Below are 57,671 nucleotides of genomic sequence, written 5' to 3'. Positions count from 1 at the left end.
ATCCTGAATCTTTGGCATCTGCTTATTTAACGCCTTATTTTCTTGAAGGGTTAATCAGCTTTGATGATGTAAAAGAAGAGCTCGGCGATAACGTCGCTTTATTGTTACAGGGCGTTGAGCAAATGGCGACAATCAGCACTTTGGCTCATCAGGGGAAAGGTAATGTACAGATTGATAACATTCGCCGTATGTTATTGGCCATGGTTGAAGATGTGCGAGCGGTAGTTATTAAATTAGCTGAACAAATTTGTCATTTACGTGAAGTAAAAAACGCGGATGAAGAAGAGCGTGTGGTGACAGCAAAAGCCACTGCGAATATCTTTGCGCCATTAGCTAACCGTTTAGGTATAGGTCAGCTTAAGTGGGAACTTGAGGATTTATCGTTCCGCTATCTTCACCCAGAAACTTATAAGCGTATTGCAAAGCAGCTATCTGATAAGCGTCTAGACCGTGAATCCTATATGGAAAACATGGTGAACCTGGTCTCTAGCAAGCTTGCCGAAGCAGGCGTCAAAGCGCAGGTTTATGGGCGTCCTAAGCACATTTACAGCATCTATAAAAAGATGTCGCAAAAGAACTATGAATTTGATCAACTTTTCGATATTCGCGCTATGCGAATTGTGGTGGATGAAATTCAAGACTGTTATGCCGCGTTAGGTATTGTGCATACCAGCTGGCGTCATCTGCCAAAAGAGTTTGATGACTACGTTGCCACACCAAAACAAAACGGTTACCAGTCTATTCATACTGTGGTGTTTGGTCCTGAAGGTAAAACGGTCGAGATCCAAATTCGTACTGAAGAAATGCATCAAGATGCTGAGCTTGGCGTTGCGGCCCACTGGATGTATAAAGAAGGCGCTTTACCTGGGCGTGGCTCAGGCTATGAGCAGAAAATCAGTTGGTTACGCAAGTTACTTCAATGGCAAGAAGAAGTGGTTGATGGCAGTGACTTAGCCGATGAGCTGAAAAACCAAGTGGTTGAAGACAGAGTGTATGTCTTTACACCAAAGGGCGATATTTTTGACTTGCCACTTGGCGCGACACCACTGGATTTTGCTTATTACATTCACTCTAATGTCGGCCACCGATGTGTGGGTGCTAAAGTGTTTGGCAAAATAGTCCCGTTTACTTATAAGCTAAAAACTGGCGATCAGGTTGAGATCTTAACTCAGAAAAATCCAGCGCCAAGTCGTGACTGGTTAAGCCCAAGCTTAGGTTATATTTTCTCATCGCGTGCTCGTAGTAAAATCCATCACTGGTTTAAGCAGCAAGATAGAGATAAGAACCTACAAGCGGGTAAAGAGATGCTAGATTCGCATTTGTCGAAACTAGATCTTACCTATAAAGACTTAGAACCAGCGGTTGAGCGTTTTAACTTTAGAGAGCTTGACGACTTGATGGTGGCATTGGGTGCGGGCGATGTACGCATTAACCAATTCCTAAACTTTATCCAAGCTAAGCCAGAGCCTGAAGATACGCTCAAGATTACTTCTCGCAAAAAGGTGAAAGGCGACAAAAACGGTATAGTGGTCGATGGGGTGGGTAGCCTATTGAGTCACGTCGCCAAATGTTGTCAGCCAGTGCCGGGCGATGAAATTGTTGGTTATATCACGCAAGGCCGTGGCATTGCAGTGCACCGTATTGATTGTGAGTCGTTTGCGCACATTTGCGAGCAACATCCTGAGCGCGAAATTGCAGTCAGTTGGTCTGATGATATTAAGTCATCTTATGCGCTTAATTTACGAATTGAAGCGCAGGATAGACAAGGTCTTATTCGAGATATTAGCTCAGTGTTGGCCAATGAAAAAGTGAATGTATTAAACATGAACTTGCAAACTAACTATGAGCAAAATACAGCTGTATTCCTCATGCAAATAGAGGTTTCTAATCTGTCTTCGATGAACCGCTTGATCACTAAGCTGGTTCAAATTGATGGCGTGTTTGAAGCTAAGCGACAGCATTAATCGCTAAAAATATCAATTTAATAAAGTCGGCATTTGCCGACTTTATTGTTTTAAAAATAAGTGTTTAAAAAATGAATCAAACTGAAATCGATAAATTACTCAACATCATGCAAACACTTCGAGATCCCGAAAAGGGCTGCGATTGGGATAAAGCCCAAACATTCAAAACCATCGTGCCACATACCTTAGAAGAAGCCTATGAAGTGGCTGATGCCATAGAGCGTGACAATATGGCTGATCTCAAAGATGAGCTGGGTGATTTGTTATTCCAAGTTATTTTCTACGCGCAAATGGCCAAAGAGCAGGGGCTGTTTGATTTTAACGAGGTGGTTGAGGGTTTAAACAACAAGCTAGTTCGCAGGCACCCTCATGTATTTTCAGAACAAAAAACATTAACCGATGAAGAGCTAGAGCAACAATGGCAAGCGATTAAAGATCAGGAAAAAGCCGCAAAACCGAACTCATCTGAGCAACCCCTATGGCATGACATTCCGAAAGTGCTCCCTGCATTAACGCGTGCCAAGAAAGTACAAAAACGCGCAGCAAACCTTGGCTTTGATTGGCCAGACTACCATGGGGCACTTGAAAAAGTATCAGAAGAAGTGGCAGAAGTAAGCGAAGCACTTGCAGAGAATCCTCAGTCTGAACACTCAGCTGAAGAAATCGGTGATTTACTGTTTGCGACAGTCAATGTGGCTCGCCATGCTAAACACGACCCAGAACAAATACTGAGAAACGCGACAGATAAATTTGTTGGCAGATTTGCCCAAGTTGAAGCCGTACTTAAACAGCAGGGGAAAAGGCTAGAGTCGTCAAGCCTTGAAGAAATGGATGAGGCTTGGGAGCTGGTTAAGAAAAAATCGAAACAATAAGACGATTTTTTGAGATCTTACTTGTCATTATTTAAAGCGCTTACGCTAAATTTTTGTGGATTGATGTTAAGTGCTTTGCTATACTATCGCCCCGTCTTGATTCTTATTTAAAATTCCATTTTCCTGATATTCTAGGGTTCGCATGAGTACAAAATTTATCTTCGTAACGGGCGGGGTTGTTTCGTCTTTGGGTAAAGGTATTGCCGCAGCATCGTTGGCAGCAATATTAGAAGCCCGTGGCTTAAACGTAACTATTCTTAAGCTGGATCCTTATATCAACGTGGATCCGGGTACAATGAGCCCAATTCAGCACGGTGAAGTTTATGTAACTGAAGACGGTGCTGAAACTGACCTAGACTTAGGTCACTACGAGCGTTTCATTCGCACCAAAATGACAAAGCGCAACAACTTCACGCAAGGTCGTGTTTTTGAAGATGTGCTTCGTCGTGAGCGTAAAGGTGAATACCTTGGCGCGACTATTCAGGTAATTCCACATATCACTAACGACATCAAGCGCCGCGTAATTGAAGGTGCTGAAGGTCACGATATCGCGATCGTTGAGATTGGCGGTACTGTAGGTGATATCGAGTCACAACCGTTCTTAGAAGCAATTCGTCAGCTTGGTACAGAACTTGGTCGTGAAAATGCATTATTCATGCACTTAACGTTAGTACCATTCCTTGGTGCTGCTGGTGAAGTTAAAACTAAGCCAACTCAGCACTCTGTGAAAGAGCTTCGCTCAATTGGTATTCAACCAGATATTCTAGTGTGTCGTTCATCTTGCAAACTTCCTGCAAACGAACGTGCAAAGATCGCACTATTCACTAACGTAGAAGAAAAAGCGGTTATTTCACTTCAAGACGTAGACAGCATTTATAAAATACCTGCGTTATTAAAATCACAAGATTTAGATAACCTAGTGTGTCGTCGTTTCTACATTGAAGCACCAGAAGCTGATTTAGTTGAATGGGAGCAGGTTCTTTATCAAGAGTCTAACCCAACAGGTGAAGTGACAATTGGTATGGTTGGTAAGTACATTGAACTACCAGATGCATACAAATCAGTAAACGAAGCGTTGAAGCATGCGGGTCTTAAGAACCGTGTAACAGTAAACATTCAATACGTTGATTCACAAGATATCGAAAGCAAAGGTATTGAGTTATTACAAGATCTTGATGCTATCTTAGTACCAGGTGGCTTTGGCGGCCGTGGTGTTGAAGGTAAAATCTTGGCAGCTAAATATGCGCGTGAGAACAAAGTACCTTACCTTGGTATCTGTTTAGGTATGCAGGTTGCGCTAATCGAGTATGCGCGTAACGTTGCAGGTCTTGAAGGTGCAAACTCAACAGAATTCGATGCAGAATCAGCTCACCCAGTTGTTGGTCTAATCACTGAGTGGTTAGATTCAGAAGGTAACGTAGAAGTACGTGATGAAGCATCTGATTTAGGTGGCACAATGCGTTTAGGTGCGCAACTATGTCACTTAAAAGAAGGTTCAAAAGTACGTGAAGTGTACGGTAATGCTGAAATCACTGAACGTCACCGCCACCGTTATGAGGTGAACAACAATTATATCGAGCGTCTTGAAAAAGCGGGCCTACATTTCACAGGCTTGTCTGAAGATAAGAAGCTAGTTGAAATTATCGAAAATAAAGATCACCCTTGGTTCATTGCAGCTCAGTTCCACCCTGAGTTCACATCGACGCCTCGTGATGGTCACCCGTTATTTGAAGGTTTTGTGGGTGCAGCGTTTGCGCACCAGAAAGCAGAAAAATAATTTGAAGAAGCCGTGCATTTGCACGGCTTTTTTGTCTCTAAACCAGCTACGTATTTTTTAATAATAGCTGGTGAGTAATAAACATTGCTGTGCAGCGTTATTTTTATTCAATTTAAACAATGCAGACCAATGGTTATTATGGGGTTAGGTAAAACCGTTATTTAATCCTATACAGGAAAATAGCTATCAATAAAACATTATCACCACTATGGGAATAAGAGGAATCAAGATGTCAAAAATCGTTAAAGTGATTGGTCGTGAGGTTATGGACTCTCGCGGTAACCCAACCGTTGAAGCTGATGTACATTTAGAGTCAGGCGCTTGGGGCCGTGCGTGTGCACCATCAGGTGCGTCTACTGGTACTCGCGAAGCACTTGAGTTACGTGATGGTGATAAGTCACGCTACCTAGGTAAAGGCGTACTTACTGCTGTTAACTACATCAATAACGACATCGCATCAGCACTAGCTGGTAAAGACGCGACTGAACAACGCGTTATCGATCAAATCATGATCGACTTAGACGGCACTGAAAACAAAGAAAAATTAGGTGCAAACTCTATTCTAGCTGTATCTCTAGCAGTAGCGAAAGCAGCAGCAGAAGATAAAGGTGTTGCGTTATACGAACACATAGCTGACATCAACGGTACTTCTGGTAAGTACTCAATGCCAGTACCTATGATGAACATCATCAACGGTGGTGAGCACGCTGATAACAACGTTGATATTCAAGAGTTCATGATCCAGCCTGTTGGCGCGTCAAGCTTCCGTGAAGCACTACGTATGGGTGCTGAAATCTTCCACAGCCTTAAGAAAGTACTAAATGCACGTGGTCTTAACACGGCAGTAGGTGATGAAGGTGGTTTTGCACCAGACCTTAAGTCAAACGAAGAAGCACTAGAAGTAATCGCTGAAGCTGTCGCTGCTGCAGGTTACGAGTTAAACAAAGACATCACACTTGCACTAGACTGTGCTGCGTCTGAGTTCTATGTTGACGGCAAATATGACCTTAAAGGTGAAGGTAAAGCATTCGATTCTGAAGGCTTCGCTGACTTCCTAGCTGACCTTGCTGCACGTTACCCAATCGTTTCAATCGAAGACGGTCTTGACGAAAGCGACTGGGCAGGCTGGAAAGTACTAACTGACAAGATTGGTGACAAGGTTCAGCTAGTAGGTGACGATTTGTTCGTAACGAACACTAAGATCCTTAAGCGTGGTATCGATGAAAACATCGGTAACTCAATCCTTATCAAGTTTAACCAAATTGGTTCACTTACAGAAACACTTGAAGCAATTGCAATGGCACATGAAGCTGGTTTCACTGCGGTTATCTCTCACCGTTCAGGTGAAACTGAAGATGCGACTATCGCTGATTTAGCAGTTGCTACTTCTGCAGGTCAGATCAAGACTGGTTCACTATGTCGTTCAGACCGTGTAGCTAAGTACAACCAACTTCTTCGTATCGAAGAAGCGCTAGGTGACAAAGCGGTTTACAACGGTCGTAGCGAAATCAAAGGTCAGTAATTTTTAACTGATTTAATAAAAGCCGCCTAAAAAGGCGGCTTTTTTGTGCCTGTGTTTTATACATTTCGCTTTTCTGCTTGCCTATTTATTTCTATTGAATAAAGTATTTATAGAGTCATGACAAATAGAGTAAGCTTTGAACGTTTTCAATAAGGCCCACCTTACAGACAGTAACCCTCTCGAATTAGAATCTTCTGCTTTTAAAAGGTTGTCTAGACAGTTTTGGAGCTTACAGATAGGCGGCTGGCTTGGTTACATGTTTGTGGTCTTTATAGCCATTATTCGCCCGCAATTTGACTCCCCTGACTTTAATTTAGTTGGTCAAATAATTAACCTCATTGTCGAAACGCTCAGTGGTTTTTGTCTTTCTCTATTGCAGTGGTTGTTTATTCAAAGAGTTATTCACAATACTTTGAAGCAAACTTTAATAATGAGTTTTTCATCGGCTGCAGTGCTGGGTTTACTGTATAACATTATTAAGCTAGGTAGTTACAAAGTAATTGTGCATAGCCAACAGTGGAATGAAGCATGGAATATGCTCGAATTCGGTGGTTGGTTACTGTTTTCTTTAGCGACCATGTTTGTGTGGACGTCAATTTTCTTCATTATGCTTTATAACAGCAAGCTACAAAGAGAACATGAACAATTATTAAGAGCACAGACTTTAGCGAAAGACGCACAACTCGAAATGTTACGTTATCAGCTCAATCCGCATTTTATGTTTAATACAATGAATGCGATTTCGACGCTGATCTTAAAAGAAGAAAACGATACCGCGTCAGAGATGCTAGACAAATTATGTGACTTTTTCCGACATTCTTTAGAAGCGACAAAACAAAGTAACAGTACGATGAAAGACGAATTGGAGTTGCTGAAACTCTATTTGTCGATTGAAAAGGTCCGATTTGGTAAACGCCTTAAAGTAAACTTTGACGTCGATAGAGACGTAATGCATTGTGTACTGCCTAATATGCTGTGCCAGCCTATTATTGAAAACGCGGTTAAGTATGCGGTAGAGCCAAGCAAAGAAGGTGCTAAGATCACTTTTAAGGCATATAAAAGCGACGAAAGTTTAGTAATTAAAATAATGGATACGGGCCAAGCTGTAAAAGAATTACACAGTAAAGGGTTTGGTATTGGTTTACAAAATACCCGCTCAAGATTAGATGTGATGTTCAACGGCGAGTGTGAGGTGACTTTGGCACCTAATCAAGAAAGAGGAAGTACAGTAACCATGACGATGCCTTATGAGGTGAATAATGACTAAACAATTAACGGCTGTAATTGTTGATGATGAACCATTAGCCCTCGAGGGCCTAAGTCTTCGTCTGGCGAAAATTCCTGAGATAAAAGTAATTGGTCAGGCTGAAAATGGCGATGAAGCCATCAAGCTTTGTCAAACTTTAGAGCCTGATGTGTTATTTCTTGACTTACAGTTACCTGGGTTAAATGGCATTGAAGTCGTGCAGGCCATGCAAGCAGATACATTACCTATGATAGTGTTTGTCAGTGCTTATAGTGAGTATGCCATTGAAGCATTTGAGCTTAATGCCATTGATTATGTGCTTAAGCCAGCAAACTTAGGTCGTTTGCAAAAAACCGTGTCGAGAATACTTGAGCGACAAAACCCCCACCAAGCAGAAAAAGAGAAATTTAAATTACTCAATGCGCTAGGTGAGACATCAGGGATTGAAATCACCGAGCTAGAAGAGTGGCTTGAATCAGATGAAGCCCTTCCTACCTCAATCAATCAAGAGATTGTGATTAAGAACAGCGATAATGAAAAAGTGCTCGTCCCAGTTAAAGAAATAAAATGGGTAGATGCAGCAGGTGACTATATGTGTGTGCATACTGAAAAAGACACCCATGTATTACGGATCACCATGAAGAAATTACAGTCGTTATTAGACGAAAAACAATTTGCACGAATTCATAAATCGACCATAGTTAATTTAAATCACGTGATAAGCATCAAGCCGCTTCGAAACAACGAGAGTATAGTGACTTTGGATGATGATATTGAGCTAAAAGTCAGCAGAAATTACAGCCCTGTTTTACAAAATTTTATTGCTGAAAAGCCAGTTATAAATTAAGCCTGATTTAACACTTAACTTACATTTAATGCCTGAACTGCATCAGTTCAAAGCAACTTATCAAATAAGTGCGCCAATATGGCGCACGACCCTAATATAAAAACACCTCATTAACCCAAGCAATAAAAGGCTCACACCTCTCGTCGTAAATTTGTTTCGTTTTGTCGCGCACTATTTTGACGCATAGCGCGGGCGTCTCAGCTCTATTTCATGATACCGAATCTGCATTGTAACAATGAGGTTAATGGAACAGGATAAAGTCAGGCGCAGTTTACATGCTTGTCTGTTTACTGCACACCATGCGCAATTTGTGAGAGATCATCAATAATAAGATATTAAAACTTACCTCATGAATTGTTATGACAACAAAGTCGCATATTTGGAACACACATTATGATAAAAGTTGCAAAACATTTTTCACATGTTGGTGCCTTAATCGCAGTATCTACCTTAGTGGGATGCGGCGGTGGTGCTGAGACGAAAACAGATCCAACTCAATACAACCCTCAAGCACCAGTGAGTGATTGGAAGCTGGTTTGGAGTGATGAATTTGATGGGTCGTCAATCGATAGTCAAAAATGGACCCATGAGGTTAACTGCTTAGGCGGTGGTAACGAAGAGAAGCAGTGCTACACAGACAATGAAGCAAATTCATTTGTCAGTGAAGGCACACTTAAAATTGTAGCTCTGCCTGCAGAAGAGGGTGCTGAAAAGCCATACACATCGGCCCGCATGGTAACGAAAAACAAAGCTGACTTTAAATATGGCCGCTTTGAGGTACGTGCAAAATTACCTAGCGGGCAAGGCAGTTGGCCGGCATTTTGGTTACTTCCTACTGATGAAGTGTATGGTGGTTGGCCAAAATCTGGTGAAATCGACATTGTTGAAGCGGTAAATTTAAAAGCCAAAGATGCCGATGGCAACCCAGAGAGTCACGTATATGGCACGCTGCATTATGGTAAAGATTGGCCTGATAATGTGAACTCTGGCAAAGCGTACAAACTACCTGATGGTGTAAACCCAGCTGATGAATTCCATACGTATGCAATAGAGTGGCAAGAAGGTGAAATTCGTTGGTATGTAGACGATTACTTATACGCAACACAGCGTCGCTCTGAAATTCGTACTAACTCAAAAGGCGAGACGGTTGGTTTAAAACACCGAGGCTGGTTTGCTGAATACTACGACCAAGTAAGCGGTGAATTAACGACTCATTACGATAATGCACCGTTTGACCAAGAATTCCATATGTTACTGAACTTTGCAGTAGGTGGAAATTGGCCTGAAAACGTCAACGAAACAGGTGTTGACGCAAGCGCGTTTGAGAATGGTCAAACATTCGAGATCGACTTTGTACGTGTTTATCAATGTCAGCAGAACGTTGATACCGGTAAAGGCTGTGAAACGGTTCGTGCAGGCTATGATTCAATGGACGATGCCCTAGTAGAGGGTAAAGCACCAATTCCTTCACCGCCATCAACTGGTGTTGCTCAAAATTTAACAATTTTTGATGGTTCGTTTAATCCTAACTGGCCAGCATGGGATTGTTGTGGCGGCTCAACACCACTAGTTGTTGAAGATGAAATGAAAGGCAATGTAGTTGAGTTTGTAGTGGGTGCAGAGCCTACAGTAAATGGCTTCATCACACGCGAGGCTTTTATTACTGACGAAGCTGGCAAGCCATCTCCATTTGACGCGTCACCTATGCTTGAAACAGGCAAGCTAAGTTTCGACATGAAAATCGTGACTGCACCAAATAATGCTGACTCTACTTGGATGCTTAAGCTAGAAAGCTCAGAAGGCACAACCGCCGTTGAAATCCCTCTTTCGCAAAATATATCAGGTACTGAACCAGTTGTTGGCCAGTGGCAAACCTTTGAATTTTCTCTTCAAGCACTAGCAGATGGTGGCCTTGATTTAAGTGCCATTGATGTAGTGATGATTTTCCCTGCATGGGGCACTGGCGAAGGTGCGCAGTATCGTGTTGCGAATATGAAGATTGCAGCTGATACCGCATCTCCTAAATTAACTGTTTTTGAAAATGAACAAAACCCAAGCTGGCCGTTATGGGACTGTTGTGGTGGTTCAACACCAACAGTCGAGCTAGACGATGATGCACACGGAAATGTTGCTGAATTTAAAATTGGTGATGCGCCAACTGTAATGGGCTTTATTTCTCGTGCTGACAATATACTTGAAGGCGGTACTGTAAGCCCATTTGATGCAACGTCAATTTTGTCTAATGGTGTGATTGAATTTGAAATGAAGATCACCAATGCGCCAGATAATGCAGCAGCACCTTGGATGTTCAAAGTTGAGTCAGTAGGCGCTGCCTCATTTGCCGAAGTCGACTTATCAACCAGTATGGAGCAGGCAGTACCTGTAGCAGGTGAGTGGCAAAAATACACATTCAAATTATCTGACTTAGCGAATGCAGGTTTAGATGTAAGCGCAATTGATGTGTTAATGATTTTCCCTGCATGGGGTCAAGGTGCCGGTGCAATTTACCGTGTTGATAATGTGAAGATTTATGACCCAAATGCGTCGGATGCTTTCATGGGCCATGTGTTATTTGCCGATGATGTGAAAGAAAAATGGTCGCTGTGGGACTGTTGTGGTGGTTCAACACCGACACTTGAAAACGACGACACAGCACATGGTATGACGGCAGAGTTTAAAGTGGGTGCACAGCCCACTGTATTAGGCCTATTCGCAGAAGATGAGCACTTTATTGATGCATCAGCACTGTTTGAAACTGGCGTAGTGCAATTTGAGCTAAAAGTTGTAACAGCACCAAATAATGCCGATGCGGCTTGGTTATTCAAAATTGAATCTCTTGGTGCAAGCAGCTTTGCTGAATTACCGTTAAGTGGTAGCCAAGAAGGCAAAGCACCAGAGGTTGGTGAATGGCAAACTTATACCTATTCACTAAAAGACTTAACTGATGCTGGTTTAGATATCAGTGCCATCGATGTCTTAATGTTTTTCCCTGCTTGGGGAGCGGGAGAGGGTGCGGTTTATCGCGTAGATAACGTGATGATCAAAGCACTTTAACACTAACCGATAAGGTCGAGCGTGGTTGTTCACGCTCCTCACTGAGCAAGATTTTAGTAGGGTAATTATGAACACATTCAAATTCCAACAATCAAAAATCGCACTTTGTATATGTGCGGCATTAAGCACTGGCTTTACAGTCAATGTGTTTGCGAACGAAGCCGATAAAGATCAAGACGTTGAAGTCATTGAAGTACGTGGTATCAAAGGCAGTTTGATCCGTTCGATGAATGTAAAACGTGATATGTCGGGTGTTGTTGATGCTATTTCAGCAGAAGAAATGGGTAAGTTTCCAGACACTAATTTAGCTGAGTCATTACAGCGTATTACAGGTGTTGCAGTTAGCCGTAGTAATGGTGAAGGTAGCCAAATCACGGTGCGTGGTTTTGGTCCTGACTTTAACCTAGTGACTTTAAATGGTCGCCAAATGCCAGGTACGGGTAATACCCGTTCTTACAGCTTTGAAAATTTATCTTCAAGTGGTGTATCGGCATTAGAAGTCTATAAAACAGCGCGAGCTGACAACCCAACAGGTGGTCTAGGTGCAACGGTCAACATTGTAACTGCAAAACCACTTAGCAGCGCCACAGAGAAGTTTTCTGTATCGGCTAAAGCGATACATGACACATCAAATGAAGCGGGCGAAGATGTCACACCTGAGTTCTCAGCACTATATTCAAACGCTTATTTAGACGATACCGTGGGTTTTGCCATTTCTTTTAACCATCATCGTCGAGACTTTCAACAGCAAGGGGCCAATATTCAGGGTTGGCAAGCGAATGTCGATTTACCTGGTAATTTAGATGAAGATAAAGTGGTCGACCCTCGTCCACTAGACGCTGATGGCAAGCGTGTTGGTAACCACTTCTTCCCGCGAGATATGAACTACGGTATCAGCGATTACCAGCGTGAAAGAACCAACGGCCATGTGGTCTTTCAATATGCACCTGTCGATAACATGGTCTTCACATTAGACTATGTAGGTACCAAAGCCGTGACTGGTATGAACTCTATCGGTTGGGGTATGTGGAACGACTATGGTGGCAATATCAATGCGTATGAGCTAGATGAAAATGGCACGGTTGTTTATGCTGATATCAGTGGTAATGATGGCTCGTTTACGGCATCTCGTGCAACGACAGAAGTAGAAGAGCGCTCTTTAGGTTTTAACTTCGATTGGCAAGTTACTGATTCTTTAAAACTAGTTTTAGACTACCATGACTCTCAAAGTGAGACAGATAATGGTGCAGATGAAGGATTAGGTAGCCATGGTTCACTGGTTTTAGGATCAGACCAACTGATTACTAAAATGTACGACTACCGTACCGGCGAAGTACCGCATGCGAATATCCTTTGGAAAAATGGCACAAACGAACTGCTAGCCAGTGAAATGGACTCTCATTTTAGTCAATTTATTCATTCTCCGGGTAAAGCCAGCGTTGATCAAATTCAATTAGATGGTATCTGGGATGTTTATTATGACGATATTGGTCTGGTAAACATTAAGTTTGGTGCTGCGCGTACTGAACAAGAAATGGGTGGCTCTAATGCTTGGAGTGGACTAATTGGTGGTTTCTTATTTAATCCATCTTGGCCTGAAATGTTCCCTGATGGCATGTTTACTAAACATGACACTAGCGATTTTTTAGATGCCTTTGCAGGCGGTGGCAGTGATTTAAATCCTCACTATTATTACACGTTTAATTTTGATGAAGTCGTTGCTCGTTCAGAAGCGTTTTTAACCAACGAGCTGTTAGGTGGTGATGATTACTTTGCCACGACGGCATACCACGATATGGGCACTTTCTCTAAGAGCTCGGTAACAGAAGAAACCACCAGTATTTATTTATCAAGTTTCTGGGAGTTTGAAGTTGCAGATTTTCCTGTGCAGTTAAATGCTGGTGTGCGTTACGAAGAAACAGATGTAACCAGTAATGTATTCCAACCTGTTCCAACTTCAGTTTGGTGGAAAGGCGGAAGTGAATGGCATACTCAATACCTTCCTGGTGAAAACAACACGCTAACACTAACAGGTGAACATGATGTGTTTTTACCTATGCTTGATATTAAAGTTGAGTTAACCGACGACTTAGTGTCACGTGTTTCTTGGGGTAAAACCATTTCGCGTGCGCCTTTAGGCGATTTAGCAGGCGGTCGTAGCCTATCAGGTAGTCCAAAAATTGGCTCGCGCAACGCGAGTGAAGGTAACACTAACTTGTTACCATTTGAGTCTACAAACTTTGACTTAAGCTTAGAATACTATTACGCAGAAGGCAGCTACGCAGCGATTGGTTATTTTGATAAATCAGTTAAAAACTTCATTGGTAGTCAGATTGTGTCTACAACGATTGAAGGCTTTAATGACATTTACAAAGGCCCTCGTTGGAACCAAGCAGTTGCTGATATTGAAGGTCGAGGAGAGCAAGCTACCAATGATGCTATTTTTGCCCAGGTGCAAGCGAATGGTTCAACATTAAACGAGCAAGGCTATATCACACCAAACGCGGATGATCCTTTGATGGTATGGGACATCACTCGTCCATTTAATGCGCCAGATACTAAGTCAGTAGATGGTATTGAATTTGCTGTTCAGCACCTAATAGGTGAGACAGGTTTTGGTGTAGGCGTGAATGCGACTTTCGTAAACGGCGATGTTGAATTCGATGTAAACAGTTTAGACCAGCAAACCCCATTAACAGGTTTAAGCGATTCAGCAAACTTCCAAGCTTTCTATGAAAAAGATGGTTTATCAATCAAGTTAACTTACGCATGGCGTGATGAATACTTGATTGGTGTTGGTCAAGATCAGGGCTCTTCAGATAACCCACCACAATTTGCTAAGGCATTTGGCCAGTGGGATATGAGTGTGAACTATGATCTGAACGACCAAGTAACTGTGTTCTTTGAAGGCATCAACTTGAATAACGAAACAGAGCAAGGCTACGGCCGTTACGAGCGCCAGTTTTTATTTGCAAGAGAATATGGCCCTCGTTATGCGGTGGGCGTTCGTTACTCGTTCAATTAATTCAATATAACTCATAACAAGTGCTTACCTCTTTTTTGAGGTAAGCCATTCAAGATTAATTAAAACTCAGGTGCTAGCAACCTCTATATGCGAGCGCTCTGGGTTTGGCATGCTGGAATATGACTATGGCAAGCTCTATAGGTACTTTTGATACAAACAATCAGGTTGAACAACCGCAGAATAACACCTTTGCGTTGATCACCTTAACCACTTTGTTTTTTATGTGGGGTTTCATTACCTGTCTAAATGACATTCTTATCCCTTATTTAAAAAACGCTTTCTCCCTCACTTACACCCAAGCTATGCTGGTGCAATTTTGCTTTTTTGGCGCTTATTTTATCGTGTCTATTCCTGCGGGCACTTTAGTGAGTAAAATTGGCTTTAAAAAGGGCATAATCACGGGCCTTGCAATAGCCAGTCTTGGGTGCTTTTTATTTTATCCTGCGGCGGCTTTGGGCGTGTATGCCTTATTCTTAGGGGCGCTATTTGTACTGGCTGCAGGTATCACGGTCTTGCAAGTGTCAGCTAACCCTTTTGTGAGCGCACTTGGGCCTGCAAAAACAGCTTCTTCTCGTTTGACTATGACGCAAGCGTTTAACTCTTTAGGTACAACCGTCGCGCCATTTTTTGGTGCTTGGCTGATTTTCTCAGAGACAAATACAGCTGCGCAAACTGACGCGACAGCGGTACAAATCCCTTATTTATTTTTAGCGCTGACGCTATTGGCTTTAGCTGTAGTATTCGCCTTTATTAAGCTGCCAGAGTTGGGTAAAAGTGAACAATCAACCCCGTCAATTAAAACCGCACTGAAATACACCCACCTTAAACTCGGCGCCATTGGCATCTTTTTATATGTAGGTGCGGAAGTCGCAATCGGTAGTTTTTTAGTGAACTTCTTACATGATCCAAATATTGCAGGTTTGAATGAAGCGCAAGCTGCTAAGTTAATCGCCTATTATTGGGGCGGTGCCATGATCGGCCGCTTTATCGGTGCTGTTGTAATGCAAAAAATCGCAGCGGGTAAAGTACTGGCATTCAATGCAGTGATGGCCATTGTCTTGCTTGTGGTTGCAGTGATGTCAGAGGGTGCTGTGGCGAAGTGGTCAATTTTGGCTGTGGGCTTATTCAATTCAATTATGTTCCCAACCATCTTCAGTTTAGCAATCAATAAATTAGGCGATGCAGCAAGTCATGGCGCAGGCTTACTTTGTCTTGCCATTGTAGGTGGTGCAATCGTGCCATTATTCCAAGGCATGCTTGCCGATGTCGTCGGCGTTCAACTGTCTTTCTTATTGCCAGCACTGTGTTATGTATTCATTGGCTACTTCGGCTTAAAAGGCCATAAACCTGTAAATAGCTCTTCTGAGAGGTAATAAAATGAAGCGTTTAAAGAAATCATTAGTTGCAGTGATGGTCACAGGTTTGTTGGCATCATGTGCAAAACAAAACGATACTGTTGAGGTAGAAAAGTCTGGCTTAGATATATGGCCGACAATTAACTCTGAAGTTAAAAAAGACCCGGAGATTGAGCGACAAGTCGCTGAATTACTGGAAAAAATGACGTTAGAGCAAAAAATAGCGCAAATGATCCAACCTGAGATCCGCGACATCACAGTAGAAGATATGCGTCGCTATGGCTTTGGTTCATATCTCAATGGTGGTGGAGCGTTCCCAAATAACAATAAACACTCAAGTGTGAAAGATTGGGTTGATTTAGCAGAGGCCATGTATCAAGCATCGGTTGATGATTCGCTCGATGGCATTAACATTCCAACTATGTGGGGTACAGATGCGGTACATGGTCACAACAATGTGATTGGCGCGACGCTGTTCCCGCATAATATCGGCTTAGGCGCAGCAAATAATCCAGACTTGATTGTAAAAATTGCCGAAGTAACCGCAAAAGAAGTGATGGCAACCGGTATCGATTGGGTATTCGCGCCTACTGTTGCTACGGTTCGCGATGATCGATGGGGTCGAACCTATGAAGGTTACTCGGAAGATCCTGAGATAGTTAAAGAATATGCTGCTGCCATTGTTCATGGGTTGCAGGGTACGCAAGGCGATAACTTCTTAGGCGATGACCGCGTGATCAGTACAGTCAAGCACTTTGTGGGTGACGGCGGCACGGTAAAAGGTGACGACCAAGGTAACAACATCGACTCAGAGTTGGATTTATTCAACATTCATTCGCAAGGGTATGTGGGCGGTTTAACTGCAGGTGCTCAGTCTGTGATGGCGTCTTTCAATAGCTGGAATGGCGAGAAAATTCACGGCAATAAATACCTGCTTACCGATGTCTTAAAAGACAAAATGGGTTTTGATGGTTTTGTGGTAGGTGACTGGAACGGCCATGGTCAGATCAAAGGGTGTAGCAACCACGACTGTCCGCAAGCGGTAAATGCAGGCCTTGATGTGTACATGGTACCAACAGATGCATGGAAACCCTTGATGGAAAACACTATCAAGCAAGTGCGCGCTGGGATTATTCCAATGTCACGCATTGACGATGCAGTAACGCGTATTTTACGTGTGAAATTCCGTGCAGGCTTATTCGACAAAGCAAGCCCTGCAAATCGACCATATGCTAATAAAACAGAGTTGATCGGTCATGCTGAGCACCGTGAAGTTGCAAAGCAAGCGGTACGAGAATCTTTGGTATTACTCAAAAATAACGATAGTTTGCTGCCACTTTCACCTAAGCAGAATATTCTGATTGCGGGCGATGCGGCGAACAATATTGGTAAGCAATCAGGTGGCTGGACAATTACTTGGCAGGGCACCAACAATGAAAACGCTGACTTTCCTGGTGGCTCTTCAATCTACGACGGTCTTGCCGAACAAATCAAAGCTGCTGGTGGCAAGGTTACGCTGAGTGAAGATGGTAGTTTTGAAAACAAACCTGATGTTGCCATTGTGGTGTTTGGTGAAGAGCCATACGCGGAAGGCCATGGTGATAAAGAAAATCTCGTATATCAACAAGGTGATAAACGTGATTTAGCCTTATTACAAAAGTTAAAAGCGCAAGGTATACCGGTCATTTCAGTGTTTATCAGTGGCCGTCCACTTTGGGTCAATCCAGAGTTGAATAGCAGTGATGCTTTTGTCGCTGCTTGGCTACCGGGCTCTGAAGGCGATGCAGTTGCAGATGTGCTGCTGACAGATAAAGCGGGTAAGGTGCAAAATGACTTTAAAGGTAAATTGTCATTCTCTTGGCCTAGTCACCCAAGTAAGCCGGTAAATCGATTTGACGCCGATTATGCGCCATTGCTGCCTTATGGCTTTGGCTTGCAGTACGGTGATAAGTCTGTGTTATCAAATCGCTTGAGTGAAATAGTTGAGCTTGATAACGGTGCGGATGCAAACAGCTATGTATTTAAGGGGAAGACTTTCGCGCCTTGGCAAATGCGTTTGTTCTCAGGAGCAAACAATCAAGCAGTGATGTCAAGCAGCATTGCACAAAAAGGGCTTGAGTACCGCACTATCGATAAACATATTCAAGAAGACGCATTCAAACTGGTTTGGACAGGCCTTGAAAATGCGGGGATGGAGTTTGTTAGCAAAAGCTGGTTTAGAGAAGATTTATCTATGATGCAAGCCAGTAATGCCGCACTAGTGATTGAGCTTATGCGCGATGGCCTTGCAGAGCAGCCTGTGATTATTTCAAGTCATTGTGAAAGTGAAGGCGATAAACCAGGTAGCTGTCGAGCACAGGTAGACATCACTGAGCAGTTAAATAGACTACCAGACACGCAATGGCAGAACTTATCAATCGACTTAAATTGTTTTGCTAAACAAGGTTTGAAATATAGCCAAGTGATTATGCCATTTGCAATTTCTACCAAGGGGAAGGCAAATCTATCTATCAGTGACATTCACTTTGCACCTGAGCAAGGTAAGTCCGCTAGCATTCAGTGTGAGTGATTATGGATAATGTAACTGATATTAGACTTGTTGCGGATATTGGTGGTACCAATATCCGCCTTGCGCAAGCAACGAAGGACAATCAGTTATCGCATGTCAGCACGTATAAATGTGCTGACTTTGCTGAATTGTCTGATGTGCTTAAATTGTACATTACTGAGCAAGAAATCGCGGGTAAGTCTTTACATGCTTGTCTTGCGATTGCCTGTCCAACCGATGAAGACTGGATCTCAATGACAAACTTGCCATGGGCGTTTTCGCAAACTGCGCTCAAGGCAGAGTTGGGCTTAAAAAGCTTGTATTTAATTAATGACTACAAAGCCATCGCTATGTCAGTGCCTTTTTTAAGTGATGAGCAAAAGTGTCATATTCGAGGGCCAAAGAAGGGTAGAGCAAACAGCACTATTTCGATTTGCGGGCCAGGTACAGGGCTTGGGGTAGCCACCCTTACACCGGTCACACTACACAGCAATCATTTCTGGCATTGTATTAACTCAGAAGGTGGGCATATTGATTTCGCACCGGTAGATGAGTTGGACTTGATCATATTCAACTACCTAGATAGCAGAAAACCACGGATCTCTTATGAGCAGCTATTGTCTGGTTATGGGTTAGAGCAGATCTATAGTGCGGTTTTAGATTATCAAAATGCCATAGAAGGACGTCATACCACGGTACACAAAACCACTTTGAGTGCGGCTGAGATTTCTCACAACGCGATTTCAGGAAGTTGTATGCTATCACGCATAGCGCTACAACAGTTTTGTAAAGTATTAGGCAGCTTTGCTGGCAATCTAGCATTACTCAATAGTAGCTTTGGTGGGGTTTATATTGCTGGAGGTATCGTGCCTAGGTTCATTGAGTTTTTAAAACAAGGTGACTTTGGTGAACGTTTTACTGCCAAAGGGCGTCTTTCTCATATTGCAGAGCAGACGCCTGTGTTTGTGATCACAGAGCCGCAACCGGGTCTGTTAGGTGCAGCTGTATTTTTAAATCAGGAAATAAACTAGCTGAGCATTAAAGGCCAAACTGTTCTGCTAGGATCTGTGTAGTAAAGGGAATTTTTAAATAATAGCCGCGTGGCAAAGTTTGCGTCATTGTTCCGTTTGGCCCAATGACATCAGTTAACGCTTTGCTGTTAGCGGCTTTTGGTCTAATTTGCATCACCTCACCTAAATGACCAGAAATTTCATCTATTTGGCCAAGTGCTATCAGCTCCATTTGTTCTTCCCAGTCTCTTTGTAATTGATGCTCTTGTACCAAGCTTGGTTGCCACAAAAACCCAGAGCCTATAGTTCTATCTATTGGTTGAATGGTTTTTTCAGCTAAAATGGGCAGCCATAAAACATGGGTGAGCTTCTTCTTTACGGTACTCGACTGCCAAGTTATACCTGTGAGGTTAGTTAGCGGAACAACCGACACATAAGTCGTTTCGAGTGGTTTTCCGTTAAAGCCAATGGGAATGGTTTTAAGCTCAATGCCTAAGTGCTCAAAGTCTGGTACAGGTTTTGAGCCTGCAGTAGCACCCAATACATATTCTAATAATTGACCTTGCCAGCCTTTTTCGCGAAGTAAATGCTCAGGTGTTTTAAAGTTAAAGTCAGCTGCAATTTCGCCTAGGGTCAGCCCTGCAATTTGCTCAACGCGTTGCATGAGTTCATTAATGGTGAGTGGCGGCGAAGGTTTTAGCATGGTGAGCTCTCGTTACAAAATCAGCGATATTGTAACGAATGAGCGCGTGGGCGGCTACTAAGCAAAGATACAATAACTTTGCTTAGTAGCGAATAATTAATTGAGCATCATGTTTGCAGCCATGGCGACCAGTAAAAATGAAAAGAATTTCTTTATAGTAGTAACGGGTAGATGGTGTGTAGCTTTGGCACCAAGGGGGGCGGTAAACCAAGACGTGCTAACAATACCAAGTAGTGCAGGTAAATACACAAACCCGGCAAAGCCATCAGTCAGTGCAAAATGGCTACTGCCTGAGCTGATATAACCTATTGAGCCAAATAGGGCGATAACGATGCCGCATGCAGAGGCACAACCAATGGCTTTTTTCATATCGACCGAGAAAAAGCTTAACAGCGGTACTAAAAGTGCACCTCCGCCAATCCCTATCATGGCTGAGAGACCACCAGTGATGGTGGTTAAAATGGTTAATACCCCTTTATTTGGTAAAGTACGCTCGCTTGGCGTGTCGGTTTTACTGCTTAAAAACATTTTTAGTGCAATAAGTACAACACTCACTGCAAATACAATTCTGACAATGTGTTCAGGTAACAGTGCAGCCATAAAGCCGCTTATTAGGGCGCCAAGGGCAACACCTGTCATGATCCAAGGAGCTAATTCCCATGGCACGTTACCATTTTTATGATGCGCAATAGCCGAAGAAGTCGAGGTGAATAGAATAGAAGCCAATGAGGTCGCAATGGCTGCAACAACCACTTGCTCAGTAGGTAGCACTTCAAAATGCAGTAAAATAATACTTAGTATTGGCACGATAACTAAACCGCCACCAATACCTAATAATCCCGCTAAAAAGCCCACAACACTGCCAAGTAATGCACAGTACAACACCAATAGTATTAATTCACTCATTTCGTTTTCTCTTCATTAAGATACATACCAATTTTATTAACTAACTAATAATTCTAGCGAGCTAAAAAGCCCAATAACGTCGTCTTAAATTTCTTATATAGAACAACTATATACCAAAATTACATCCTAGTTATTGGTCCTTTTTTCTGTCGCAATAATAAATCAGAAGTTTAATGCAATTGGTATAAAGCCTTGCTCAGATGCTGCTATCGAATAGACATCCAGACTGCTCGCGAGTATATCAATATCTTAACGGCTTGTTATTGTTAAGTGGGAGATAACTACTGAAAAATCCTCATGTTTTGTATGAAGGAAATAGATACAAGAGAATATTATTTTTAGACGTCTAGGTTTCTATTGTGGTTTTTAAAATAATTTGGCTTTTCATTGTTCAACATGGGTAAGTATGACCCCTGCAACGTGAATCAAACTCAAGTTTTAGGTGAAATTAAACCGTTTTTCTTCAAGTTGAAGAATACGTATAACTGATAGGGCTCCGAACGCAAGACCAAACGAATTTAAGTATTCCTTAGTAAGTCTGTACAAGGTAAACATGATTTACTTAGATATTCAGTAAAGGCTAGGTAAGTGAAGGGAGCGGCAATTTACTATTTATCTCATTAAAAAGGATACAGAATATTATGAGTCATGATTTTAACTTCAGTATTAAAACACAGCGTCTTGACGAACATTACGAGCCGTCAACTAGCACACGTATCACTACTAACTTTGCAAATTTAGCCCGTGGCGAAAGTCGTCAGTCAAACTTACGTAATGCCTTAACCATGATCGACAGCCGCTTTAATGCACTAGCCCATTGGGATAACCCCAATGCCGACCGTTATGCTGTTGAGTTAGAAATTGTGTCAGTAGATATGGATATCACAGGAAGTGATGAGGCATTCCCGTCGATTGAGGTGCTTAAAACCTACATTTTAGATAAGCAAACTAACGAGCGTATTGAAGGCATTGTGGGCAACAACTTTTCGTCTTATGTACGTGACTACGATTTTAGCGTGCTACTTTTAGATCATAATAAAGATAAGCCACAATTTAGCATTCCTGAAGATTTTGGCGATCTGCACGGTAAGTTATTCCAATATTTTGTAAATTCACAGACTTATAAAAACAACTTCAAAAAGCCACCAGTGATCTGTTTATCAGTCTCAGATAATAAAACTTATCGCCGTACAGAAAACCAGCACCCAGTGCTAGGTTTTGAATATTTACCGAATGAGTCGTCACTGACAGAGCAATATTTCCAAAAGATGGGCTTGCAAGTGCGCTATTTTATGCCGCCAAACAGCGTTGCGCCTTTTGCATTTTATTTCTTTGGTGATTTATTAAATGACTACAGCAACTTAGAGCTTATAAGCACCATTAGCACCATGGAAACGTTTCAGAAGATTTATCGCCCAGAGATTTATAACGCCAACGCGGTTGCAGGCAAGGTTTATAAACCAAACCTGAAAAACCTTGATCATTCGCTTACACAAATCATCTATGACCGTGAAGAGCGCAGTCGTTTAGCCAAAGAGCAAGGTAAGTTTGCTGAAGAGTATTTTATAAAGCCTTACCAAAATATTTTGGCTCAGTGGTCGGCAAACTTTGCTTAATCATCTGCTGCCTCCGAAAACGACCTTACACATACGTAAGGTCGTGTGCTTAATCACCTTAGAAAAGAATTAGTAAAATGAAAACATTATTACCGACATCAACAGCAGGCAGTTTGCCAAAACCATCATGGTTAGCTCAACCAGAAGTACTTTGGTCACCATGGAAGTTATCAGGGCAAGAATTAATTGATGGTAAACACGACGCACTTCGTGTGTCATTGCAAGAACAGTATCAAACTGGCTTAGACATTGTCAGTGATGGTGAACAAACCAGACAGCATTTTGTAACGACCTTTATTGAGCATCTTGATGGTGTTGATTTCGAAAACCGCCGCACAGTTAAAATCCGTGACCGTTATGATACTAGTGTGCCGACGGTTTATGGGCCTGTTTCACGTCAAAAACCTGTATTTGTAGAAGACGCAAAGTTCTTACGTGCGCAAACAGATAAGCCGATTAAATGGGCATTACCGGGTCCTATGACCATGGTTGATACTTTATTTGATGACCATTACAAAAGTCGCGAAAAACTGGCTTGGGAATTTGCTGTGATCCTTAACCAAGAAGCCAAAGAGCTTGAAGCGGCTGGTGTCGATATTATCCAGTTTGATGAGCCTGCGTTTAATGTTTTCTTCGAAGAAGTAAATGAATGGGGCATTAAATGCCTTGAACGTGCAATTGAAGGCTTAAACTGTGAAACGGCAGTTCATATTTGTTATGGCTATGGCATTAAAGCCAACACTGATTGGAAGAAAACCCTGGGTTCTGAGTGGCGTCAATATGAAGAAGTATTTCCTAAGCTTCAGCAATCAAACATAGATATTATTTCTCTTGAGTGTCATAACTCTCGTGTACCAATTGAGCTACTTTCTTTGATCCGCGGTAAGAAAGTTATGGTCGGCGCTATTGACGTGGCAACTAACACCGTTGAGACGCCAGAAGAAGTGGCTAATACATTACGTGAAGCGTTGCGTTATGTAGATGCTGATAAACTTTACCCCAGTACAAATTGTGGCTTAGCGCCGCTCGCTAGAGAAGTCGCACGAGGCAAGCTAACAGCACTTGCCAAAGGTGCTGAAATTGTCCGTAAAGAATTAGAAGCTTAACTGAATATCAATATAAAAGCCTTTCTCATTTTTTGAGAAAGGTTTATTAAATTTCTAGTCCAATACACCTCGTAAACCTTTTCTTTAATCTCACTAAATAACGCTTGCAACTTACTGAAAGGTTTGATTTTTAACTTTTATGAGAGGTTTGCTTAAAAAGCGAACAGAGATTGAAAAGTGCTATTTATCCGATTTTTGCTCAATAAAAAACCGCTCATTTATACAGTGGTTTGTTCTATTTGACTGAAATATATAGCTTTTTTCAAGTCGCTTTTTTCCTTGCTGTGCTGCTTTAGCTCTTGCCTTTGGATAAATACAGTAATATAAACACAGTTATCCACAGAATCTGTGGAGAAAGTGAGTTTTATACAGTATTTTTGTGGATTTAATTTCTCTAAATTAAAAGTTGTTCATCTTCAAGGTTAACCTGTGGATAAGGTGGTAAAAAGCTGGAATTATATTTGCTGTAGGCACTAACTTATGGAACAATCAAAAAATATCGACTTAAGAAATGAGGCACTAAGGTGATTGATGCCGAAGGATTTCGTGCCAATGTCGGAATTGTGATCTGCAATAATCAAGGTCAGGTTTTTTGGGCACGACGCTATGGACAACATTCATGGCAATTTCCACAAGGTGGAGTAGACGATGGTGAAACCCCAGAGCAAACCATGTACCGAGAGTTACATGAAGAAGTTGGGTTAAAACCAGAAGATGTTGAGATTGTTGCGAGCTCTAAACATTGGCTAAGGTACAAACTGCCTAAGCGCTTGATCCGAAAAGACTCAAGCCCGGTGTGTATCGGTCAAAAACAAAAGTGGTTTTTATTGAAACTCCGTTGTAAAGATGAAGATGTAGACTTACTACATACGCACCATCCCGAGTTTGATGATTGGCGTTGGGTGAGTTATTGGTATCCGGTTCGTCAAGTGGTGTCTTTTAAGCGTGATGTATATCGCCGAGTGATGAAGGAGTTTGCACCATTTGCGATGCCTTTTAATCGAAAAGAGCATACATCAAAAGAGCAAAATCATTGGCGACACCGCCGTTAAATTAAGGAGAGGATTGTGCTTGCGACATTACGAGCCATTGTTGAAGCTGTGGCGCAACAGCCCACATTAACTGAAGCACTTAATCGTTTTGTCGCCATGGTCAAAGAAGCACTCGCTACAGAGTGCTGCTCTATTTATTTTGCTGATTACAGCCAAGATAACTTCATTTTGATGGCCAGTGATGGACTCAACCCTCAGGCAATCGGTAATTTTAGAATTGGCTTTACAGAGGGCTTAGTTGGTTTAGTTGCGCAACGTGAAGAGCCTATCAATATTGCCCATGCGCAGTCTCACCCAAGATTCAAACTCTCTCCTGAAGTACATGAAGAAGGCTATAATGCTTTTTTATCGGTGCCGCTTGTTCACCAAAGAAAAGTTATTGGCGTTATTGTTGTACAGCAAAAGCAAGCGCGTTCATTTAGCAACGACGAAGAATCTTTTCTAATTACTTTATCTGCTCAATTAGCATCTCAACTAGCTAACACCGAAGCAAAATCAATTTTATCTGTAGAAACGACAGCCAAGAAAACCTCTGTTTTAAAAGGGGTGTCGGGCTCTCCGGGCATTGCTTTAGGACGCGGGTTTGTTGTGATACCAAAGCTTGATTTTGAAAGCATAGATATGCAAAAAAGCGATAATGTGGAGCAACAGAAAAAGCGTTTTGTACAAGCGGTTTCTGCTACACGGCAAGATTTTCATGTTATGGCTTCAACATTTAGTGATTCTACGCCTAAAGAAGCCGTCGCGGTTTTTGAAGTTTATCAGCAATTATTAGATGCCCGTAGCTTAGGCCGGCAGGTCGAAGCGCAACTCGAGCAAGGTTGGAGTGCAAAAAGTGCTCTAAAACATGTCATTGAAAGTTTGGTGAGCCAATTTAATGCCATGTCTGATCCTTATATAAAAGAGCGAGCAATAGACGTAAAAGAAATAGGGTTACGTGTTTTGCACCACCTTATGAGTACAGAGCAAGCCGTTAAATCCTATCCAAAAGATACTATTTTAATTACGCATACACTGACACCAACCATGTTGGCCGAAGTGCCAAAAGAGCGCTTAAAAGGGGTGATCAGTGTGAATGGCTCTGCAAACTCACACGCTTCTATACTGACTAGAGCAATGGGTATTCCAGCTGTTTGGGGTATCGAAGACATTCCATTATTACAGTTTGAAAACAAAGATATCATTCTAGATGCTTATGCGGGCCGAGTTTATATCTCGCCAACGCCTGCGCTTAAAAAAGAATATAAACAGTTGCATCTTCAAGAAAGTAAACTACACGATAAATTTGAAGCAGAGCATCATTTAGAAGCAGTAACGCTTGATGGCGAGCATATTAGCTTGTTAGTGAATGCAGGTTTGGATTTATCGACAGAGCAAGAAATTGCCAAATACTGTGATGGGGTCGGCTTATACCGGACTGAAGCTTGGTTTATGCAAAAAGGCCAATTTCCGACACAAGCTGAACAAGAGCAATGGTACAGAGCCGTGTTAACTCGTTATCACCCAGAAAATGTGGTGATGAGAACCCTCGACATTGGTGGTGATAAAGTACTCGACTATTTCAACTTTACGGAAGAAAATCCATTTCTAGGTTGGCGCGGTATCAGGATTTCTTTAGATCATCCTGAGCTATTGTTAGATCAACTCAAAGCCATGTTAAAGGCCAATACGGGCTTAGGTAACTTAAAAATTATGCTACCTATGGTCAGTCATACTGAAGAAGTGGATGAAGCGCTCAAATTACTCGAGCAAGCTTACTTTGAGTTGCAAGAAGAGTGGGCTGATCAATTTATTCAAATCGAGAAACCAGAAATCGGCGTCATGCTTGAAGTGCCTTCTAGCATTTATTTACTGCCTGAGTGGGCTGACAAAGTCGACTTTTGCTCGGTTGGTAGTAATGATTTGACGCAATACTTACTGGCAGTTGATAGAAATAACGCGCAAGTGGCTGATCTTTTCGACCCATTCCATCCAAGTGTATTACGAGTGCTCAACCAAGTGGCTACACAATGTCAAAATCTAGAACTGCCCTTTAGCTTATGTGGTGAGTTAGGCGGTGAACCTGAAGGCGCTATTTTATTGATAGCAATGGGTTATCGCCGTTTAAGTATGAACATTTCAACAATGAGCAAGGTGAAGTGGGTACTCAGGCGTTTAAAAGTCGCTGATATGGAAGCACTGTTAAGCGAGTGTTTAAAACAATCGACAACGAAACAAGTTCACCGTTTACTTAAGAGCTTTATGATTGAGAATGAGTTTAGTGAATTGCTCTATCAATCTAAACACTAACTGTTTGTTTAGCTTTATTTCAGGTGTTTAATCAATTTTAAATCGGGTAAAATGGCGCGCAAATTATAAGAAGAGAATGCGTTCATGAATGACTTGTTACTGCTTGTCCTCTACTGTGCCATTTTGGGCAGTGGTGTAGGCTTCTTAGCCGGATTATTAGGGATAGGTGGCGGCTTGATCATTGTACCTGTATTAAGCGCTATTTTGTTGCATTTTGATGTTCTTCCAGCAGAGCAAGTGGTGATTGCAGCGATCGCTACTTCATTGGCTTCTATTCTATTTACCTCGACGTCTTCAGCTTTAGCTCATCATAAAAATGGTAATGTACCGTGGCAAGTCGCACCTTGGATCATGTCAGGTGTGGCATTAGGGGCTTTAGTGAGTGGCTTTATGGCCTCTCTTCTCCCAGAAGCGGTGGTTAGGATTATCTTCTCTGTTTGTGTGGTTTTAATTGCTTTAAAAATGCTCTATAGCAGTAGAAAAACAGCGACACCGCCTTCGAGAGCCTTACCAAATGGCCCTATTTTAACTTTTTTTACCAGTATTACAGGCGGCCTTTCTGCGATGATTGGTATCGGAGGGGGGGCGTTACTTGTACCTTTGTTGACGTTTTTCTCAATGGATATGAAAAAAGCCATCGGCTGTGCATCTGCTTGTGGTATCGTAATCGCTTTATTTGGGTCGCTTGGCTATATCAGTGCAGGAAGTAAGCATTTTGAATTGACACAAGGCTTTGCTGGGTTTGTTTATTTACCGGCTCTCATAGGCATTGTCTCAACCTCTTGGTTTATGGCGCCAATAGGCGCAAAGTCGACGCAATATTTACCTGTTTCAACAATAAAAAAAATCTTTGCAGCGCTACTTATGGTTATCGCTGCCAACATGATTGTTAATTAAGGAAAGGCTATGGAGTTTCCACAAATTGATCCCATCATTTTTTCGATTGGGCCTTTAAGTGTCCGTTGGTACGGACTCATGTATTTAATCGGCTTTGCGTTTGCAATGTGGTTTGGTAAGCGTCAAGCAGCAAAACCAAACTCAGGTTGGAAAACAGAAGAGGTTGATGACTTATTATTTTACGGCATGATAGGTGTGATCTTAGGTGGTCGAGTTGGGTATGTACTTTTCTATCAATTCTCCTATTTATTAGAAAACCCACTTTACCTTTTCAAAATCTGGGAAGGGGGCATGTCGTTCCATGGTGGTGCGTTGGGTGTGATCACCGCCATTTTCATTTTCGCTTGGCGCACTAAACGCTCACCTTTTGCGGTTGGCGACTTTGTAGTGCCATTGGTTCCTGTTGGTTTATTAGCAGGCCGTATTGGTAACTTTATCAACGGTGAATTATGGGGCCGTACGACAGACGTGCCTTGGGCAATGGTATTCCCAACTGGTGGGCCATTACCGCGTCATCCATCGCAATTATACGAAGCTTTCTTCGAAGGCCTAGTGTTATTTATTATGCTTATTTGGTTCGCTAAAAAGCCTCGTCCTACGGGCAGTGTCGCAGGCTTATTCTTATTCGGTTATGGTTTCTTTAGATTCTGTATCGAGTATTTCCGCGAACCTGATGCTCATATTGGTTTATATGGAGGCTTGATTTCACAAGGTCAAATTCTATCTATGCCTATGATCATTGCTGGCCTTGGTATTATGATTTGGGCATATAAAACCCAACCCGTTGCACAAAAGTAAGAGTTATAAAACGCTATGAAACAATATTTAGAGTTAATGCGCCATGTCAAAGAAAATGGCACTAAAAAAGAAGATAGAACAGGCACAGGCACAATCAGTGTGTTTGGCTATCAGATGCGTTTTAATCTTCAAGAAGGCTTTCCGTTAGTCACCACTAAAAAGTGTCACTTACGCTCTATTATTCATGAGTTACTTTGGTTCTTGAATGGTGAAACAAATATTCAATACTTAAAAGATAACGGCGTAAGTATTTGGGATGGTTGGGCAACGGAAGAAGGCGAGCTTGGCCCTGTATATGGTGCGCAATGGCGTTCATGGACTGGCCCAAATGGTGAAGTAGTCGACCAGATTAAAGAACTTATAGAGCAAATTAAAACAAACCCAGATTCACGTCGTTTAATCGTAAGTGCTTGGAACCCGGCGTTATTGCCTGATACTCAGTACTCACCAAGTGAAAATGCAGCTATGGGTAAACAAGCTCTGCCGCCATGTCATACACTGTTCCAATTTTATGTATTAGATGGCAAGCTGTCTTGTCAGCTTTATCAACGCAGTGCTGATATTTTCTTAGGTGTGCCATTTAACATCGCAAGCTATGCGCTGTTGACTATGATGATTGCTCAGGTGTGTGATTTAGAAGTTGGTGACTTTATCCATACTTTCGGTGATGCTCATCTATACCTTAATCATTTAGAGCAGGTAGATGAGCAATTAAGTCGTACGCCTTTCCCTAAACCAACAATGAAGATTAACGCGGAAGTAAAAGATATTTTTGGCTTCAAGTTTGATGACTTCGAGCTAGTTGATTACCAAGCTCACCCACATATCAAAGCGCCAGTTTCAATTTAAAATAAATTTTAGCTAGGGTAAATATACCCTAGCTTTTTATTAAAATCATTTAAAACACCTTAAAGTAAAACCTATAAAACTTCTTAATTATCTATTTTAAAGAAACATGTCCCTTAGAATTTAAAAATCTTTTTAATAAATGGCAATAATGATTTTGCTTAATTAATTCGTATTTTTCTTTGTTAAATATTACGTAATAATTTATTGTTTTACTTATCTTAAATTTCTAGTATGTATTTTTCAAAGTTCATCTTGTGAATATTTCATACTGTTTTAAAGTTTTTTAATTTCAATAATTTACTTTTTTTCTTTACGCTTTTTATCTTTTATTTAAGGTTTTATTTAAATTCAAGTTTGACGTTTTTATTACACCATCCTACCTTTTAATTATTCAATGCATAAGTTCTTATGCTGTTAATTTATTCTTGGCTTTTTAGTTGCTTAAGGTTTTCTTTGAAAGTGAGTTTTTTTATAAATGGATTTCTTGGCTCGTTATATTTTTTGCGAGTCTAGGAGAAGGAAGGCTAGTTTTAGTCAGCTTAGAGTGAAACTAAAACTAGCCAAATTAAACGCTATTAAATAAGGATAGCACTTAACTGTTCCGAGCTTGTCAGAGAGCTCGGATATACGGAGTATATACTATGCGTGAATTAAATATGAAAGAAGTTGAACAAGTAAAAGGTGGAGATGCACTAGAAGGTTTTAATTGGGGGGTTGCTTTAGGGACTGTTGGAGGTGCAGCACTAACTGGATCATCAATTGGGGCAACTCGAGGCGGCGTTATAGGGGGAGCTTTGGGTTTTTCTTTTGGTGTAGGTTGGGGCATTGGTTCGGCAATATATACACACATAATTAGGTAAATTTAAAAATGGGCTGCTTTAATAAGCAGTCCACTCATAGGAGTTTGTAATATGAAACCAAAGACACTTGTTAGGATCGCTTGCTTTACGTTATTTTTAAATCTTTTCTTAGGGTTTTATTTATACTCAGTTAATTATAATTTATCAATAGTATTATTTTCGGGAAGTATTTTTTCATTGTTTATGATGGATAATCCAAAATTGTTTTTGTGTAAGAGTGTGAAAGAGTTAGACGAGCTTATTCCTCATGCTAAGAGTAAAATATATTTATTTTTACCTATCTCTATTTGCGCGTTAATGTTTTTGTTTGAATTATACTTTTTGATAAGTTGATTGGTATTAACATCTAAATGTTATTACTAGATATATTGAGGTTTAATATGAAAAAACATTGCCCGAAATGTAATGCTGAAATGAGCCAAAAACAAATTGATATGTTAAAGAAACAAGAAGTTATTCTATGTAGAGGTTGTTCTACTTATCTAAGAATACATAGGAAGAGCATACCTTTTATTATGACAGTAATTGGTGCTCTAGTCGGTGTTTACGGTGCTAGCAAAGGGTTTGAAGCAATAGAACTTACCGTATTCATGTCTATATTTTCATTGTTTTTTTATTTCATATTTACCCGGTTTATTGGAATTTATTACAAGTTGGAAGATGTTGATAGTAATGTTTGACTTTTTTAAGGGGGTTAAATGCTTGCTGGCATGATGAGTTTATAGAGTGGAAAACTATACTATTTATTCTATTTTATTTGCTTTAGTCGTTTTGGTTTTAATTATTTCGATTAAAAACAAAAAAGTTAAGTTTATAGTTGCATTGCCATTTATGTTGGTTGGTGCAGTTAGTATTTTTGAACGAGTAACTAATTACTTTAGTTAACCAAAAGAATAAGTGTAATTTAGCTTGTCATGGCTCCGAATTGGTTGGCACACTTTCATTCCTTATCTTAATATGACTCAGCAGTTGAAGTTATATAGCACTTAACACGCTCTCTAGAATCTGACGCTTTGTCATTGTAAAATATCAATAGATTTACTTGTTTGTTGTCTGATCCTAAGAGGTTTTATGCTGAGACACACTGTGTTACTTATTATTTTTTGTGTTTTAGTTGCTTGTACAAGCCCTCATAACTCACCTGTTTCAATAACCCAATCAAACAAAAAGACTGTTGATGATGCCTTTTTAATGGAGCTTCAGAACAACAAAGAAGAGTTAAAGCGATTGGTTTCTATGGAACAAGATCTTAAAGTCTTGATAGCTACGTTATCTGAGCAAAGCGATTTACAAAGCCTTCCTGCTTCTTTGCGTACTAAACCAAAAACAGAACTACACAAGATAGATAAAAACGTTCATCTAAAAACTTCACACACAAAAAAAGCGCATGGGTTCAAGCTAAGCTTACAGCCTGTATTCAGTGAAAGCAGTGCTCAGGCTCAACTTAACAAGGTATATGCACGCTTACCTAAATTAGATACTCTTTTATCAGCTGAAATATTAGAACAAACTCATCGATTTCAAAGTAGATTTGTGCCTACATTAAAGACTGTAAAAAATAGAGATGATGCCAATAAGCTGTGTGCATTTATTAATAACATTGGCGTATTGTGTACAGTTGAAGAAAATAGATAATAAACAAAAGTATTAGCTTTAAATGAAAGTACAGATTTCAAATTATTGATATGTCTCAAACAATAACCTTGATTCTGTATGATGATTAAGAATTATTTGGGATAATAAATTAGCAAATGATTTAAAGTTGATACCTGAAGGCGCTCGCATTTTATTAAGGACACTGTTATGACAAAAAATCTACTTACTTTATCTCTAGGGATAGCTTTATCTACTTTTACCTTACCTTCTTTGGCGAGTTCGCAAACGCAAAATGTTGATGCAAAAGTAACTGTTCAAAACACCTTTAAGCTTGAAGTAAAGCAGACGTTAGACTTCGGTACAGTAAGGGCCGTATCAAAGGCATCTTCAGCGGCTGCATTAAGTGTACCTGCAAACCCGAATTTACAAATTTCAACAACGGCTGCTGGCGGCTCTGATCCGGCTATTATGGATATTTTAGATTCTGCCACTGCACAACCTGCTCAGCTTACAATCGCAGAGGCCACTAAATACACGCCATTAACGATTGAATTGCCAGATGTTGGTACAACACCGGTAGAGCTTGCAACAACGGGCCCAGGTACCACTCCTGTTTTTAAGATCACCGCGTTTACACTTTATGCCACAGTGGGGCAAAACGCCAACCAAGACATCGCAATAACGACAAACCAAGGTACAATCACCACAGATGGTTCTGGTAACGCAGAGTTTAATCTGGGTGCGACGCTGACGACTGATGATATCGATGGCGAATACGTAGACGGTGACTACACTGGTACCGTCACTGTTATAGTAAGTTATTAAACTAGGGTCAGTCATTGATTAGAAGTTTATTAGTACTTTCTTTAGCGAGCACATCAGTATTCGCTGATGTGCTTGAATCACTTGATTTTGGCACCATAGTTGTCGCAAGTAATGATAGAGTGAGTACCCTTAAACTGCCTACCAATAGTGCTATGTCATCAACCAATGACATACATATTATGGAAAGAGGGCACCCTGCCAGACTCTTCTTTGAGGCACTTCCGGCTAACACCTTAATTAGTTTTAGCAGCTCAAATATGAATTATGAGTTAAAGGGGAGTGTCGCATCATTTTCTATTAACCAACTACTATTCAAACCAACAGCTCAAACGAACGCTTATGGTGAGATTGAACTGGTGATCGGCGCAATTTTACAAACCTCCGGAGACGGAGCTGTATATAACGACGGAGAGTATCAAGGCTCTGTCAGTATTGAACTCTCATACTAACTTTCTCGATTTTAAGGCTACCACCTTGTTTAAATACCTTTCTGTTTTACTTATATTTTTAGCATGCCTTTTCTCTTCGTTTCCTACGCATGCAAATATTTTGATTTCACCGACTAGAGTTGCTTTTGAAGAAAGACAAAGATCAGAGCGATTAATTGTGGTGAATAACTCAGATAAAGTGCAGAGCTACCGATTATCTTGGCAAGAAAGGGCAGCATTGCCTGAGGGCGGGTATAAAAACCTAGAAGGTACCCATGATAAATCTTTAAGTGCGATGGTGAGAATGAGTCCAAGCCAAATACGCTTAGCACCAGGTCAAAAACAAATCATTAAACTGTCAGTGCGACGCACTAAAACACTCGCTCCGGGAGAATATCGCTCTCACTTATTATTGAGTGCCTTACCTCTTGAGCAGACATCTTCGAGTGGAAAAGGCATTAATATAGATATACAAGTAAACTATTCATTGCCAATTATTTTAAGAGTCGAAAGAGAAACTCCTGTTGTTTCATTGACAGGGCTTGACCTCAAGCGAGCAGACGAAAACGATACACTTCAAATCTTAATGGCAAAGCAAGGTCACTTTAGCAGTTTTGGACGGGTTGAGGCTTTTTTTACACCAAGCGGAAAAGCTGAAAGACAGCGAATTGGGATCATTGAAAATTACAGTATCCATTCAGAGCTCGATCGCGCTTTATTACCTATGACGCTCCTTGATGGATATCGTTTATCTGGTACTGGCAAGCTTACGCTTAAGTACTCAGGACAAAAAGAATATCAGGGAGAGGTATTTTTCGAACAGCAAATCGATATTAACTAATCATTATTTCTTTCGTGCGCTTTTATTTGCCTTATCTCAGTATCCTGTTATTGGTTGCTTCTGTTTTCTCAGTTGAGGCCTCGACTGATGTGCGCGCAGTGATCAAGGTACTGAACTCCATCCAAAATACATTATCGGATGCAAAGAATACGAAGCCAAGTAAACAAATAGACGCCCAATCAGGAGAGCATATTCCTGTCGGTGAGGTACTGTTTTTATCTGCCAGCTTAAACCAAAATTATATTGGCGAGCTAACGGCGATTAAAAACCCGCATGCGTATTATGTTGAGCTAGAGAGCTTTATAGATTTATTTTCTCTGCCAATATCTTATACAAACAATAAAGCTGAAGGCTGGTTTAAAGATCCTGATAATCGTTTTTTACTTGACGCTGAATCATATCAGTTAGTGCTGAATAGTGAAAAGCAACAGCTTGGGCAGACCGCACTGTTGTTTGAGGGTGGGTCACTTTATGTTGATATTCGCCAGTTGCAAACATGGTTTGATTTTGAATTAAGCACAGACTATGTTCAGCAGTCTTTAACAATCCAAGGTAAAGGCTATTTTCCTGTTGAACAAGCACTAGCCAGACAAGCTCAGCAAATTAACACTACGTCTTCGCAAGGTGGTGCTTTATTTCCAGAGATTGATAGCAGTTACCAAGCCTTATCAACTCCTTTATTCGATTTAAATACACGTTATCGATATTCTGATAATGATCACTTATTAAGTTATGCACTGACAGGTTCAAACGAATTAGCTTATTTACGGTCGGAATACTTCTTATCTGGGGAAAGTGGCGATCTACTTCAAGACTCAAGGCTTACCTTTAGTCGTCAATCTCCCCAAGGTGCACTTTTTGGCTTGAATGCTAGTGAGATTAAGTTTGGTGATATTCAACCTATCTTATTTGGCGAGCGCGCAATTGGTAGTTTATCGCAAGGGGTGAGCTTAACTAATGCTCCGCTGCTAGCTAAAACGAGTTCAGGGCGAGTGTCAATTAATGGAATTGCAGACGATGGCTGGGACATAGAGCTATATCAGAATGGCATCTTGATAGATCACAAACTCGATATTCAAGCTGGTGTGTTCTTTTTCGACAATATTGAACTCTTGTTCGGTGAAAATATTTTTGAAGTCGTTAAGTATGGGACTGAAGGTCAAATTGAGAAGCATACAGAGCGTTATTTCAGTGAGGGTGTCGAAGAGGTAGGGCAGAGCACCTATGCTATTTCAATCAATAGAGATGGCAAGCGCGTCTTAAATGATACACAAAATGGTTTTGATGTCGGTGAAGTCAGACTCTCAGGTCGATTCGAACATGTTTTCTCTCATCAATTAAGTACCTATGTCGGGGCTTCAAGATTTACCGAAGAGGCAAAAGAAACTCAGGAATTTGCGTCAGGCTTAAGTTATAAACCAAATGGAAAGATGTTGTTCAATTTGTCACATCAAAGTCGTAACTCTGAAGATTATTTGAGTGAAGCCACAGCTAGGTTGTTAGTATCTGAGCAACGCCTTAGATTCGCATTAAGCAGAGAACGCTTTTCTGAGGTCGCTGTGAATACGGCTAAGGCGACCCTTGCTGGTGATATTTATAAAAAACAGCGCACACGACTAAACTATTTAACTAGTCTTGAAGTGACAAGCACAGATGGAACACGCGTAACTCGTTTGAGTCATGATCTTAACTACCGCTTTTCAAAATACGCTTTAGGCAATCAACTTGATTGGTATTGGCAGGGTACAGATGAGTATGGCTCTGGGAACTTAAATTTTAAAGCTAATTTAAGGCGTTCATATGTCAGGTTTAATTTTGGTTATCATATTTACCCTGAGCTGAAAGTAAGTGATTACTCAGCTGATTTTATCCGCAGCTTTAATAATACCTTAAGAGGTCAACTCAGGTTTAAGCGTGGCGTTGACTCGGGCCTCGAAAGTACCGAGCTTGGGCTTAACTTCTCTTTTGATGACTTTATTTTAAACACGTCCGCGCAGTACGACAGTGATGATGATTGGCAACTACAACTTTCAACTCGATTTAGCTTTGGTTATAACCAAATTAATGAACAGTTTTTTGGTTCTAAGCAAAGACTCTCAAATAAAGGCACCATTATTGTTAGAGTCTTCTTCGATGAAAATGACAATGGCATTTTTGATAGCACAGAAGCACCTTTAGAAAATGTCACTGTAAGAGCCATACAGTCGTATCGAAAAGCCAAAACAGATGAGCGAGGCGTGGCTGTTTTAGCTGGTGTTATGGCAAATCGTCGCACTGATATTGAAGTCGTCGAAACCAGTTTTGCAGATCCTTTCATGTTGCCAGCTAATGAAGGTTACTCTCTTACACCGAGGGCTGGGGCAATGGCGTCATTAGATATTCCAGTCGTTTATTCCGGTGAAATTGAAGGTGTTTTATATCATGAAAATGGCAAGCCGATTGCGCACACTAAGCTGCTATTAAAAGATAAGCATCAAACAGTCGTGGCTGAAGCGATTTCTGAATTTGATGGCTATTACTTGTTTACAGATCTTAGGCCAGGAGAGTACGACATCTTTGTTGATGAACATAAGTTAGAAACAAAGCAGCTAGGGTATAACACGCAAGCAAAAGTGACATTGTCACCGCGTGGTGATGTACTTTCTGATGTTAATATTCAGCTCAAAAATTTACAGCGCTATTCAGGTTATGTTGCAGTCGTTGGTCAGTTCAATAATTTAGATATTTTGAAGGCGTACTGGCATCTTGTAAAAAATAAATGGCACAACATACTGGATGTTTCGCCGTTCTTTATAAAACAAAATGATGGTGTATGGCTGTTGTCTGTTTCATATGACCATGAAGATAAAGATAAAATCACCGCACTGTGTGTAGATGCAGTAAGTAAAGGGTTACCTTGTGAGGTTAAATATGTTCAGTTCACACAATAATAAATCACAAATAAAGACATGCTTCTTACTTATAGTGTGTGCAATTATGCTTAGTGGCTGTGCTTCAATGTCAAAAGAGGAGCAAGCAATTTCAAGCGGTCAAACAGTCACTTTAACTCAGCAGGAATATCAGCAGTTAAAAGAAATGGCTCGACAATGGCAAGAAAATAAGGCTGGCATAGACCGCTTACTTGCCTATGAGCAAACTTTGGGTGTGCTAGTGCGTGATTTAAATCGCCTTGTTGCAAATAATGATAAAGCAAACCTCACTTTGGCCGATAACAACCAGCATAAGCAAGGTAAAAATGAAGAGTCAGCGGATAAGCCTACTAACACACTTATTTCGCAAGTGCCTGTGCCACGTAAAGACAAAAAAGAAGAGGTTGTTATTTCTCTCTTTAAGGCAGATAAACCGGTTCAAGAACATGCATTGGCTTCAGCACAGCCTGCTCTAGGTACCGTTGCGACTCAGGAACCGAGCAGTAACTTATTAACGGCAAAATATTCTGTGCAGGTTGCGTCGGTAAAAAGCAGACAAAAAGCAAAGCAAGTGTATAAAACATTGAGTGTTAAGCTAGCGAATTCTGACCAAGAAATACAAGAAGCGAGACTTGAGCCTAAACAAATTGGTCAGCAACAATTTTATCGACTCAAATTTGGTGCGTTTGCAACAAAAGAACAAGCGCAAGCAGTCTGTTCGCAATGGCAGAAATATCAAGTGAGTTGTTTTGTTTCACAGTTTGGCGGCCTTAATCAAAGAGATTGGCTGTAGTTTCTTGTGGCGTGATTCTTGCTTTTACAAAGAAAAGAGTTATGCGGAGTTGTCATGCGCCTGTGTATATTAGCCCTGATCATGTTATTAAGTGGCTGCCAGTTATTAAATGAGATTAAACGAGAAGAAGAACTTGCTAACCCCAAAGGAGTAGAGGGGTCTTTACCTATGGAGGTAAAGGGCATGTCTAGTTTCTCACTTCATCAATACACCAGTAACCTCGCTTCGCAGTTATATCGAGGTGAGGCGGGCAGATTGAGAAATGCCAGCATTGCCGTAATGAGCTTCACTATGGCAACTGAGTTGGGGCAAAAAACTGCCGTTCAACAAAGCAGTGGCCTGAGCCAGCAAATTCAAGAAAGTCTGATAACCCAAATGACGCAATTGGGTTACAGCATGGTTGAGCATAGACTGAGTAATTCAATCACTGTCAGTGAACATCATGAAGATATGCTGACTCGAGATCTCAATAGCCTTCGAGCTCGTCAAAACATTGACTACGTGATCCTTGGTACGATCACACGACAAGAGCATGCAAACATGATTAATGCACGCTTGGTTAACGTGCTTAACGGGCAAGTGATATCAGCAGCTTTCACCGAGGTGCCGATTAATGTCATGTGGACAGACGAAAAAGTACAAATGCGCAACGACAAACTATACCGAGCAGAGTATTAATTAGGAGCAGAACATGAAAGCACTGTTAACATCATTATTAGCATTATCTGTTGTGGGCTGCGCTGCAATGCAAGAGAGTTATGAAAGTAATGCGCAAACTATCCATTCGAGCAAAGTAACGCGCAGTATTCAGTCACCTCTCAATACCAATCAGTTTTTCCAAGCAGAAGCACCTGATCAAAAGCAAATGTTTGGCGCACATAATGGTCCTAAGAAAAATATCAACCACTATGTTCGCGGTATGATGCAAGACCTAGCGTCGAACTTAAAATATGTAAATCAAAACACGCCGTTGGCTGTTGCCAGTTTTGTATTTTTGGATGATAAGTACGACGAGGGTACGCTATTGGGTAACCAGATCTCAGAGAGCTTTATGCATGAACTTTATCAATACGGCATTCCTGTTATCGACTTCAAAACAACTGGCTACATGCGCGTCACGCCAAAAGGCGATTTCGTATTCAGTCGTGATTATCTAGAGCTAGATGAAGAGCAAAACTTCCAGTATGTGATGGCTGGCACTCTAGTCAATCATAAAGGGGGTGTATTAGTTAACGTCCGTGTGGTTGGCTTGCAAAGTAAAGCTGTTGTGGGTTCAGCGCAAGGTTTAATACCTCAAGCCGTATTAGATGCACTAGGTAGTAGCGAGCGCACTGACGGTATTATGCTGAAATCGAGCGCGCGATAGGGGGCCATGATGAAATCTCTCACTTTGCTTTCAGTGCCAATTGCATCACTTATGTTATCTGGCTGCAGTTTATTAATGGGACAGCCAACCATGAGCCAATCAGTGGTTGTGATGAATGAGCAGTCAATGACCATTGATGAGATGACTGCTCAAATGCAGCCTGAGCCTGAACTCGAAGAAATGCAGCAAACCAAGCCTGACTATGTGCCAATGAACCATTTTGTAAAACTCGACAATTATGTAGAGCAAATGGCTATTGAGTTATCTGATTTACTGAGTGAAACACAGAATGTATCGACAGAGCTCGCTGTGGCTTCATTTGTTCGTTTAGATGGCACGTTGCAAACCAGTGATCAGTTAGGGAACCAACTTGCTGAAACATTTATGCATCAACTACATCGCTTTGGCTATCAAGTCGTGGATACTAAACTGATGGATAACGGACATATTTCTCGTATGGGTGATTATGTATTTAGCCGTAAATCTAAAGCAAGGTTTAACTCTGACGATGCAGAATACGTTCTATCAGGCACTATGCTTTATCGTGAGAAAGGGGTACTAGTGAATGCTCGAGTTATGTCGCTTGAAAGTAAGAAAGTCATCGCGACATCAAGTAAATTAATACCTTGGTATGTTCTAAGGTCTGAAAACATTTTGGTGTCTTCGCGATAGCTTAAATCGCATTTTTATCGCTTATATTCAATTTTGCAAGTTCTCTAGGCTTGAATCTGAGCGATTAGCTATATATGATAAATATCAATGGCTTGGCCTCTTAGTTAAATGGATATAACGACCCCCTCCTAAGGGGTAGTTACAGGTTCGATTCCTGTAGAGGCTGCCAGTAAACTTCTTTTTATTCTCCCCATATCTTTATCCCGAAATATGCTACAGTCATGCTCTTCAAAAAGGAGTACCGTGTGATTGAAGTAAAAAATCTTACCAAGAGCTTTGCAAATAAAATCGTTTTTCAAAATTACTCAAACGTTTTTAATGCAAATAAGTTGTGTGTTGAAGCCGAAAATGGCTTGGGGAAAACAACGTTATTTACCATTATTGCTGGCCTCGACCCTCATTACAGTGGTGAAATTTTATTAGATGATATTAAGGTTTCGCAATTACAAAACCAAGTTGCTATTGCCTCAGACAAAATCCCTTTTCCTACCTTTTTAACTGCGAAACAAATATTGACGCTCACACAATCTAGTTGGCAATGTGAATGGCCAGATACGCTTTGTGAAATGTTACACTTCAATCAATTTCTCGATACTAAAGTGGGTGAGCTGTCATCGGGTAATCAAAAGAAACTGCAATTAATTAATGCCATGATGCGTCACTGTGATTATTTAATTTTAGATGAGCCGAGCGCAGCGCTTGATGCCGATAGTGTAAAAGCGTTACTTGCATGGATTGAGCAGTATCAAGGGCAATTAATAATTAGTTGTCATGAGCCAGAACCTTTCGTTGAAATAGGCTTTGATAAACAGCCCTTGTTTACAGAGTAAGCGTTATGAAGCATTACTTTTCATACCGTCATCAGGCATTTAGTCTTGCCATAAACGAGTTATTTAAACAGCTTCAGCAGTTTGTGCTTATGCTCATGACACTGTTTTATATTTTTTTACCAGGGCTTATAGCGGGCTTATTTTTTGGCTTAGGTAAAATTGTACAAAGCAGCAGTGAAGTGGTCAGTATGCAAGTCGGTTTGGCATACTTAATTTTTCAGTCCTTATTACTCACGGTGTTAAAACCTGCGATTTTAGACCTAAAACATCGTACTTTTCATATCTCATTACTTAAAAATAAGTTACCGCAAATACTCAGTGATATTAAAGCTTTAATGATGTGCCATCTTTTATTTGGCTTGAGTGTGTTCTTGATGATAGCAATGGGGGCAGACAAGCTAAGCCGTGCGCCACATTATATTGCATTTGCCTTCACTCAGCTTAGTTTTGCCCTTGCATTAATGTATCGACCTGCGGCAGTTATCTGGGCAACTATTCTTGCATTTATAGGTTTACTCTTTTTTGAATCAACCTTGATGTTCTTTTTAGCGCTAAACTTATTGCTATTAATATCGTTATATTTACCGAAACGGCTCAATTGTTCTTATCAGATAACTATTACACCTTGGACATTTTGGCTGAGCTATTTTAAAGACAACATTTGGTCACTCACTTGGCGCGTTACTATGAGCGGCCTAGTGTTTTGGGCGGTTTTTATAATAGTGACTGAGCGTTCTGATCTTGTGCATTGGTATGCATTAGGTGGTGCATTAATAAACCAGTTATGGTGGTCAAGTTTATTTATTGAAACGAACCAGTATGTTCGAAAGCATCAGCTATTTTGGAGAAGTTTAAATCAGTTCTCGCAAATAAAACGAACTCAGTACGTTTATTTGATTGTGTTATCGAGCATGTTTACTTTGCCAATGCTGTGCCTTTTTTCATCGCATATGAGCATGTGGATGAGCTTATTGATCACACCTATTGTACTGATTCTTTGTAAAAATAGGCCGCAATTTATGGCTGTTATCTGGGCTTCATTGGCAATAAGTTTCATCATACTAATGGTCATTTTTTAGTATGAGTGTTCACAATTAAACTGAAGGCCCGAAAGGGCCTTTATTGTTTTTAAATAATAATAATTCTTAAAACGGGTTTTAGCAGCCTAAGAAATAGTGTATTTTAGATATGTTATATTATATCAATTTTATTCTATCTTACTTGAGGCACTGATGTTTAAGTTATCTCCCGTAATGTTGCTACTTTCAGCAGCACTTCCATTTTCTGCAATTGCAAACCAAGTTTCAGGCACTGTTTTAGATAAAAATAATCAACCAGTTGCTAACGCTAAAGTCACTATTATGGGCAGTCTGCAAACTGTTGAAACAAATTCAAAAGGTGAGTTTGTTATATCAGGCATTAAGCCTGGAAAAGTAGAGTTACATGCAGCGGCCTCTGGTTTTGCACATTTTAACTCGAGCTACAATTTAACTGAGTCAGGCCTACAAGATGTAAAAGTATCTTTAACGCCTTCAGCCATTGAAGTTATTGATGTGGTTGCAAGCCCATTTCATGCGTCAAATATGGAATCAGCAACACCTGTCAGTGTTTTATCAGGCGATGCGCTACGTAATCAACAGTCAGCAACTTTAGGTGACAGTTTAGCCAAAGAGGTGGGTGTTCATACTAACTTCCATGCTGGTGTGGCAAGTACTCCAATTATCCGCGGTTTAAGTGGTCCTCGCGTTTTAATTACCCAAAATGGCTTAGATGTGAGTGATGCATCTCGTGTTGGCCCTGATCACTCAGTGTCTTCAGAAGCATCAACGGCTGAGCAAATTGAAGTACTTCGAGGTCCTGCCACTTTGTTCTACGGTAGTGGTGCAATTGGTGGTGTTGTCAATGTTGTTGATAAACGTGTCCCAAGAGAAGTCGAGCAATCTGGAGAATGGCTAATAGAGCATGATTCAGTAGATAACCAGAAATTAGCATCAGTAAATATTAATACTGGCAGCGATAATATCGCAGTGCACTTTGATGGTTTTTATAGAGAATCTGATGACTACAAAGTACCAGTAACAGATGAGCATGGTAGTGATAAAATTGCCAACAGCGGTGAAGAGTCAAAGGGCGCTACAGCAGGTGCAAGCTATATCTTAGATAATGGGTATGTGGGCGTATCTGTCGGTAAATTAGAACGTGAATATGGCATTCCTGGTCATAGCCATGGTGATGAAGAAGTACCTGTTTTTGCTGAGCTAGAACAAGACCGTGTTCAGTTATTAAGTGAGCTGCGATTCACTGATAGTCTTATTGATAGCTTACACACACGTGTTGCTTACACCGATTATGAACATGCTGAGATAGAGCATGGAGTAGTGGGGACTATTTTCGCGAACGAAACTGTTGAAGCAAAGTTTGATGCACTCCATCGCGACATGAATGGCTGGCGAGGTGGTTTTAGTCTTCATTATAAACGCAGTGATTTCTCAGCACAGGGTGCTGAAGCATTTACACCGCCATCAGAAACTGAAACTTTGGCATTTGCTTGGATGGAAGAGCGTCACTTTGACGATGTTTTATTACAGTTAGGTGCACGAGTTGAGCGTGTAACTATTGATGCACCAAAAGTCATGTTGCCTGAAGTTGAGCTTCATGTGCATGATGACCACGACCACGACCACGACCACGACCACGACCACGACCACGACCACGACCACGACCACGGTGCGGAAGGTCGCGTATTCGCAGTCGACCAAGAGTTCAACCCAGTTAGCCTTTCAGCTGGTTTAGTGTGGGACTTTACACCGGGCTATAACTTAGGCGTGTCTGTTTCTCGCTCTCAACGAGCCCCTTCAGCTGCTGAGCTGTTCTCATTTGGGCCTCACATTGGCACACGCACCTTTGAAGTGGGTGCAATGTTTGATTTGCACGAAACAGAAAATGTGCACTTTGACTTTGATACAAAGCAGGATGTAGAACTAGAAACAGCGAACAACATTGATCTGACTTTTAGAAAGCTTGAAGGGGACTTTGGTGTTGTAGTCAATGTGTTCTATAACCAAGTTGATAACTATTATTATCAGACACCGACAGAAGTGTTTGCGCCAAGTGGTCATGAGCATCATGATCATGGTGAGCACGATCATGATAGCCACGACCACGGCGATCATGAAGGTCATGATGAGCATTCTGATGAATTACCTGTGTATGTGTTTAAAACAGATGATGTCACCCTGTATGGCTTCGAAGCTCAATTTGCTTGGCAAGTAACTAGCGAACTAAAGACAGAGTTCTTTACTGATTATGTGAATGCGAGTTTAGACAAAGGCGGTGATTTGCCTATGATCCCACCACTGCGTTTTGGTACCAAATTTAATTATCAGACTGGCCAATTCAGTGCAAATCTGGACGTTATTCGTTATCAAAAGCAAGACAAGATTGCATACCTTGAAACAGCGACAGATGGATACACTATGGTTGATGCGTCTATTGCCTACCATTTACCTGTTGGCGAGCATGAAGTTACTTTCTATGCAAAAGGTCACAACCTGACAGACACAGAAGCGAGAGTACATAGCTCATTCTTGAAAGAGTTAGCCCCACGACCAGGCAGAAGTATTGCGCTTGGTATCAGAGGCGTTTTCTAAGCAAACTATCGACAGCGGTACCCAGTGCAAACTCAGTCGCTAGGTATCGCTTTAAGAAAATAGAATAAGGCAATATAAAAATGAGAGACTTAACCAGTAAGTTAGACAAGTTTGCAATCAGCTTTTCAGCTCTGTGTGTGCTGCATTGCTTATTATTACCTCTAATTACGGCACTTTTACCGGCTGTGGGCGCAATGTTTTTCAGTGATGAGTCGTTTCATCGATGGTTACTTGTGGGGGTTTTACTGACTAGCTTAGGCGGGCTGACTTTAGGGTGTAAAAAGCATAAGCAGTGGCAGCTATTTGGTTACGGCTCTCTCGGTATAGCTGTACTTCTATTTGCTGCTTTTTTTGTACACGATTTAATGCCTGCAGAAGGCGAGAAATTGTTGACTATTTTTGGCAGTTTAATAGTTGCTTTTAGTCATTATAAAAACTTTAATGCGTGCCAAACTGGTAAATGTCATTAATACCTGTTTTATTAACTAACTAGCCACTCTAGCGAGCTAAGAATTAAATAAAAAAACGCCAGCATTTGCTGGCGTTTTCATTTGAGTATTAAACTTATGCTGCGCTTGAGTTCGTTTCAGACACGCGCGCTTTACCTGCTAATAAATCAGCTGGGTCAAAGTCATCTACGTTAATAACTGCAAGACGTTTCGCTTCAACAGCGGCAAGCTTGTCAGCTTCATCTTTAGAGATAATGCCGGCGTCTAGTGCATCTGCTGCCACTTTGTCTAACTGCATGAATGGGATTTTCTGACCTTTTGCACGGCAAATCTTATCGAACAACGGCTCAATATCTAAGATATCTTTAAGCGTTTGCTCTTGTTTACCAAGTAGGTTTAACGGCTCATCAGTTGTGTAGATGTGTGCAGCTAAACGGCTACGTGCGTTATTTGGCGTTTGCAGTAAACGTGCTACTTTTTGCTCTAGCTTATCGGTTGGCTTGCGAACAGGGCGACCGAATGGGAATAGCATTAATTTAAGCGCGAAACGCAGTGGTGCAAATGGCATATTGTTGATCAGATCTGCTAATGCACGCTGACATAGGTATAGGTGTTCTTGACAGCTCCACTGTACAAACGGAAGGTCTTCGATTTGACGGCCTTCATCGTTGTAGCGTTTTAGTGTTGCAGATACTAGGTATAAATAACTTAGTAAGTCACCTAAACGTGCAGAAATACGCTCTTTACGTTTTAGTGAGCCACCAAATACTGCCATACAGATATCAGACATAAAGGCTAAAGCTGCACTGAAGCGTGCTGCGTTACGGTAGTAATCAGCTGTTTCGTCATTGAAAGGTACTTTCGTAAAACGCGCACCAGTTAATGCAAGCCACTTAGTACGCACAAGGTTAGAAATAGTGAAACCAATATGGCCCATTAGCGACTTATCAAAGCTGTTAAGCGCTTCGCGTTTGTCTTCCATTGACACTGCATTAAGCTCAGCAAGTACAAATGGGTGACAGCGAATTGCACCTTGACCGTAAATGATCATATTACGCGTCAGGATATTTGCGCCTTCAACGGTAATCGCAATTGGAGCGCCTTGGTAGCCACGGCCTAAATAGTTGTTAGGGCCTAAACAGATACCTTTACCACCATGGATGTCCATCGCATGCTTGGTAGAGTCGCGCATCTGCTCAGTTAAATGGTATTTAAGAATAGCTGAAACAACAGATGGCTTTTCACCTAAGTCGACAGCACCTGTCGACATTGTAACTGCAGCGTCAGTGCTGTAGGCATAACCACCTAATTTAGCCAATGCTTCTTCGATACCTTCCATCTTACCGATTGGTAATTTGAACTGACGACGAATACGGCTGTATGCGCCACTTGCAAGTGCCAAAGATTTGATGCCACCTGTAGAGTTTGAAGGTAGTGTGATAACACGACCCACAGATAAGCACTCAACCAGCATGCGCCAACCTTGACCGGCCATTTTTGCGCCACCAATGATGTAGTCGATAGGCACGAAGATATCTTCACCTTGCGTTGGACCATTTTGGAATGGCACGTTCAGTGGGAAGTGGCGACGACCAATTTTAACACCTGGTGTGTTAGTTGGGATCAGCGCACACGTAATACCTGGTTCTTTGTCATCACCCAGTAAACCGTCAGGGTCACGTAGTTTAAACGCTAAACCTAATACAGTTGCAACAGGGGCAAGCGTGATGTAACGCTTATTCCAAGTTAAACGAATACCTAACGTTTCTTCGCCGTTCCATTCGCCTTTACAAACCACACCGAAATCAGGAATAGAAGAGGCATCAGAACCTGCTTCAGGAGACGTTAATGCGAAACATGGAATTTCATCACCTTTGGCAAGGCGAGGAAGATAATGGTCTTTTTGCTCTTGCGTACCATAGTGTTGTAGTAGCTCACCCGGACCTAACGAGTTTGGTACACCAACAATTGAAGATAGAAGCGTTGATTTACTGGTTAGCTTTTGCAGCACACAAGATTGCGCATAAGCTGAAAACTCAAGACCGCCATATTGCTTCTTGATGATCATCGCGAAGAATTTGTTGTCTTTAAGATATTGCCAAACGTCTTCTGGTAAATCAGTTAATTCGTGTGTTGCTTTCCAATCGTCAAGCATGGCACACACTTCTTCAACCGGACCGTCTAAGAAAGCTTGTTCTTCAGGTGTTAAACGTGGCTTAGGATATTGGTGAAGTTTACGCCAGTCTGGGTTGCCGCAGAATAGATCAGCTTCCCACCAAGTAGTACCTGCATCGATTGCCGACTTCTCAGTTTCTGACATAGTTGGCGTGACCTTTTTAAATGCTTTGAAAAGCGGGCCACTGATATACTGTTGACGAATGTTGCTTAGCGATAAAGGCAATACGATGGCTAAGAAAATAAGCCAAGATAAAGCACCAAATGCACCAGCTATTGTACCGACTAGCAAGGTTGCCCCAGCTACCGCTACGCAGCTATGCCAACTAGCTCTGTGATAGCTAGCGACACTGAGTAGCGCGATTAAAATTAATACAAAAATCAGAGTCATATTGTTTTCCTTGTTATGGTGGTCTGACCACTAAGCTTTAGACTAGCTCTTACTGCTAATGATTGCAAGTCATCTGATGAGTTTGAAATTTGCACGATTTAATGGTTTTGTCCAGTTATCTGGCCATTAAAGCTGCCGAATCAAAGTCGCTGAGTCGCAATTTATTGATACCGCGGTTACAATGCGCTTTTGCAGTTACCACGGAAAAAATAGATGAAGATTTTGGCAGATCAAAATATGCCCTTAGTTGAGGAATATTTTGCTGATTTAGGCAGTGTAACGCGATTTGATGGGCGCAATGCCAAGCCCGAACAAATCGAAGATGTTGATATTTTATTGACTCGCTCAGTAACGAAAGTTAACGCTGAGCTATTACAGTATGCTAAAAAGCTAAAATTTGTGGGTACTGCAACCATAGGTATTGATCATATTGATACTGAATTACTCGACAACAAAGATATTGCATTCAGCAGCGCACCGGGCTGCAACGCTATTGCTGTCGCAGAGTATGTGATCAGCGCACTTTATGCCTATGCGCAAGAAACATCAACAAGCTTGCAAGGTAAAACGTTAGGTATTGTCGGTGTGGGCAACATTGGTCAGTGTTTACGTAAAAAGCTGCAAGGCAGTGGTATCAATTTACTGTTATGTGATCCAATCAAGTTTGAAAATGGTGAACTTGAAGAGCATGTTGAGTTAGACGAGTTATTAGCGCAATCTGACATCGTGTCATTTCATGTGCCATTAGTTAAAACAGGTAAACACAAAACTCTGCATTTAATAGATTCAGCGCGTATTGCAAAATTAAAAGATAATATGCTGGTGATCAATGCGTGTCGTGGCGAAGTCATCGACAACCAAGCATTACTTCAAGCTTTACAAGATGGAAAGCAGTTAGAGCTGGTGTTAGATGTATGGGAAAACGAACCAAATATCTTAACTGAGTTATTGCCTTTTGTACGCTACAGCAGTGTGCATATCGCAGGGCACACTCTTGAGGGCAAAGCTCGTGGTACGCAAATGCTGTATCAAAAGGTATGTGAGCTATTAGATATCCCAGCAGAGAAACAGTTAAGTGACTTTTTACCAAAGCCTGTGATCACAGAAGTCACATTACAAGATAATTTTACCCAAGGCGACTTAGGTCGACTTGTTCATCTGGTTTACGATGTTAGACGAGATGATGGCATTTTAAGAAAATCACTGTCTGAGAAGGGCTTTGATCACCTTCGTAAGTCTTATCCAGTAAGACGTGAATTCAGTACAGTGACAGTCAAAAATAATGGTAGTCAGTTTGCGGAACAACTCGCAACACTTGGCTTTACAGTTTCAGAATAGGATGAGGTCAAATGTCTCAGAAATTTAATGTCGCCGTGCTTGGCGCAACAGGCCTTGTGGGTCGTCAAATCATAGAAACATTAGCTGAACGTAAGTTTCCTGTTGATCAGCTTTTCCCGCTTGCAAGCAGCAGAAGTGCGGGTGAAGAAATTGACTTTAACGGTGAAAAAGTGACGGTTTTAGATGTAGAAGAGTTTGATTTTTCGAACGCACATATAGGTTTATTTTCTGCTGGTGGCAGTGTGTCAGAAAAATATGCACCCATTGCCGCAGAAGCAGGTTGTGTTGTGATCGATAATACCTCACATTTCAGGTATGACTATGACGTTCCATTAATCGTGCCTGAAGTAAACGCGCATAACTTAGCAGATTTCAGAAATCGCAACATTATTGCAAACCCAAACTGTTCTACGATTCAAATGCTGGTGGCGCTTAAGCCTATTTACGATGCTTATGGAATCGACCGTATCAATGTATCTACATACCAAGCGGTTTCTGGTGCTGGTAAAGAAGCGGTTGATGAGCTGGCAAAGCAAACAGCTAACCTAATGAATGCACGTCCGATGGAAAACGACATTTTCCCTAAGCAAATCGCGTTTAACGTGATCCCACAAATCGATGCCTTCCAAGAAAATGGCTATACCAAAGAAGAAATGAAAATGGTGTGGGAGACGCAAAAGATCTTAGGTGACAGCTCGGTAATGGTGAACCCAACAGCAGTGCGTGTGCCAGTGTTCTTTGGCCATGCAGAAGCCATTCATTTAGAAACGCGCATGCCATATGACTTAGAGCAGGTTAAGCAGTTACTTAACGATGCACCTGGTGTTGAACTCATTGAAGACGAAAATGATTACCCAACGCCTGTGTCTGACGCTAGCGGTAATGATACTGTGTATGTTGGCCGTTTACGCGCTGATATTTCGCACCCACATGGTTTAAACCTATGGGTAGTTTCTGATAACACTCGCAAGGGTGCAGCGACTAACAGCGTGCAAATAGCTGAAGAGTTAGTAAATAACTACCTCTAATTCGCAATGGCAAAACCCCGCTTCGGCAGGGTTTTGCCGCTTTTTATAGCTGCCCGTTCAAAAACCAGCCAATATATTGACTATAAACAATATTCTTTGTTCACATCTTCTCATACTTTAGTACGCTCTAGGCACTATTTATCAAAGCTTTGCCATAGATATTCCAATGTAACTGGTTTATAGTTTGCAGTTGGAATAGAGCTTGCAAAAGCCACCATTAGCAATATTTTAATGTTTAGCACGATGTTGGACATGATATCTAAAGGATCAACATGCGCGGTTTAGTGTTTATTTGTTTCTTTGCATTTGCATTGATAACCATACCAGCCTACACACAAGACGGTACCATTTTAAAGGGCCCTAAGAATGCCGATTATGGTCAAATGGGTCGCTCTATCGGCCCAATAAAGCCCTCGGATACTTTGTGGCGAATTGCGCAAAAAATTAGGCCTGATGACGGCTCTGTTACTGTTTATCAAGTAATGAGCGCCCTTTATCGCAAAAACCCGAATGCTTTTTTAGATAAAAACTTAAATCACATGCGCGACGGCGCATATCTTAAAATACCGACCATTGCAGAAATGCGTCGTGAGAACCCAGCCATAGCAAAGCAGCGCTCTGATCAAGACGATGACTTGTGGGAGCTAAAAAAGAGCGGCATGCTCGATAACCAAACCATTGAAGAAGCGCAAAAAAAAGTTACTCAAGCGCGAAAAATCGATGTTGATAATGCACAACAGCAACTTACTTCGCAGCTTAAGTCATTGCAAATGGAGCAAGATGCAAAGCTACAAGAGCTACAATCACAATTTAAGAACTCGGTTCGCAGTGTTGAAGAAATACTAGAAGAAAACAACAAGCTAAAAGGCCAGCTAACAAACATTTCAGAAGAGCTGCAAAATGTTCGCAACCAACTTGGCCAAGATTCTGAAATTCAGCAACAGCTGCAGTCGGTCATCGAACTTCAAAATGCCCTAATTGAACGTCAAAGAGCACAGCAGCAAGAAGAGCAAAGTGCTGACTTACTCTCAAACCCTGTAATGATTGGGGTTTTGGCAACTTTACCAGCCTTATTAGTGATTGGTGGATTAGTGATGTTCTTGCGTAAACGTAAGAATGCTAATAATACTGATGACGAAGATGATTTCCTACCCCAAGCACCAGCTGCAGCAGGAGCCGCCGCAGCCGCAGGAGTAGCAGGTGCAGCAGTGGCTGATCCACTCGACTTAGATGTACCACCGTTAGATAGTAGCGTACCAGTTGAAGATAGCGTACAGCTAGACGATGACATCTTGCCTGAAGATGACGACATGATGTTTGATTCTTTGGAAGATGATAGCTTTGAAGCAGGTAATGACACGCTTGATCAAGACGAGCTAGATAGCTTGTTAGGGGACGATGTAGCATTCGATGATGGCTCTGAAGGTGATGATTTAGATGACTTCTTACAGCAAAACTTCGATGCTGACGATTCGCTCGATGATATGGTTGACTTAGATGGTGGAAGTTCAAACAGCGACGATATTTTAAGCTCTGATGACCTTGATGATCTATTTAATGAAACCGGCGACTCATCTGATGACGAATTAGACGTTAGTGATGATGCTTTGGCTGCGCTTAGTGAAGAACTTGCCACTGAACAGCAAGAAGATGTCGATATAGATTCTATTTTAGATGAGACTGCGACTGAAGAACCAGAAAGTACTGAAGACGACTTTGATTTAGATGATATTGACAGCTTAATTGATGAGGTTGCAGAACAGCCCCCAAAGGATGAAAGTTCTGAAGGAGCAGATGAAGACTTTGATCTGGATGATATTGATAACTTATTAGATGAAGTTGCGCAAACTGACGAGCCTGCTGTTGAGATCAACGATGAAGACGATTTTGATATTGATAATATAGATGATCTTTTAGACGAAGTAGGCGGTACAGCAGAAGAGACTCCAGATACGACAGGCGATGAATCCAAACAAGTAGATGCTGACGACATTGATAGTTTACTTGATGATGTCGCTTCAGAAGATCTAGATACCGATGACATAGACGCACTACTAGATAAAACTCAAGTTCAAGAGAACCTCGAGAGTGATCACATCGAAGAAGATAATGTTGATTTAGATGACATTGATTCTCTAATCGCAGAATCAAACCAAGATGATTTATCGATTAATGAAGATCCGTCAGAAGCAGATGACTTGGATCTTGATATTGATGATTTAATCGATGAACCAGACTTCGATGAAGAATTAAATGAAGAAGCCGTTGAGGAAGTTACAGGGGCGAATGAGCCTACCAAAGAAATAGCATCTTCAGAAGATGACATCGCACTCGATGATTTAGATGATCTCCTTGAAGATGATTTATTAGCAGAGCAGGCATCAACAGATGAAAACGAGCCTACTTCAACAGATGAAAACGAGCTTGATGCAGCGCTAGACGAAATAATCAACGAGCCAGACTTTGAAGAAGAGTTAAGTGAAGAAACCGTTGAGGAAGCTACAGGGGCAAATGAGCCTACCGAAGAAGTTGAATCTTCAGAAGATGACATCGCACTCGATGATTTAGATGGTCTCCTTGAAGATGATTTATTAACAGAATCTAAATCAGAAGAAAACGAGCTTGATGCAGCGGTAGACGAATTAATCGACGAGCCAAGTTTTGAAGAAGAATTAAGCGAAGAGAACGTTGATTTAGTTCAAGAGACAGCCATACCTGAAATAACTGAGGAAGTTGTAACTTCAGAAGATGACATCGCACTTGATGATTTAGATGGTCTCCTTGAAGATGATTTAGTAACAGAACCGGTATCAGATGAAAACGAGCTTGATGAAGCCCTAGACGAATTAATCGAAGAGCCAGACTTCGAAGAAGAGTTAAGTGAAGAAACCGTTGAGGAAGCTACAGGGGCAAATGAGCCTACCGAAGAAGTTGAATCTTCAGAAGATGACATCGCACTTGATGATTTAGATGACCTCCTTGAAGATGATTTATTAACAGAACCGGCATCAACTGATGAAAACGAGTTTGATGCAGCGCTAGACGAAATAATCAACGAGCCAAACTTTGAAGAAGAATTAAGGGAAGAAACTGTTGACGAAGCCCCAGAGACAGCATCACCTGAAATAGAAGAGGAAGTTGTAACTTCAGAAGATGACATTGCGCTCGATGATTTAGATGATCTCCTTGAAGATGATTTATTAACAGAACCGGCATCAACTGATGAAAATGAGTTTGATGCAGCGCTGGATGATTTAATTGATGAGCCAGACTTTGAAGAAGAATTAAGAGAAGAAACTGTTGATGATGTGAAAGCATCACCTGAAGTAACAGAGGAAGTTGTAACTTCAGAAGATGACATCGCACTTGATGATTTAGATGACCTCCTTGAAGATGATTTATTAACAGAACCTACTTCAACAGATGAAAATGAGCTTGATGCAGCGCTAGACGAATTAATCGACGAGACTGACTTTGAAGAAGAGTTAAGTGAAGAAACCGTTGATGAAATCCAAGAAATAAGTGAACTTGACCCGACTGAAGAAGTTGAAAGCTTAGAAGATGACATCGCAATCGATGAGTTGGATGGTTCCCTAGAAGATAATTTAGTCGATGAACCTGCAACTTCTGAAAATGAATTATTAGAGCCTAAATCTGTTGAGCAGAGTATTGTTGATGAGTTAAATGCAATGAATCAACATACTTCAACTGATATTGATGACGACATACCGACGGAACCTGAAGCTCAATCACCACAGGCACCTTTGAAAAGTGTTGATGAAATGCTAGAAGAGCTAGAGTCTGAAGATGAGTGGCAAAATGATGATGAGTATGACGGAGAAGTGGAGCTTGGTGATGATCCGCTTTCAGATGATATTGATTTATCATCTGAAGAAGAGTTGCCTGAAGTTGATACTGTTACACCAAGTGCAGAATTAGAGAGTTACCCTGAACTAGATCTAGATGAAGAACTGGATGAGGACCTTCTAAATATCAGTGAAACTGAGCAGGAATTATCGCAAGCATTAGAAGCGGGTGTAACATCAGATAGCACACTTGACGATGATTTACTCACAGATGATGAACTTTCTTTTGATGATTTATTAGAAGATGATAATGAGCCAGAGTTAGGTGATTTATCTGACACTGATAGTGAGCGATTAGATTCTGAACAAAATAAGAATGTTCCAGTAGCAGAAAACATCAATGATGAACAAGAAGTCGAAGACTTTCCTGAATTTGGCGAAGATGATGAGCTAGAGGCTGAGATTGAAGAGCAAGCGTTAGAACTTCAAGATACACCAGCTGAAGATATAATTCAGGAAGAAGACTCTGAGCAACCAACCGGTAATTCGTTAATTGCTGACAGTACCGAAGATGAGCTAATTGCAGATAACATTGATGATGAACTGGAAATCGAAGACTTCCCTGAATTTGACGAAGATGCTGCGCTAGAGGCCGCAACAGAAGAGCAAACTCTAGAAATTCAAGATACACCAGTTCAAGAAGAGTCACTTCAAGAAGAAGATGAACTGGAAATCGAAGACTTCCCTGAATTTGGCGAAGATGCTGCGGTAGAGGCCGCAACAGAAGAGCAAACTCTAGAAATTCAAGATACACCAGTTGAAGATGAAACAATTCAGGAAGAAGACTCTGAGCTACCAACCGACAGTTCGTTAATTGCTGACAGTATCGAAGATGAGCTAATTGCAGATAACATTGATGATGAACTGGAAATCGAAGACTTCCCTGAATTTGACGAAGATGCCGCGCTAGAGGCTGCAACAGAAGAGCAAACTCTAGAAATTCAAGATACACCAGTTGAAGATGAAACAATTCAGGAAGAAGACTCTGAACTACCAACCGACAGTTCGTTAATTGCTGACAGTATCGAAGATGAGCTAATTGCAGATAACATTGCTGATGAACTGGAAATCGAAGACTTCCCGGAGTTTGACGAAGATGCGGCGCTAGAAGCTGCAACAGAAGAGCAAGCGTTAGAAGTTCAAGATACATCAGCTCAAGAAGAAGCCGTTCAAGAGGATGATTCTGAGTTGCCAAGTGACGATACGTCAATAGTTGACAGTATCGAAGATGAACTTGAAAGTGATATTCAAACTGAGCAAGCTTTAACGGATCTTGAAGCAATATCTCCAGAGGCGTTTTTAAACGAGCTTGATGATCTTGCTAACAACGAAGAAGTTGAATCACCTGTTGAGCTAACCATTGATGAAGCGGCGATAGAAGATCAGTTTATGTCAGAGATTTCTGATACTGACTTTGATGCTTTGCTGAATGATTTAGCTGAGCCAGAACCAATCGATACAGAATCATTAGATGACGTTGAGCTCAATTTAGATGCGCTATTAAGTGAAGAGTTAAATAAAGATCTTGGCACATTAGATGTTCCGATTGAAAGCGATGATGATGTTTCTCAGCCAGACGTTGAAGAATATCTAGAAATTGACGACTTACTCGCAGAAAGTGATGACTTTGAAACAGCAGAAGAGCCTTATCAAGAAGCGAATATGGATGTTGGTTTAGGTGATTTTGATGACTTGCTTGCAGGCGAGAATGCCCCTGATGTTGATTTAGAAGCCGACGGTTTTTCTGCAAAACTAGATTTAGCCAGAGCATATATTGAAATAGATGACAGTGAGAGTGCACTCGCCATTATCGAAGAAGTGATAAATGCAGGTCCTGAATCAGTCCAAGCTGAAGCGAGCTCACTGAAAGACAAAATACAGTCTTAATGTATACGCTGAGTTTTGGTCATTTAAACAATCAGTAATAAAGGAGGCGTTAGCCTCCTTTATTTTTTCTAGCTCTCAGTTCTCTCTTTAATTCAAAGTCGCGATGGCTTAGAATGCTGCGCTAGTCTAGACAGAGGTAATAAATTCATGCGTGTAGCACTTGGTATCGAATATAACGGCGCTCAATACAGTGGTTGGCAAAGACAGTCTCATGTAAACAGTATTCAACAAGAGTTAGAAACTGTTCTGTCTCGCATTTGTAACCATGAAGTCGAAGTGGTGTGTGCAGGTCGAACAGATGCAGGTGTTCATGCGACTGGGCAGGTGGTGCATTTTGATACTCACTCAGAGCGAGACATGAGCGCATTTACGCTAGGTGCTAATTCGCAACTGCCTGACGATATTGCAATACAGTTTGCGCAAGTGGTCGATGATGAATTTCATGCTCGTTTTAGTGCAACCGCACGACGCTATCGCTATGTGATTTACAATAACCCATATCGCCCTGGTATTTTAAGAAGCGGTGTGACACATTACCATCATCCGCTTGATGAAAAGCTGATGCAAGCGGCTTGTCCTGTTATGTTAGGTGAGCAAGACTTCACGTCTTTTCGTGCTGTGCATTGCCAATCAAACACACCATTTCGAAAAATGCTGCATTTAAGTGTCGAGCGTGTAGGTAACTTTGTCATCATTGACGTGAAAGCCAATGCCTTTCTTCACCATATGGTAAGAAATATTACAGGCACTTTACTTGATATTGGTACGGGTAAATATCCACCTGAATGGATGGCAGAATTACTGGCACTTAAAGACAGAACTCAAGCAAGCGCCACAGCAAAGCCGAATGGTCTGTATTTAGTCGATGTCGATTACCCAGAGCAATGGCAAATACCGTCGACACCACTTGGTCCTTTATTCTTACCAGATACTGAGATTGAGTAATTTTAAAGCGAAAGCTTGGGTTAGTTAATGAATTATGGCGGCTTATTTAAGACTTATACGACCAGTTTTTTATACCTTTGTCTAATAAATCATGGTTTAATGACTTCAGTTTGTCTGAATGAATACAGACGCCACAACACAGAATTAGCATAAGAGAATTGCAAATGAGTTGGTTAGAAAAAATCTTACCTAGAACCACCAAATCATCAGGTAATAACAAAAAAGAAGTCCCAGAAGGTGTTTGGGCAAAATGTTCATCATGTGATGCAATTTTGTATAAAGCAGAATTAGAAAAATCACACAATGTATGTCCTAAGTGTGATCACCACATGCGTATAAGCGCACGTCAGCGCCTTGAAATGTTTTTAGACGATGCTGATCGTAAAGAAATTGGCGTCGAGCACGAGCCGAAAGATGTGCTTAAATTTAAAGACTCTAAAAAATACTCTGACAGAATTACAGCTGCGCAAAAAGTCAGTGGCGAAAAAGATGCACTTGTTGCGATGACGGGTCGTCTTAAAGGTATGCCGGTTGCTGCTGTTGCTTTTGAATTCTCATTCATGGGTGGTTCAATGGCATCAGTGGTAGGTGCGCGTTTTGTTGATGCCGTAAACGAATGTTTAGAGCACAACATGCCATTAGTATGTTTCTCCGCATCAGGTGGTGCGCGTATGCAAGAAGCACTTATGTCATTGATGCAAATGGCTAAAACCAGTGCAGCACTGGCTAAAATGAGTGAAAAAGGTTTACCATTTATCTCAGTGATGACCGACCCTACAATGGGTGGTGTATCTGCTTCACTGGCAATGCTTGGTGATATCAATGTTGCTGAGCCTAAAGCGCTTATCGGTTTCGCAGGTCCTCGTGTAATTGAGCAAACTGTTCGTGAAACATTACCTGAAGGTTTCCAACGTTCAGAGTTCTTACTAGAGCACGGTGCAATCGACATGATTGTTGACCGTCGTGAAATGCGTGACACTTTAGCACGTAATTTAGCGAAGTTTATGGACTTGCCATCTACTGAACAAGAGCATAGAGTAGCGTAAATTTTTTAATTTAAGCTGTTTTTATGTCACAAAATATACCTTGCCAATCATCAAGTCTTGATGATTGGCTTTGTTATTTAGAGCGTGTGCATCCTGCCAATATCGAAATGGGCTTGGAGCGCATCAAACAAGTTGCCGACTCGGTTAATCTTCTCAATTCTTCTTCAAAAATCATCATGATTGCTGGTACTAACGGTAAAGGTACCACAGCACGTTGCTTAGAAAGCTTGTTACTCGCTCAGGGTTACTCAGTAGGCACGTATGCTTCACCACATTTAATTCGTTATAACGAACGTGTTCGTGTAAATGGTAAAGAGTTAGACGACCAATATCATGTCGA

Annotated in this window: 42 protein-coding genes and 1 tRNA gene (2 of these 43 running past the window's edge); 40 read left to right on the top strand and 3 right to left on the bottom strand. The window is 41.2% G+C overall.

Annotation, left to right across the window (positions count from 1 at the left end; genetic code table 11):
• From relA to AC1HJP_RS03770, 11 genes are all read left to right on the top strand, one after another.
• Positions 1-1,964 carry the 3' portion of a GTP diphosphokinase gene (gene relA, locus AC1HJP_RS03820; protein ID WP_480360445.1) on the top strand. Its footprint begins 193 nt before the window's first position, so the window shows 1,964 of its 2,157 coding nt (coding positions 194-2,157); the start codon falls outside the window, past its left edge; the stop codon is at positions 1,962-1,964.
• 71 nt (positions 1,965-2,035) lie between these two features.
• On the top strand, positions 2,036-2,836 hold the full coding sequence (gene mazG / locus AC1HJP_RS03815; protein ID WP_480360444.1) for a nucleoside triphosphate pyrophosphohydrolase: 801 nt from the start codon (positions 2,036-2,038) through the stop codon (positions 2,834-2,836).
• 142 nt (positions 2,837-2,978) lie between these two features.
• Positions 2,979-4,613, top strand: a complete 1,635-nt coding sequence (locus AC1HJP_RS03810; RefSeq protein WP_480360443.1) for a CTP synthase — start codon at positions 2,979-2,981, stop codon at positions 4,611-4,613.
• 229 nt (positions 4,614-4,842) lie between these two features.
• On the top strand, positions 4,843-6,135 hold the full coding sequence (eno, locus tag AC1HJP_RS03805; RefSeq protein WP_480360442.1) for a phosphopyruvate hydratase: 1,293 nt from the start codon (positions 4,843-4,845) through the stop codon (positions 6,133-6,135).
• A 136-nt stretch (positions 6,136-6,271) separates the two neighbouring features.
• Entirely contained in the window at positions 6,272-7,402 is a 1,131-nt protein-coding gene (locus AC1HJP_RS03800) for a sensor histidine kinase (RefSeq protein ID WP_480360441.1), read from the top strand.
• Positions 7,395-8,228 (top strand): LytR/AlgR family response regulator transcription factor, encoded by an 834-nt coding sequence (locus AC1HJP_RS03795; protein ID WP_480360440.1) that lies wholly within the window; start codon positions 7,395-7,397, stop codon positions 8,226-8,228. Before AC1HJP_RS03800 ends, AC1HJP_RS03795 begins: the two co-directional genes overlap by 8 nt.
• A 393-nt stretch (positions 8,229-8,621) precedes the next feature.
• Positions 8,622-11,282 carry a family 16 glycosylhydrolase gene (locus tag AC1HJP_RS03790; RefSeq protein ID WP_480360439.1) on the top strand — a complete coding sequence of 887 codons (2,661 nt, stop codon included), beginning with the start codon at positions 8,622-8,624 and terminating at the stop codon, positions 11,280-11,282.
• A 67-nt stretch (positions 11,283-11,349) separates the two neighbouring features.
• A complete protein-coding gene (locus AC1HJP_RS03785; RefSeq protein WP_480360438.1) occupies positions 11,350-14,307 on the top strand; it encodes a TonB-dependent receptor in 2,958 nt (985 codons plus the stop codon).
• Positions 14,308-14,432: 125 nt separating this feature from the next.
• Positions 14,433-15,680 (top strand): sugar MFS transporter, encoded by a 1,248-nt coding sequence (locus AC1HJP_RS03780; RefSeq protein ID WP_480360437.1) that lies wholly within the window; start codon positions 14,433-14,435, stop codon positions 15,678-15,680.
• A 4-nt stretch (positions 15,681-15,684) separates the two neighbouring features.
• On the top strand, positions 15,685-18,231 hold the full coding sequence (locus AC1HJP_RS03775) for a glycoside hydrolase family 3 protein (protein WP_480360436.1): 2,547 nt from the start codon (positions 15,685-15,687) through the stop codon (positions 18,229-18,231).
• Between the two features lie 2 nt (positions 18,232-18,233).
• Positions 18,234-19,241, top strand: coding sequence for a glucokinase (locus AC1HJP_RS03770; protein ID WP_480360435.1), 1,008 nt, complete (start codon positions 18,234-18,236; stop codon positions 19,239-19,241).
• A gap of 7 nt (positions 19,242-19,248) precedes the next feature.
• Here AC1HJP_RS03770 and mutH read toward each other — a convergent pair whose 3' ends face one another.
• Positions 19,249-19,923: a DNA mismatch repair endonuclease MutH gene (mutH, locus tag AC1HJP_RS03765; RefSeq protein WP_480360434.1), complete on the bottom strand. Its 675-nt coding sequence runs from the start codon at positions 19,921-19,923 to the stop codon at positions 19,249-19,251.
• 96 nt (positions 19,924-20,019) lie between these two features.
• Entirely contained in the window at positions 20,020-20,829 is an 810-nt protein-coding gene (locus AC1HJP_RS03760; RefSeq protein WP_480360433.1) for a sulfite exporter TauE/SafE family protein, read from the bottom strand.
• Between the two features lie 641 nt (positions 20,830-21,470).
• Between AC1HJP_RS03760 and AC1HJP_RS03755 the strand changes: the two genes are divergently transcribed.
• The 23 genes from AC1HJP_RS03755 to AC1HJP_RS03645 all read left to right on the top strand — a co-directional run bounded on the left by AC1HJP_RS03755 (position 21,471) and on the right by AC1HJP_RS03645 (position 44,676).
• Entirely contained in the window at positions 21,471-22,445 is a 975-nt protein-coding gene (locus AC1HJP_RS03755) for a DUF1852 domain-containing protein (RefSeq protein ID WP_480360432.1), read from the top strand.
• Between the two features lie 77 nt (positions 22,446-22,522).
• Complete coding sequence (locus AC1HJP_RS03750) at positions 22,523-23,551, top strand: methionine synthase (RefSeq protein ID WP_480360431.1); 1,029 nt, start codon at positions 22,523-22,525, stop codon at positions 23,549-23,551.
• Between the two features lie 524 nt (positions 23,552-24,075).
• Positions 24,076-24,603, top strand: a complete 528-nt coding sequence (gene rppH / locus AC1HJP_RS03745) for an RNA pyrophosphohydrolase (protein WP_390441095.1) — start codon at positions 24,076-24,078, stop codon at positions 24,601-24,603.
• 15 nt (positions 24,604-24,618) lie between these two features.
• The gene (gene ptsP / locus AC1HJP_RS03740) at positions 24,619-26,892 is read left to right on the top strand and encodes a phosphoenolpyruvate--protein phosphotransferase (protein ID WP_480360429.1); all 2,274 of its coding nucleotides are present in this window, start codon (positions 24,619-24,621) and stop codon (positions 26,890-26,892) included.
• An 84-nt stretch (positions 26,893-26,976) separates the two neighbouring features.
• The gene (locus AC1HJP_RS03735) at positions 26,977-27,789 is read left to right on the top strand and encodes a sulfite exporter TauE/SafE family protein (protein WP_480360428.1); all 813 of its coding nucleotides are present in this window, start codon (positions 26,977-26,979) and stop codon (positions 27,787-27,789) included.
• A gap of 9 nt (positions 27,790-27,798) precedes the next feature.
• The gene (gene lgt, locus AC1HJP_RS03730; protein WP_480360427.1) at positions 27,799-28,587 is read left to right on the top strand and encodes a prolipoprotein diacylglyceryl transferase; all 789 of its coding nucleotides are present in this window, start codon (positions 27,799-27,801) and stop codon (positions 28,585-28,587) included.
• A 15-nt stretch (positions 28,588-28,602) separates the two neighbouring features.
• Positions 28,603-29,436 carry a thymidylate synthase gene (locus AC1HJP_RS03725; RefSeq protein ID WP_480360426.1) on the top strand — a complete coding sequence of 278 codons (834 nt, stop codon included), beginning with the start codon at positions 28,603-28,605 and terminating at the stop codon, positions 29,434-29,436.
• A 641-nt stretch (positions 29,437-30,077) separates the two neighbouring features.
• A complete protein-coding gene (locus AC1HJP_RS03720) occupies positions 30,078-30,296 on the top strand; it encodes a hypothetical protein (RefSeq protein WP_480360425.1) in 219 nt (72 codons plus the stop codon).
• A 380-nt stretch (positions 30,297-30,676) separates the two neighbouring features.
• A complete protein-coding gene (locus AC1HJP_RS03715; RefSeq protein ID WP_480360424.1) occupies positions 30,677-30,976 on the top strand; it encodes a hypothetical protein in 300 nt (99 codons plus the stop codon).
• Positions 30,977-31,367: 391 nt separating this feature from the next.
• Positions 31,368-31,931 (top strand): hypothetical protein, encoded by a 564-nt coding sequence (locus tag AC1HJP_RS03710; RefSeq protein ID WP_480360423.1) that lies wholly within the window; start codon positions 31,368-31,370, stop codon positions 31,929-31,931.
• A gap of 168 nt (positions 31,932-32,099) precedes the next feature.
• The gene (locus tag AC1HJP_RS03705; protein ID WP_480360422.1) at positions 32,100-32,717 is read left to right on the top strand and encodes a hypothetical protein; all 618 of its coding nucleotides are present in this window, start codon (positions 32,100-32,102) and stop codon (positions 32,715-32,717) included.
• 14 nt (positions 32,718-32,731) lie between these two features.
• Positions 32,732-33,166: a DUF4402 domain-containing protein gene (locus tag AC1HJP_RS03700; RefSeq protein WP_480360421.1), complete on the top strand. Its 435-nt coding sequence runs from the start codon at positions 32,732-32,734 to the stop codon at positions 33,164-33,166.
• A gap of 100 nt (positions 33,167-33,266) precedes the next feature.
• Positions 33,267-33,986, top strand: a complete 720-nt coding sequence (locus tag AC1HJP_RS03695) for a fimbrial biogenesis chaperone (protein WP_480360420.1) — start codon at positions 33,267-33,269, stop codon at positions 33,984-33,986.
• Positions 33,987-34,075: 89 nt separating this feature from the next.
• Positions 34,076-36,916: a carboxypeptidase-like regulatory domain-containing protein gene (locus AC1HJP_RS03690; RefSeq protein ID WP_480360417.1), complete on the top strand. Its 2,841-nt coding sequence runs from the start codon at positions 34,076-34,078 to the stop codon at positions 36,914-36,916.
• A 67-nt stretch (positions 36,917-36,983) separates the two neighbouring features.
• On the top strand, positions 36,984-37,688 hold the full coding sequence (locus AC1HJP_RS03685) for an SPOR domain-containing protein (protein WP_480360416.1): 705 nt from the start codon (positions 36,984-36,986) through the stop codon (positions 37,686-37,688).
• Positions 37,689-37,742: 54 nt separating this feature from the next.
• A complete protein-coding gene (locus AC1HJP_RS03680; RefSeq protein WP_480360414.1) occupies positions 37,743-38,366 on the top strand; it encodes a FlgO family outer membrane protein in 624 nt (207 codons plus the stop codon).
• 13 nt (positions 38,367-38,379) lie between these two features.
• Positions 38,380-39,054: a FlgO family outer membrane protein gene (locus tag AC1HJP_RS03675; protein WP_421962930.1), complete on the top strand. Its 675-nt coding sequence runs from the start codon at positions 38,380-38,382 to the stop codon at positions 39,052-39,054.
• A 6-nt stretch (positions 39,055-39,060) separates the two neighbouring features.
• Entirely contained in the window at positions 39,061-39,726 is a 666-nt protein-coding gene (locus tag AC1HJP_RS03670; protein ID WP_480360413.1) for a FlgO family outer membrane protein, read from the top strand.
• Between the two features lie 94 nt (positions 39,727-39,820).
• Positions 39,821-39,895 (top strand) — tRNA-Arg (locus AC1HJP_RS03665).
• A gap of 76 nt (positions 39,896-39,971) precedes the next feature.
• Positions 39,972-40,556 carry an ABC transporter ATP-binding protein gene (locus AC1HJP_RS03660; RefSeq protein ID WP_480360412.1) on the top strand — a complete coding sequence of 195 codons (585 nt, stop codon included), beginning with the start codon at positions 39,972-39,974 and terminating at the stop codon, positions 40,554-40,556.
• A gap of 5 nt (positions 40,557-40,561) precedes the next feature.
• On the top strand, positions 40,562-41,635 hold the full coding sequence (locus AC1HJP_RS03655) for a DUF6136 family protein (RefSeq protein ID WP_480360411.1): 1,074 nt from the start codon (positions 40,562-40,564) through the stop codon (positions 41,633-41,635).
• A gap of 153 nt (positions 41,636-41,788) precedes the next feature.
• On the top strand, positions 41,789-44,206 hold the full coding sequence (locus tag AC1HJP_RS03650; protein WP_480360410.1) for a TonB-dependent receptor: 2,418 nt from the start codon (positions 41,789-41,791) through the stop codon (positions 44,204-44,206).
• 80 nt (positions 44,207-44,286) lie between these two features.
• A complete protein-coding gene (locus AC1HJP_RS03645) occupies positions 44,287-44,676 on the top strand; it encodes a MerC domain-containing protein (protein ID WP_480360409.1) in 390 nt (129 codons plus the stop codon).
• A gap of 94 nt (positions 44,677-44,770) precedes the next feature.
• On the opposite strand, the gene fadE is transcribed toward AC1HJP_RS03645, so the two are convergent.
• Complete coding sequence (gene fadE / locus AC1HJP_RS03640; RefSeq protein ID WP_404394338.1) at positions 44,771-47,221, bottom strand: acyl-CoA dehydrogenase FadE; 2,451 nt, start codon at positions 47,219-47,221, stop codon at positions 44,771-44,773.
• Positions 47,222-47,434: 213 nt separating this feature from the next.
• Here fadE and AC1HJP_RS03635 point away from each other — a divergent pair, with 213 nt between their 5' ends.
• The 6 genes from AC1HJP_RS03635 to folC all read left to right on the top strand — a co-directional run.
• Positions 47,435-48,559 (top strand): 4-phosphoerythronate dehydrogenase, encoded by a 1,125-nt coding sequence (locus AC1HJP_RS03635; protein WP_480360408.1) that lies wholly within the window; start codon positions 47,435-47,437, stop codon positions 48,557-48,559.
• Between the two features lie 11 nt (positions 48,560-48,570).
• A complete protein-coding gene (locus AC1HJP_RS03630) occupies positions 48,571-49,587 on the top strand; it encodes an aspartate-semialdehyde dehydrogenase (RefSeq protein ID WP_480360407.1) in 1,017 nt (338 codons plus the stop codon).
• Positions 49,588-49,859: 272 nt separating this feature from the next.
• The gene (locus AC1HJP_RS03625; RefSeq protein WP_480360406.1) at positions 49,860-55,340 is read left to right on the top strand and encodes a FimV/HubP family polar landmark protein; all 5,481 of its coding nucleotides are present in this window, start codon (positions 49,860-49,862) and stop codon (positions 55,338-55,340) included.
• Between the two features lie 147 nt (positions 55,341-55,487).
• A complete protein-coding gene (truA, locus tag AC1HJP_RS03620) occupies positions 55,488-56,285 on the top strand; it encodes a tRNA pseudouridine(38-40) synthase TruA (RefSeq protein WP_138480924.1) in 798 nt (265 codons plus the stop codon).
• Between the two features lie 164 nt (positions 56,286-56,449).
• Positions 56,450-57,331, top strand: coding sequence for an acetyl-CoA carboxylase, carboxyltransferase subunit beta (gene accD / locus AC1HJP_RS03615; protein ID WP_480360405.1), 882 nt, complete (start codon positions 56,450-56,452; stop codon positions 57,329-57,331).
• Positions 57,332-57,354: 23 nt separating this feature from the next.
• Positions 57,355-57,671 carry the 5' end (the start) of a bifunctional tetrahydrofolate synthase/dihydrofolate synthase gene (folC, locus tag AC1HJP_RS03610; RefSeq protein ID WP_480360403.1) on the top strand. 946 nt of this gene lie beyond the right edge of the window, so the window shows 317 of its 1,263 coding nt (coding positions 1-317); its start codon is at positions 57,355-57,357; its stop codon lies beyond the right edge, outside the window.

This window comes from Pseudoalteromonas sp. NFXS53 (genome assembly GCF_056629255.1).
The sequence above is the reverse complement of the archived record's forward strand: the minus strand, read 5'-3'. Positions and strand labels throughout refer to the sequence as shown.

What these genes read in the sequence shown, in the direction of transcription:
- mazG (WP_480360444.1), top strand. Translation starts at nt 2,036, where the DNA reads ATGAATCAAACTGAAATCGATAAATTACTCAACATCATGCAAACACTT.
- AC1HJP_RS03810 (WP_480360443.1), top strand. Translation starts at nt 2,979, where the DNA reads ATGAGTACAAAATTTATCTTCGTAACGGGCGGGGTTGTTTCGTCTTTG.
- eno (WP_480360442.1), top strand. Translation starts at nt 4,843, where the DNA reads ATGTCAAAAATCGTTAAAGTGATTGGTCGTGAGGTTATGGACTCTCGC.
- AC1HJP_RS03795 (WP_480360440.1), top strand. Translation starts at nt 7,395, where the DNA reads ATGACTAAACAATTAACGGCTGTAATTGTTGATGATGAACCATTAGCC.
- AC1HJP_RS03790 (WP_480360439.1), top strand. Translation starts at nt 8,622, where the DNA reads ATGATAAAAGTTGCAAAACATTTTTCACATGTTGGTGCCTTAATCGCA.
- AC1HJP_RS03785 (WP_480360438.1), top strand. Translation starts at nt 11,350, where the DNA reads ATGAACACATTCAAATTCCAACAATCAAAAATCGCACTTTGTATATGT.
- AC1HJP_RS03780 (WP_480360437.1), top strand. Translation starts at nt 14,433, where the DNA reads ATGGCAAGCTCTATAGGTACTTTTGATACAAACAATCAGGTTGAACAA.
- AC1HJP_RS03775 (WP_480360436.1), top strand. Translation starts at nt 15,685, where the DNA reads ATGAAGCGTTTAAAGAAATCATTAGTTGCAGTGATGGTCACAGGTTTG.
- AC1HJP_RS03770 (WP_480360435.1), top strand. Translation starts at nt 18,234, where the DNA reads ATGGATAATGTAACTGATATTAGACTTGTTGCGGATATTGGTGGTACC.
- mutH (WP_480360434.1), bottom strand. Translation starts at nt 19,923, where the DNA reads ATGCTAAAACCTTCGCCGCCACTCACCATTAATGAACTCATGCAACGC.
- AC1HJP_RS03760 (WP_480360433.1), bottom strand. Translation starts at nt 20,829, where the DNA reads ATGAGTGAATTAATACTATTGGTGTTGTACTGTGCATTACTTGGCAGT.
- AC1HJP_RS03755 (WP_480360432.1), top strand. Translation starts at nt 21,471, where the DNA reads ATGAGTCATGATTTTAACTTCAGTATTAAAACACAGCGTCTTGACGAA.
- AC1HJP_RS03750 (WP_480360431.1), top strand. Translation starts at nt 22,523, where the DNA reads ATGAAAACATTATTACCGACATCAACAGCAGGCAGTTTGCCAAAACCA.
- AC1HJP_RS03735 (WP_480360428.1), top strand. Translation starts at nt 26,977, where the DNA reads ATGAATGACTTGTTACTGCTTGTCCTCTACTGTGCCATTTTGGGCAGT.
- lgt (WP_480360427.1), top strand. Translation starts at nt 27,799, where the DNA reads ATGGAGTTTCCACAAATTGATCCCATCATTTTTTCGATTGGGCCTTTA.
- AC1HJP_RS03725 (WP_480360426.1), top strand. Translation starts at nt 28,603, where the DNA reads ATGAAACAATATTTAGAGTTAATGCGCCATGTCAAAGAAAATGGCACT.
- AC1HJP_RS03720 (WP_480360425.1), top strand. Translation starts at nt 30,078, where the DNA reads ATGCGTGAATTAAATATGAAAGAAGTTGAACAAGTAAAAGGTGGAGAT.
- AC1HJP_RS03715 (WP_480360424.1), top strand. Translation starts at nt 30,677, where the DNA reads ATGAAAAAACATTGCCCGAAATGTAATGCTGAAATGAGCCAAAAACAA.
- AC1HJP_RS03710 (WP_480360423.1), top strand. Translation starts at nt 31,368, where the DNA reads ATGCTGAGACACACTGTGTTACTTATTATTTTTTGTGTTTTAGTTGCT.
- AC1HJP_RS03705 (WP_480360422.1), top strand. Translation starts at nt 32,100, where the DNA reads ATGACAAAAAATCTACTTACTTTATCTCTAGGGATAGCTTTATCTACT.
- AC1HJP_RS03685 (WP_480360416.1), top strand. Translation starts at nt 36,984, where the DNA reads ATGTCAAAAGAGGAGCAAGCAATTTCAAGCGGTCAAACAGTCACTTTA.
- AC1HJP_RS03680 (WP_480360414.1), top strand. Translation starts at nt 37,743, where the DNA reads ATGCGCCTGTGTATATTAGCCCTGATCATGTTATTAAGTGGCTGCCAG.
- AC1HJP_RS03675 (WP_421962930.1), top strand. Translation starts at nt 38,380, where the DNA reads ATGAAAGCACTGTTAACATCATTATTAGCATTATCTGTTGTGGGCTGC.
- AC1HJP_RS03670 (WP_480360413.1), top strand. Translation starts at nt 39,061, where the DNA reads ATGATGAAATCTCTCACTTTGCTTTCAGTGCCAATTGCATCACTTATG.
- AC1HJP_RS03655 (WP_480360411.1), top strand. Translation starts at nt 40,562, where the DNA reads ATGAAGCATTACTTTTCATACCGTCATCAGGCATTTAGTCTTGCCATA.
- AC1HJP_RS03650 (WP_480360410.1), top strand. Translation starts at nt 41,789, where the DNA reads ATGTTTAAGTTATCTCCCGTAATGTTGCTACTTTCAGCAGCACTTCCA.
- AC1HJP_RS03645 (WP_480360409.1), top strand. Translation starts at nt 44,287, where the DNA reads ATGAGAGACTTAACCAGTAAGTTAGACAAGTTTGCAATCAGCTTTTCA.
- fadE (WP_404394338.1), bottom strand. Translation starts at nt 47,221, where the DNA reads ATGACTCTGATTTTTGTATTAATTTTAATCGCGCTACTCAGTGTCGCT.
- AC1HJP_RS03635 (WP_480360408.1), top strand. Translation starts at nt 47,435, where the DNA reads ATGAAGATTTTGGCAGATCAAAATATGCCCTTAGTTGAGGAATATTTT.
- AC1HJP_RS03630 (WP_480360407.1), top strand. Translation starts at nt 48,571, where the DNA reads ATGTCTCAGAAATTTAATGTCGCCGTGCTTGGCGCAACAGGCCTTGTG.
- AC1HJP_RS03625 (WP_480360406.1), top strand. Translation starts at nt 49,860, where the DNA reads ATGCGCGGTTTAGTGTTTATTTGTTTCTTTGCATTTGCATTGATAACC.
- truA (WP_138480924.1), top strand. Translation starts at nt 55,488, where the DNA reads ATGCGTGTAGCACTTGGTATCGAATATAACGGCGCTCAATACAGTGGT.
- accD (WP_480360405.1), top strand. Translation starts at nt 56,450, where the DNA reads ATGAGTTGGTTAGAAAAAATCTTACCTAGAACCACCAAATCATCAGGT.